Consider the following 57,536-nt stretch of genomic DNA (forward strand, 5'->3'; position numbering starts at 1 on the left):
ACAGGATTTATTCGGGCGATCACAATTTGCGCACTGTCTGATTGTATGACCATCAAAGTCACTATAGTGTTAACGATGAGAATGAATCTCTGGTATGGAAGTATGATATTTTTTTATCGGTTATTCTGCGTGATGATGACAGGGCGAAAATAATATCCGTCGCTCCTGCGTCAAAACGGCTAAATACCCGATGTTTATGCGGTTTTAGACGCAATTTCCTCGCTGTAAATCTTTTACCTATCCTTAACCCTTCCGCAACACCATGATAAACTTTCACTGCGACACATTTTAAATTCAATTTTTACATTCAGACATAGTTATATCCCTAATATTGCCAGGTTATTAACCGATATGTTCCGTTAGTCACCGAACCATAATTCTACCTGCCTTCGCTGTTCTGCCGTTGTCTGTGCTGTGTGCGTTCATCCCTGCGGGGAGTTTCCTGCCTGCACCAGGCCTTTCAGCGTCATAACACCGTAAGCGGGTATTTAGCAGATGAGAGTCGTGCGGATATGCTTTTAGAAAAACCCACCACCAGGCGTAAATTTTTGCTCGGTTCACTGCTGGCGTTGCCATTAAGTGAGCTGGTACTGAAAGGCATGACTGCGGCACAGGCTGCAGAGATGGCCGCACCCGAGTTAGCCGATTACAAACCGATCTTTTTTAGTGCCGATGAGTGGCAGTTTATTCTGGCCGCCACCGACCGCCTGATTCCGGCGGGCGGCAAAGGCAAAGCGCCAGGCGCGCTGGAAACTAACGTGCCGATCTTTATCGATCAGCAGCTGCACAGCGAAGCGTTTGGCAGCGAAATCTATATGCAGGGACCTTTCAACACGAAAGCACCCGCCACGATGGGTTATCAGATCCCGTTCCGTCCCCAGCAGATGTATCAGACCGGTATCCGGCTGATCAATCAGTGGTCGCAGACTACGCATCAGAAAGCGTTTCATGCGCTGACGCTGGAAGAGAAAGATGCGGTGCTGACCCAGGTCAACAAAAACGAGATCGACTTTGCCGCGCTGGGCGAAGCCGATCTGAAGCCTTCCCATTTCTTCAGCCAGCTGCTTTCCGATACCAAGCATGGTTACCTGGCCGACCCGATGTACGGCGGTAATAAAGGCATGAAAGCCTGGATCGCCATCGGCTTCCCGGGAGCGCGTGCCAGCTTCACCGAATGGGTGAAACAGCATAACGTTCCTTATCCACTCGGCCCGGTCAGCATCAAAGGTGAACGCGCATAAGCGCTTCCACATCAGGTAAACAGGATTATCATGGCACAGGTTACTAAAAAAGAAGTCGACGTCGTGGTCTGCGGCCTCGGCTGGGCAGGCTCGCTGATGAGCATCGAGCTGGCACTGGCAGGTCTGGACGTGCGCGCCCTGGAGCGCGGCGGCGATCGCGATTATGACGAATTCGCCTACCCGAAACCGGCGGATGAATATGCCTACGCGGTGCGCAACAAAGTGTTTGCGACACCCGCCGAAGTGGCGGTCACCGTGCGCTACAACAGCAGCCAGACGGCATTGCCAACCCGTAAATGGGGCGCATTTGCACCGGGCACCGGCGTAGGCGGTTCCGGCCTGCACTGGACGGCGGTACTGATCCGTCCGACGCCGACCGATATCAAACTTAAAACCTACGTTGACGAGGCTTACAAGCCCGGCATTCTTCAGGATGATATGCGGGTGATGGACTTCCCGTTCAGCTGGGAAGAGATCGAGCCCTATTACTACAAATTCGAACTGATTTGCGGCCAGTCGGGCAACACCGGCAACCTGCGCGGTAAAATCCTGGAAGGCGGCGACCCGTTTGAAGGCCCGCGTTCCGAACCTTATCCACTGCCTGCGCTGGATGACACGCTGAACAACGTGATGTTCAAAGAGGTGGCGACGAAACTCGGTTACCATCCGTTCCCGAACCCGTCAGCCTGTGTGTCGCGTGCGTGGAAAAACCCGTACGGCAACCAGATCGCCCCGTGTAACTATTGCGGCTATTGCAGTAAATATCCGTGCCTGAACTACTCCAAAGCGTCGCCGCAGACCGCGGTGATGGATTCGCTGAAGCGGATGCCGAACTTCTCCTATGAAGTGAACGCGGAAGTGATCAAAGTCGTACTGAACGATGACAAGAAAACCGCCAAAGGCGTGATCTATATCGATGCACAGGGCAACGAGTGCTTCCAGCCAGCGAAAATCGTGGTGCTGAGCAGCTTCCAGCTTTACAACGTGCGTCTGATGCTGCTTTCCGGCATCGGCAAACCCTACAACCCGATTACCGAAGAGGGCGTGGTCGGCCGTAACTACGCGTTCCTGTCGAACGGCGGCGCAACGCTGTTCTTCAAAGATAAAAACTTCAATCCGTATGCGACTGCGGGCGCGACCGGCCAGATGTTTAACGATATCTCGCCAGGCAACTTCGACGGTCCTTCGCTCGGCTTCCTGGGCGGCGCGAAGATCCACAGCTCACAGGCGACCGGCACGCCGATCAGTACCGCGCTGCCAAAAGGCACGCCGACCTGGGGCATGGGCTACAAGGAAGGTCTGGAAGAGTGGTACGGCCATTCGATGAAGATCAGCATCACCACCACCTGCCAGTCTTATCGCGACATCTATCTGGATCTCGATCCGAACTACAACGATCACCGTGGCCTGCCACTGCTGCGCATGACGTTTAACTGGAAAGAGAATGAGCTGAAGCTGCAGCAGCATCTGAAAGGCATCGTCGGCAACATCGCTAAAGAGCTTAACCCGGACAGCATGAGCATGAGCTTCCTGCCGATGGGCGCGGACTTCGATATCACCAAGTATGTCTCTACCCATAACGTGGGCGGTGCAGTGATGGGCGATAACCCGAAAACCTCGGCGCTGAATAAGTATCTGCAGAGCTGGGATGTGCATAACGTCTTTGTGCCCGGCGGCAACGCTTTCCCGCAGAACTTCCAGGCGAACCCGACCGATACCATCGGTGCGATTACTCTGATGGCGGCGCAGGCGATCAAAGATCACTACCTGAAAAATCCCGGCCCACTGGTACAGGCATAAGCGCATGAATAAGCTGAAACTGAAGTCTTTTATTTTTGCCAACGCGGTGCTGCTGGCCAGCGGATTTGCGCTGCCGGTTCACGCCGAGGATGAAGCGCAACTGATTAAGCAGGGCGAGTATCTCTCGCGGCTGGGCGACTGTATGGCGTGTCACTCGCTACCCGGCAAACCGGCCTATTCGGGTGGACTGGCGATTGAGTCGAACCTCGGCACCATCTTCTCGACCAACATCACGCCGGATAAGCAGCACGGCATCGGCAACTACAGCGAGCAGCAGTTCTCTGACGCGGTCCGCAAAGGGGTATTACCGGACGGATCGCATCTCTATCCGGCCATGCCGTATCCTGACTACGCCAAAATCAGCGATGCCGATATCCACGCGCTCTACGTCTACTTCATGAAAGGCGTACAGCCGAGCGCGGAACAGCCACCGGAAACCGATCTGAGCTTCCCGTTCAGCCAGCGCTGGGGCATGCGGTTCTGGAACTGGGCGTTCGCGTCCGATAAGCCGTTCCAGCCGATTGGCGGTGCATCAGCCGAAGTTAATCGCGGTGCTTATATCGTGGAGAGTCTGGGTCACTGCGGCAGCTGCCATACGCCGCGCGGTCTGGGCATGAACGAGAAAGCGCTGGATAGCGGTGACGATAAATTCCTGGCGGGCGGCAGCCTGAACAACTGGGATGTGCCGTCACTGCGTGGCCTGCCACACTGGAGCGAGCAGGAAATCATCGATTACCTGCAGACCGGCCGTAACGATAAAGCGGCAGTCGGCGGCGAGATGACCTCGGTGGTTGAGCACAGTAGCTCACACATGACCGATGCCGATCTCAAAGCTATCGCGGCCTACCTGAAGTTCCTGGGCGGCAATCCGCCATTGCAGGCCTTCAACGTGCAGGCGCAGCAGGCAACGGAAGCGAAACTCACCGCCGCGAAGAACCTCAGCGAAGGCGAGCGTCTCTATCTGGATAACTGCGGTGCCTGTCACTTCGTGACCGGCAAAGGCGCACCAGGGATCTTCCCGGAGCTGGATGGCGCAACTATCGTCAATGCCAAGGATCCAACCGGCCTTATCCACACCATTCTGGCCGGCGCGCAGCAGCCTTCTACCGAGAAAGCGCCGTCTAAACTGGCGATGCCGGGCTTTGCCCAGCGGCTGAATGATGATGAAGTCGCGCAGCTGGCGACCTTTATTCGTCAGGGCTGGAGCAACACCGCGCCTGCGGTGAGCAAAGATCAGGTTGCTGAAGTACGTAAAACGCTGAAGTAATCGCGCTTTCCCCTCTGCCTGTCCGGAGAGGGGAAAACCCGGATTAATGGAAGGTGCGTACCACTTCCAGCACGCCGTTAATGATGAACTGCACGCCCATACAGACCAGCAAAAATCCCATCAGGCGCGATATCGCCTCAATACCGCTTTTGCCCACCAGCTTCATGATGGCCCCCGAACTGCGCAGCGAGATCCACAGGATCAGGCTCACCAGCAGGAAGGTCAGCACCGGCGCAACACTGATCACCCAGGCGGGAAAATCGACGCCACTTCTTACCGTTGAGGCAGAAGAGATGATCATCGCAATGGTTCCCGGCCCGGCCGTGCTTGGCATCGCCAGCGGCACAAAGGCGATGTTCACCGGCTCTTTGGTTGCCTCCTGCTCATCCAGTTTTTGCTTCGCTTCGACCGAATGTCCCGCCGGCTTCGCCGGAAACAGCATCCGGAAGCCGATAAAGGCGACGATCAGACCGCCCGCCATGCGCAGACCTGGTATAGAGATACCGAAGGTGTTCAGCACCGCGCTGCCCGCGTACCACGCCACCATCATGATGGCGAAAACGTAGATGGAAGCCTGGCGCGCCTGGCGGTTGCGCTCCTGGAAGTTCATCTCACCTGCCAGACCTAAAAACAGCGCCACGGTGGTGAGCGGATTGGCGAGCGGCAGGATCACTACCAGCCCCAGGCCAATCGCTTTAATCAGCTCCAGCATGTCCGAACTCCCTGATTAGTGTTTCGGGCGCTCCAGCGCTTCTAACAGTTCCGGGAAGAAGTCCTGCAGGATTTCCGGCGTCATCAGTTCGGGATACTGCATCAGATGTTCGCGGATACGCTCATTGACGTCCGGCAGCAGGCGCTGGGCCGCAGCACTAGCGGTGATTTTGTGCTTCTTCATGGCGCGCAGCAGATCGCCTGGCAGCGTGTCTTCGTCATCGCCGTCATCGACCATCTCCAGCGCATCCAGCTCGTCGAACATCTCCATCAGCGCTTCGGTCTGCGGCGTGCGCGACTCATATTCACGCGGATGTTCATCTTCCAGGAAGCGCAGCATCGCGCGCATCGGCGTACCGTCTGGCGTGGAGGGTGGCTCGGTAGCAAACCAGCTCAGCAGCTGATGCATAGTGACCTGATGGACGCGATAGCCACTGTCGACCAGCTCATCGGCCAGCAACTCGGCGGTTTCGTTTTCAATCAGGCAGATGTGGGTGCGTTTAGGTTCGTACTGCTCCAGCCACTGGTAGATCTCTTCAATCACGCCATCGTCATACTCGAATTTTTTGCTGAGATAGCTGTCGTCCTGTTCGTGAACGCAGGCCTGAATCTGATCGGGGTCGAAGTAAAGTGCGATGTTGATGCCTTTCATGCGTGCTGTCCTGTAGAAACCAAAACAACACTATAGCGCTCAACCCCAGGTTAAGGGAATGTCAGGCATCACAGCAAAGCGGGGTTTAACGCTCCCCTCTGAGAAGAGAGGGGAGAGAAGAGGAGAGGGATCAGGAGATAAAGTTTTTGCCCTGCTTCAGGACCACGTCACAGGCTTTGGTTTTCAGCTTCTCACCCATTGGCGAGTTGCTCAGGCTTTGCAGATTCAGCTGCTGGCCGTTCCCGGTATTCAGCAGGCCTGCCACGCCCTGGGTGTAGTCGGTTTTCTGCTCCTGCGCGGTAGTGGTGTTCAGACCGAGCTTGCTCAGCACCTGATCTTTCACCGACTGCACATTATTTTTCACCACGTTGTGTTCGACGCAATACTGCATTACACCGGCCGCATTGGTCATACTGTTGGCGCTGACCGCTTTGTCGCCGCCGCCCAGCATGCTGGTAATAGTAGAAAGCGACATGCCGCCATTCTGCTGCGTGGTGCTGGTGGTGCTGCCGTTGTTCTGCTGGCTGAGCTGCGATGCTGCACTGCTCAGCTGATCCTGCCAGCTTGCCGCTGATGCACTGCCTGCCACCAGAAGTGCCGCCATGCCCAACATCCATGCACTGCGTTGTGCCTGTTTCATCTTAACCTCAGTATCTGCGTATTCAGTTTTGCTAAGAGAGTCTGACGAGCAGAAAGTTCCTGAACTTCCTTCATAAATAACGCTTTGGGAATCTTCTGTAATAAGGCGATTAAATATGCGGATGAGTACGGGTGTTATTATTTCGTGAGATGACTTGCCCTGGTGCGTTAATTAGCTCATCTGCTGAAACATTCTTTAATATTCTCGCCACTTTTATCAGGAATTGTCCTGGTCTGAATTAAAATTTTCGCTTTTCTATAAGCAGTTTTATAAGTCTTTATGTCTGCAGTGTGAATATTTACCTTCGCAATTACTTATTCACAGGTTTCAGTTTTATATGGGTTTTTTATTTTTACCGTAGCGGTAATGAAAAAGGATTTGCGCATTTCAGACGGGGATTTTCGTACCGTAATTAAATCGGTCCCGAAAAAAATTTTATTATCCCACCTTGCGAAAATCGTGAGGGTGTTCATGCTTAATCACTGTGTCAGGCAGTTGTGGCCGATATTTAAATTAACGGGAGAGTTATTATGGCTGGACAGCCAGAGCACAATAATAATGCAGAGGTCATGCTTAAACTCGCTGAAGAGAAAATAGCCCTGACGAAGCAAAAGATTGTGGATGGACATGTCCGCGTTACCCGTTCCACAACTGAGCATGACGAGGTCATCAGTACACTGCTTACCCAGGAGAAGGTTGAGGTTAAGCATGTAGCGAAAGCACAGCCCGTTGAAACGATGCCCGAAATCAGGGAAGAGAACGGTGTACTGATTGTCCCGGTAATAGAGGAAGAAATCCAAATCGTCAGAAAGCTGGTGCTTAAAGAAGAAATCCACATCCGAAAAGTGCAGGAGAATGTTCCTTTTCAGGAAGTGGTGACCCGACGTGAGCAGCAGGTGAACGTTGAGAGAGATGACGATCAAATCAGCTAACAGAGAGGAACCTATCATGGCACAGGAAAAAATCGTAACACTGTTCGATTCTGCAATTCAGGCAGAGGCCGCGAAAAGAAATCTCGTGAAAGCAGGCTTTTCTGATCGGGACATCAGTCTTATCAGTGGAGAACGTTTGCAGCAGGAAGGGCAGTCTGTCCGCCATCCGAGCCTGTGGCAGCGTCTGTTTGGGCACGACGTCGATAAAGATGAGGCGGATGTCTACATCCGAGCGATGGACAAGGGCGGCGTCGTGCTGACCATCCGTACTGAGGAGGAGAAGCTGGCCCGCGCTATGACGATTCTCCATTCTCATGACTCAGTGGATGTGCCGTCACGTATGCAAAGTTCAGTTAATAACGGCACCACCGCGCCGGGCATCAACCCGACAGCAGGCAAGCAGTTTGCCGGTGAGACCAACGACCGCCCGGCTGAGCCGCTACGTACCTCACTGACCGGTGATGAGAGCGAAGCAGATATTCTGCGTCTGGCCGAAGAGCAGGTGGAAGTGGGTAAACGCCTGGTCAGCGAAGGTTCGACTCGCGTACGACGCTATACCGTGACCGATACCGTCTCTGAAGATATCTCGCTGCATGAGCAGCACGCTGACATCTTCCGCCGCTCGTTGAATGAACCCGCGCTGGCCGGAGAAGTGGACTGGTCCGAGAAGACCGTCGAAGTTGCCGAGACTCACGAACAGCCGGTGATTAACAAAACGACCCACGTGAAAGAAGAAGTGGTGGTGCGTACCGACGGCAGCGATCGTACCGAGACCATTAATGACACGGTACGTCGTCAGGAAGTGGACATCGACCATGCACGAGGTGGTCTGGAGAGCGAACTGCCGGGTACAACTGCAGGGGTGAAACCTGCCGCCGCTTCGCAGTCACCAGCAGCGCATAACCGCGATCACAAAGAGAGCCTGACTGAGAAGGTGAAGGATAAAGCTGGTGAAGTGAAGGATAAGGTGGAGCATAAGCTGCATCATGACCATACGCATTGAGGCGCTTATCCTGACAACGACAGGCGCTGATGGGTATCGCTGATACCTGATGCTGAAGATGCAAGGAAGAGCCAACCGCGAGGTTGGCTCTTTTGCGTTGTGGGGGAGGTGAGGGGTTAAGGTTGAGGCTTGTTAAGGTGGTGCTGTCTTTATTTGACTGGCTGAGCAGCGACGCTGTATTGCTCAGCTGATCCTGCCAGCTTACCGCTGATGCACTGCCTGCTACCAGACGTGCCACCAGTCCCCATTTCTACGCACTGCATTGTGCTTGTTCCATCTCAACCTCGGTATGTACTTATTCAGTGTTCTTAAAAAAGACTGAGGAGCAGAACGTTCCTGACTTTCTTCATTAAATAGCGCTCTGGGAATCTTTTGTAATAAAAGTGATGAAATATTCAGATGCTTTTGGTTATTATTTTTTTGTGAAGTGATTTTTTAAGTCAGTAATAAGCAAGTTCCGCTTTGCTTGTGGCAAATTTTATAAGCGGCCTCCTCGGGTTGTATGGTGTTTATCTTTGAGGTTATATTTACCGAGTCGTCCTTTTTTCTTTTATTTTTAATGGAATAATAGGGGTGCCAATGAATTTAATGCCGCGGTTGAGTTAAGGCTGAAAGATTTTTTATTATCATGCTTTGCGAATATCGCCATATCCACCTCCTGACTGATCTATTCCGCAGACGGCAAGGATAGCGTGTTCGTTAGATATCTGGTCTGAACTCATGACGACTTACGCTTGTTGTCAGGGCTTTAGTCAGCACAGGGTTAACGGCGGTCTGGCTTTTCAGCTATCAGCCAGGTCAGGCCGTAAACAACCAGGCCCACAACAAGAACGAGCAGCGGAGCAATGATGCGCATGGCACCCTCATTCAGTGTGGCTGCCAAAAAAATGCCCACCACCATAGCCATTAATACCAGACCGCCAGACACTTCGGCGATGAGCTTACGAAGAAGTCTAATAAGTTTCGATAGCATTAATAAATTCTCTGGAGGCTGAGGGGTTTTTACGTAACATTTCACCCATTTTGATGAAGTTCTGCAGGGGTTCTTCGAACATGAAATAGAGCATGTCGTAGTCGTTAATCCGCAGTTTTCGCCACAGTTCAGGGTTTTGCATCTGAAGTCGTCTGGAGGCTTCACAGGCGCGGGAAATTACGCCCTGAGCGATGACGCCGCCAGTCAGGCCACCGGTCAGTCCACGGAGTGCCACGCGGGAAATGAATGACAGCATGACACCACTGATGACCTTTGATCCCAGGTAAGAAGACAATGTAAGTTGCGTAGCCGTCCGGCTGGTCATTGACGTTGCGTTGCCTATGAGCTTGTCATAAACCTTACGCAGTACAGGTTCGGGAAGGAACTGCAGCGAATCATCAATGATGATATTAACGATTTTCGCTATTTTATTTCTGTCCCTGAAGGCCTGATAGACAGCCCGGCCAACGCGGACGTCGTCATGCATATTGCGTGACTGGATGCGCCTGCCACCATCAGAAAGGTTTAAATCCTGAAAGGTTCGCTCCAGTCCCAGATAAAAATCCATCGGTACTGAAACTACGCCCGATAAGACTGAACTGGCGAGCATTGTTGCGTCCATTGCTTTTCCTCGGAAACCGTGTCCATTGATGAATTAACATTAAAATATTGTAACTGTGATGGCAATCTTTTGAGGGGCCTGACCGCGCCAAAATGACAGCTGTTTAAGATTTTATGTAAAAAAACTCTCCTTGAAGTTTCAACGTGCACCCGGCGCGTATAACCGCGACCACAAAGAAAGGCTGACTGAGAAAGTGAAGGATAAAGCTGGCGAAGTGAAAGATAAGGTCGAAAACAAGATGCATCATGACCATACGCATTGAGGCGCTCATCCTGACAACAACAGGCGCTGATGGGCACTGATAATGTCTGATGCTGAGCATGTGATATGCAAGAAAGAGCCAGGGCCTTTTACAGGGCAGCTAGAAGATTAAACTTTCCTGATAATCGCATTCAGCCACACTTCGTCGCCGCGTCCGATACGAACATCGCCGGTCTGCCAGATTTTATCTATTTCAAGAGCAAATCTCTTTACCGTTATGTCCTCAGAGCCAGCCTCTTTTTTTATCCCCATCTTATTTTTAGCCAGAATGCCACCACCGACACTATTAACCCCCTCGACCCGTTTCTGTAACCCAGCCGCATCCATATCCGTAAATCTGCGCCCGTCCTTTTCACGTTCGCCGCGTCCATGTTTGAAAGAGAGATACCCTACGCCGCCATGCTTCAGCGCCATTGCCAGTTTGGTCATGACGCCGGGTAGTTCAGCTTCGGAAACATGCAGCAGCGAGGCGCAGCACCAGATACCATCATATCTTTCAACCATATCCACATCCTGAAAGCGCATCTGCGCTACAGGCTTTCCGGATAACTGGCGAGCCAGCTCCACCAGCTCCACCGATGCATCAAAGGCTTCGACGTCAAAGCCCATTTCACTAAAGGCTTTGACGTCACGGCCTGAACCACAGCCCGCATCCAGAATGCGTGCGCCCGGCGGCAGGCAGTTAACGAAAGGCGGATAAAGCGCAGACATATCCACGCTTGCCGTATCGGTAAAAAACCGCTGAGCGTTCTGCCGGTAATAATCTTCGTTGCTCAAAACAGACTGCCTCCCTGTGCCGCTGGCTGCCATTCGTGGAGCAGGGCAAACTTTGCCGTATCCCAGCTGTTTTGCAGGAAGCTATGTCGCAGCATCGGCGTTGCGCCGGTCTGGCGAAGTAACGTTTCCCGCAACGGCAGATGGCTGTTAATAAAGTATTCGTTTCGGTCATGCAGCCGCTGCAGCAGCGCTATTGAGGGGATGCGTGCAAACTTACCCTGAGCGCCGCGATTACAGGTTTGGCAGGCCAGCACCAGATTCCAGACACCGTTGAGGTTGCCGATTTGCTCGCTGAGCATCAGCGGCAGGAAGTGATCGACATCAGCCAGATTCTCCTCGCCGCCCGTCACGCCAATGGTACGGAAGCAGTAAAAGCACAGGCCTTTCTGGTAGCCGTTCAGGCTGCTGCGACAGCTGGTAATGTTGATGCGGCGACCGCTCTGACGGCTGAAAAGCATCTTGTCATTATCGTCATAATCAACCGCAATCAGGTTGCGTGAAACGTTCATCGCCCAGGCTTCTTCAACCAGCCGCCATCTGGCATCCGTTTCCGCTTCCAGACTGGCGAACTGTTCGGTTTCCGTCAGCTGATAAAAGTTGTCTGTAAGCCGGATGCCTTTATGGCTTCGCCGTTCATCCAGGAAAAAGCGTTTGTCGATCTCAGCGTGATTCACATTATGAAAAGCATCAATGACGTTAGCAAAACCGCGCTTAACGGTAATAGTGATCAACTGTTCTTCGTTGATTTCGCCTGCGTTGAATTGTCTGCATGCCTCCAGAAACTCGCTGCTTTTGCTGGTGATCTGCTTCGGCGCATGACGCAGATGGGTGCATAAATGCCGCACAAAGGGCACGGCCAGCTCATCCAGCGTAATCAAATCATTGTCCGGCTGCTTCAGATCATACAGCGCATGGGCAAGAGCAAATTTATAGGACGCGACGTTTTTGCCAAAAAGAATAACGCCGCGCCAGTAGTTTTCAAGGCGGGGATCGGCCTGGTAAAAGCGCATTCAGGATCCTGTTTTGCGAGACGGCTCGAAGAATTCACGTAACAGGATCACATAACAAATGCAGGTAAATGTAAACCGTGAAGGTCGGGAGGGGCGGCGGAGCGTTCTTTACAGGCTTTGCTGCTGTTGGAAGCCGGAAGCCGTTGGAATACTGACAGAGGGCAAAATCAGGGTGCCGGAACGGGTTGTTCAGAAGAGGCTAGCGCAGGTGCTTAGGCAGGAAGTGTTAATAAGATGCGCTCTGCTTTCAGAGCGCGCCTTTTAATCGCGGAAACAGCTTATTTTGGCCCGGTTCGGTCCGTATAGCCCTATACATCAGAGCACTAATTAAATAAGCGATTTGGCAGGAAGCGCCTGTGCCACAACATCAAATCCTGCTTTATCAGCCCATACGTTACTGTCACCAATCACAAAAATATTGTTCTTTGCACGGGTGAGTGCAACGTTCAGCAGATTGGGTTTACTGGCCGCCCAGTCTGCTCCACCCTGATGAGCAGCGTCGCAGCCCAGTACAAGAATGACAATGTCATTTTCCTTGCCCTGAAAAGTATGTACGGTTCCCACATTTTTCCCACGCCATGCCTTCAGTTCGGTTCTTAACATCCCCGTTTTCATGGTCAGTTTGTCCACGACATCTGGTCGCTGCAGAGCATCAATAAGTCCTGCCCGAACCGCTTTAAATGGCGTGATGACATAGATATCGGCAAGCTTATAGCCAGCATCAGAAAGCCTGAGGAGCAGGGTTGCAGTATCGCGAGCCAGTTCGGATTTGTATTGCTTACGAATACACTCTCCTTCCGACGAGTACCAGCAGTTGCTCAGGCCCTTTTTTAGCGGCTGGCTGACTATAGCCTGATCATTCAGCCCATGGATCATACGGTTATCGTAAGCTATCTGGTTCGCGATGCTGAACATAGGTTCGATACAGCGACGATGTACCCATAAAGGAATACCCACCCACACTGGTTTATTCATCACCGTCAACGTACAACCATACGGATTAGCGCGATCGGCAATCTGTTGTACCGACCATTTAGCAGGAGTCCACTCTTCTGCATCATCAGCTAATACTGCCTCTGTCAGATACCTGGTCAGACGTGGTGAAGTGACAAATACCGGCTCAATCTGTAAAGGATCGCCCACCACCAGTACACGTCTGGCACGCCATAGTGCGCCGACCGCCGCCTGTGGCAGCGCCTGACCCGCTTCATCTATCATCAGCCAACCCAATTGCGCTTCCGATACACCACTGAACATCCGCCCCAGCGAAGCAAAGGTGGTTGAAACAACGGGCACTATCATAAACAGAAGCTGCCACATGCCCAAAGTATTGGCTTCAGAGCCGGGAGCACTCAAAAAGGCACCCATTTTAAAAAGTTTTTTGCGGAAGTTACCATTTCTGGAGACTTCTGCCAGCCAGGCCTGATGTAGTTCCATTGCCGCAATAAATAATAAAGATCGCTGGCGGTTGATGGTTTCGTTCTGCCAGAAAGCATAGCGCTGTGTATCAGCGTCCTGAATGCTGTGTTCTGGCCCAGGGATAACGATGCCGGGGAGTTCTTGCTTAAGCTTCGAAAGATGCAGATTAGCGTCATGCAGTGCTGTTTTGGCGTCTGTCCAGGTTTGCTTCGTGGCATTTTCATTATCAATGCATTGAGACAAATGATTTTCTGCCACGCTGAGTTGCTCGCATGCAGTCAGTCTTTTTTTGCGCTCGTTAATCAGCTCACAATTTTTTGAGTCCAGTTGCTGAAGAAAGCTCTGATAGTGTTTTCGATTGAATAAACGCTGAAGCCAGCCGGGTTTACGCTGCTGTAATGCCTGGTATTCTTCATGCAGGATGCTGACCTTCTCTTCCAGAAGATTGGCGGATTGCTGAAGCAGCCTCTGCTTACTTTCTGCCTGGTTACGATATGACACCGCCTCCTGATGTTTTATTTCCAGAGCATTAATTATTTTTCCATCGTTGTATTTCGCCAGCCAGGTGGTCAGTTCATCCAGTTGCTGTAGTTTCTGCTGCGACTGTTCCACTTCTGCAAGCGCTGCGTTAAATTTTTCTTTTGCCTGCGAGAAGGAAAGTGGCGCGGCCGTTTTACACCAGCGCCAGTAATTGAGAAAATTAAACTCATCTGGGCGATCGGCTTCTTCGGCGCTATTTTTTTTAAAATGCATAGTAAAAAAGAACCGATTGACGAATTTAGTCCGGTTCTTTTTATTGCCCATAGTCGCAGCAATTAATCCCCAGCACTGCTCCTCTTCCGCCAGGGGAAGGAGCTGACCCTTTTTGTTTTCACGTGCGCTAAACTGATTAGCGACTGCACGCAAATAGTCCGTTTTGCAGAACTCTTCTGCCAGAGATTTGCGCTGGGGCAATTCACGAGAGATATTTTCTACTGCTGCATTATTAGAAGAAGCTACCACCATTTCAAAACCGGTCAGGCTTTTGATCAAAAATCCGTCTTCGTTAAAGGCATCGGTTGCCTGTTTTAAAGACGTCAGGACTTTGGCGCGTTCAACCACATTGTGCGCCATCAGGTCACGCAGCATGGTAGTTTTCCCTGTTCCCGGAGGGCCGTTTACCGAGAGCAATCCTCCTTCGTCTAACTCCTGAATGACGGTATTGATGGAAAACTGCTGCATTAGCGACAGGCTGAAGCGGGGATCGGACGGCCAGCGACCATGCGGTGTATGCTGCGGCGCCAGATGGCGAACAATCGTTTCCAGTCCTTTAGGGGAATAAAGATCGCTGTGACGATTCTGGCGAATTGAAAGATATTGATGTAGCGCTTTGCCGCCTTCATCCTGAGCCAAGGCCAGCATAGCCCGTTCTAAATCTTCCAGAAAAAAACTGTTGAGTATAGGCAGGACTTCAGCGCTACTTTCCTGGTCTTCTTCTGCCTCTGCGATGACTGTCAGCTCATTTTGCTTGCTTTGATTCTGTTCGTTTTTTTCCTGCTTCAGATGCGGTAAACCATTCTCTGCCGAGGGAGCGGTTTTCAGGGGATACCAGTCAAGCTGCAATGTAAAAGGTGAAGAGGGAGAATATTGTGCCCACTGGCATAAAATCTGCAAAAGCCCTGTCAGGGCAGCGGCGTTCAGATAAGATTTACCGGACTGTGGATGAACCGGTAACAAAAGAGTAAGCCGGTTCAACTGCTCAGTTAACAGCGTATTCCTGCTGCGGAAAGCCTCAAGGGAGAGTTTAGCTGCAGACCCCTGCGAAAGCTGCCCAAGCGCCCATGGCAAGGTGCTGACTGAAAGGCCTTTAAAATCAGGCGTCCCTTCTTTATCAACAATCAGTTTTGCGAAGCAGGTCATACCTTCCGTATCCAGTCGCTGTTCCTGCTCGTAGCTGGCGAGTGGAGATGCCTCATTACCAAACAGCTTTTCGCTTAATAGCTCGGCCTCATTTTTAGGGAACAATCCCAGATGAAGAATATAACGTACATCGGCATTTTTAATTCCGGCCCTTTGGCGTTGGGATTCATTCAGCCACGGCAATAAAGCATCGCTACAGCTTTCCAGCTCTGATGCGGTGATCTGAATGCTGTTTTCTTCTTCCTCAACGTTATAGGTTTGAAAGAATTCAATAAGATGCCAGCTGCTAAGAATGCGTAATGCTTGTTGCGTATCCACTTTAACCGTCCCTGAGGAAGTGTATAGGTCCATCAGCGATATGAACGCCTAATGACAAGGAAAATTTATATATCAGCAGTGTAAAGGATCCACTCATAAGGATCGAGAGAAAACGGGTGGATACTCTTTGATTTTAATAGGAATGTTAGTTCAGCATTAACGGGCTATGCGCCTGTCAATCGGAAGGCCTAACAATTAAATGGGATTATAACAACGCAGCCTGTTAATAACTAAGAGCATTGTCTTTATAAATTTTTTTTGGACTGATTATTTCTACCGCTCCGGCTTTCGCTCAGGAAAAAGTGGCATACCTTTTTATCACAAGGCATGATCAGTGGTCTGCGATAATACCTTCTTCTACTGTATCGGTGGCCAGAGCACATAATAGAATGTTTGCGGTGTGCTGCTGAAGCCTGCGGCGGGCGCGGAGAGTGGGAGTTCTGGCAAAATTATGCCGTCGCAATAGAGCGAAATCGAAAAGCCGATAAAAATTACGCTGTGGCAAAATGGCGAGCCCGCAGGCGATGCGACGTGAAAGGCTAATCACTGGTATTTTCAGAAGCGCAGATGCTAGTGTTGATCAATGCCATCAAATAACACCAGCTGTTGGTTTAATCCCATCCGTGGTGTAAGAGTGATGCCTGTGCTGATATCAGAAATAAAACATAAGGGATTAAAGTGAACTGTAAACCGATGCTTTTCGTGCTGGCGGCGCTCTCCCTGTCGGCTCAGGCCGCCCAGAACGGAAAAACGCTTGAGCACAAAGACTGGGAAGTTGTTTGTGATAACACCCTGACCTGCCGCATTGCGGGCTATGCCAAAGAAGAGGATCCGTCCGGCTCTATTCTGCTCACCCGTGCCGCTGGACCGGGAACGGAGACAGTGGGCGAAGTGACGCTGGGCGACACCGAAGATGACAGTGAACCGGCGGAAAAGCTGACGCTGTGGATCGATGGGAAATCCGCTGGCGATCTGGTGGCGGCTGATGACAACTGGCGAATGTCGGCCAGTCAGACCTCTGCGGTAATCAGCGCCGTGAAAGGCAGCGGTAAAGTCGAGTTCAAAGGCGGTACCAAGCCATTCCAGCTTTCCGGCGAAGGCGCGTATGCCGTGCTGCTGAAAGCGGACGACGTGCAGGGCCGTATCGGCACGCCAGGTGCGCTCACCAAAAAGGGCAATAAGCCGGAAAGGAGCGTGGTTAAAGCTGTGCCCGCACCGGTTATTCAGACAGCTAAAACCCTTGGCGGCGAACCACGTTTGCTGACCGCTGCGGAAAGCGACGCGCTTAAAATCCGACTGCTTGCAACGGTCAATCATAATGATGATGACACGTGCGACAGTCTCTATTCACCTGCAGAAAACAGTGATCCGGAAACCGACGGACTCACGCTTACGCCACTCGATGACAGCCACTTTTTGCTTTCGGCGCTCTGCTGGCGAGCCGCTTATAACGAAGGATATGGCTACTGGGTCATTGATAACCAGCTGAAAGGGAAACCTGAGCTGGTGACCATTTCCGGATCAGATTACGACAAGGGCGAGATTACCAGCGTGCAGAAAGGCCGGGGCATCGGCGACTGCATGAGCCAGGAAAGCTGGGTATGGGACGGCAAAGCCTTCCGTAAAAGCTATGATGGCGGGACCGGTATGTGCCGGTATATCCATGCGGGCGGCACCTGGGATCTGCCGACGCTGGTGACGGATGTGAAGGCTGTTTCGGGTTAAGCAGGTGAACCTGAAAGCCATAAAGACGTTTTTTTCAGCAGTTGCACCTTCACCTGCGGATAAGGGTTGCGGAAACAGGGGGTAACGGTATAATCCTCAACGTTTTCCGCATACCCTTCAGTGCCGAAGTGGCGAAATCGGTAGACGCAGTTGATTCAAAATCAACCGCCGCGAGGCGTGCCGGTTCGATTCCGGCCTTCGGCATTCAGTACCTTCTTTTCTTACTTTTCAATGAGTTAGACACAGAAATCTATCTCTTTTGCATGTAAGAAATGATCTAAATTCTCACCAGAAATTGCCGCTGTAGTTAGTAGTGGCAGATCAGGGAATACTATCTCATAGCGGCGTGTAGTTCCAAGCTTCAAACACGTACAGTTTTCAACTTGAAAGCTATGACGCAGCCCACGTCTCTAAATCATCCCAAAACAGTTTGATCACACGCATTTAAGCCCGATGTGAGGCGTAGTACAGCCCCTAAACAGGTTTATGGTGGTAAACGTACCTGCACACGAAATGCAGGCTCTACCAGCGATTCAGCCACGCTCCCGCAAGGGTACACGGTTATCCTGATAAGGTGTGATCACTCTGGACATTTGATGAAGTCGCTACGCTCCGCTTGTTGTTAGTACCACCAACGGGGCTTTATGGCTACTATTGTCTAAAATTTGATTCGCTGTAAACTTATACAAATCAGGTGAGTAAGGTAAGCTTTAACGAAAATCAAAGGATAAGATGATGGTTAAAAACTATGAAGAAGAAGCCTTTAAAGTCATCAGCCGCTTCATAGCATTGTCCCTTACTCCAGATAGATTGATGAAGATAGGAGCTTTTGTTGTCTGCTACGGACAGTTTGAAACTACTTTAGAACGAGCGTTATGGACTTTGAAAGAAGTTGATGTAAAAGGGATCAGACCCTTCACTGAAAAGTTAGCTTCTGATAAATGGTTTGAATGTTTAGGCGAAGGAAATCATAAACTTACTGAAGAGTGTAATGCTGTTTTAAAAGAAGCATCTCTAACAGCTTTGGATCTCTCAAATTATAGAAATAGCCTGATACATGGCTATCTTTTACCAATTGGTGATACACCGTCATTTTTAAGAAACCCTGCATGGCACGGAGAGAAAAGAAACAAAAGTTCAGGAGATGCCTACATTGAAGAGCCATTACTCGATTTAGCAATCCTGTCTGCTTGGACCTTATTGAGACTTGTCAGACTTACTGAAAAGGTATTTGAAGATGAAACAGCTGAGTCTGCGATCATCCAAATGGCGAGCGACATAAGGGAAGCCAGAAGTTTTTCAAGTGAGTTACGCTACCTTAGAGACTTAATGAACTATGAGAAGTATTAAATCAATTGTCAGTATCAAACGTTTTGGTATGGTGGCAGGGCGCAGACTTTGCCACCTTCACAGATTCACTCCGCTGGGCATTCTCATAGACGCAAATCTTCCCATCTGACACCTCCACTTCATCAGACAGTATCAATGTAATCGGCACGGCTGAAACCTTCACCGCTGCCAGGCACAATAGAAGGGCGGATGCTAGTCTCTTCATTTTCATTCCTATGTTAGTAGTCGATTCCGGTATAAACATCTTCAATGTCTTTATCCATGATCCCACAGTAGGCCAGGGTAACGGCCTGCGAGCTATGCCCGTAAAGCTTTGTCAAAGTTGGCAGACTTACCCCGCGTTGCAGCGCGTGGAATCCCATGTTTTTACGTGGTGTGTGCGCCGCGATATGCAGATCAAGACGTTCGCCAGCTTCCTTGAACTTTGTGGACACGGTGACACGGCTGATCGCTTTACCCTTCGCCCTGTTGCTATCAACCTCGAACAAGAACACGTGAGACGGGTTAGCCGCACGGCGCTGTGCTACCAGTTGCAGAGCTTTAGGCGTCAACATCAGAGAACGCGTCTTGCCGGTTTTCTCTTCTTTCAGGTTCAGAATATTTCCATCAATCCGATCAAAGTCGCTGTACTTCAACTTTAGCGCGTCACCGATACGCGCCGCCGTCTGGTTCAGGAACACCCACAGATCACCATAGATAGGATTGCTGTTGTGCTTCCTTAGCAGAGCTTCAACATCAGCAATCTGTTCTTTCTCCCTTACTGGCTGTACTCGTTTCATGTTTTCAATCCTCTATTTGTTGCTTAGAAATGTATCTTTGATCATAACCTGATCATTTACAAGCATTTTCTATCTAATAAAGTCGATTAAAACCTTATTAAATCTGAATAAAACCTACCCCCCGCCGTGGGCAGATCTGCAAAGGGGTGTACCCCTCCTGCATTCATCGCACAATAAATATCATTTAAATCAATGTGTTACACAAAAAATCTGTAAAGCGTTCACTGTGGACGGCTACGGATCAACCTCACCAACCCCGCCAACCTCATCCCACTAAAAAAAATTCTAAGGTAGCTCCCCTTACGGGGCGTTAGCCTGCATCGGCTGCACCTCCCTTGCTCCTACTTTTACCCCGCTCAATCGTACTGCTGCTTGACCGCTGCGACAGGTGAGAATGAGTCGCATTCGGTTTCTGCAAAATATCAGGGCTGATCGAGCGCCAGCGGCGCGTAGAAACTGAATAAAACGTGAATAAAACTCCCTGAATACAGTTAACAAACGTCCATTAAGGTGTGACCGCCAATAAATCAATAGCTTAGAAACTTACTCTTTCTACTTGTGTTAGTTAGAAGGTGAAGGCAGGCAGGCCGGAGGCGTCCACCGAGACACAATGTAATAACATGTAGTGACTATCAAACTATAGGCAGATCTGCCATTCGAAATCGTCAAAATCCGGCGATTTTCGAGATTCACGCACATCAACAGGGAGAGAATAAGGGGGTTGCTTAGCAACATTTAGAATTGTTGAATTGTGACAATCATCTACCGATCACGCTGCAAGGCTTGCTGCGTCTGGTTTTGTCAAAGTTAGGCTAACAAATGAAAGTTAACTTTGGGACTTTGGAACTAACATATGGCATTCTGGAACCCATCTTAACCACGATAATTAAGGGATAATATTATGGGATTTTTAGGGGAATTAAGTAGTTTTTTACATAGTATTCCTGAATGGCTGTCCTCATTTATTACAGCGTTAATTGGTGCTGTTATTGGTGGCTGGTTTACATTGAAAGGAGTAGATCGGGAAGCAACAATTACCAGAAAAGAAGCAGAAAGAGATTCTTTAGAACTTCAGTTGTCGGTATTAAAAGGAATCAAAGGTGAGATTTCTACTCTTCTTGTCCTGTATGACAAGCGTATGAAAGTTCACATCGAGAATATACGTCCTGGTAATATGCTGCTTTTAGGATTTCCTATTGGTGATGATAACTTCACGTTCTACGAGCAAAATGCAAAGTTTATTGCCAAGTTGAATGATGAGCCAAGAGATTCAATCATCAACATCTATACATATGCTCGCTCCTTAATCCAGTCCTTCAAGGGTAATAATCAACTAATTGTTGAGCATGAGAAAATATTGTTAGGGATGGCTGACAAAAATAATAATGCCGATTACTACCAGCGATTGTATGCTGCAAAGCAGGAAGTGATGATCGATTACGCTCAAGGTATTAAAGCCATTGATGGAGAAGTAAGAGAATCTATTGCTAATGGGTTTGCCAATATTGATCAAGAAATTGTACGATTAGAAGACAATCTCAAAAATTTGTCATTGTAAGAAGTGCTGAACAGTAAAGCTAAGGTTTACCATAGGTAAATTTTACCGTCGGTAGATTTTGCCGATGGTGATTAATGCCTACGGTAGATTTTACCACGCACCAACGGTAATTTTTACCAACTCACCACCGGTAAATTTTACCGTGTAATAAGATCAAGATTATTTAATAAGATCAAAAAGAATTAGATATTAATATAATTACAAGATTGTTCTTTCTTTGAACAACAGTTCTTAGAAGTAATATAAATCGTTTGCTCCTGCTCCGTTGTCGCCCACAGAGCATTGATAATTGTGCTACATCGGACGATTGCACGTCCTACCCTGGCACAATGCTATTCCAGCTTTCGATGATAGGTTACACCTCCCATCATCTCAACCTGAGATTTGATGTGCTCCCACTGGCTACGCCAGACACTGGACGTAAGTCCATTGCAGCCAGCACGCTAACGCCTGGCTGATCGGTTAGAAGTGGGTCGCGCCGGATATTCTCCAGAGTTACAGCTAAACCCTAAGTTACAGATAACAGGGCCAAATCTAAGCCATTCTCCGGCGTTTTCTGAGGGTAGGTAATACGTTTGCTTACCTTTGATCTTAAAACACAGCACAGAGTGCTACAGGTGGCTTAAAATTGATTTGGTATGGTTTTGATCAAATGCCTTGACTTGAAGTGTAATAATCGATTAAAGTACTTGACTTTAAGCAAACAGTTGAAATAGATCAATATTTATCTTGACTTCAAACTGCTTATGTAGTAAAGTAGTAGTAGAGCAATAAAGAAATCTATTCTTCCTTCCTCAGCCTCCCCCGGCTATTGATGATTTCTGCTCAAATCCAACAAATGACACTACCGCGCCGCTTTCTCAATGCGTGGAATTTCAGTTAATCCAATTTTATAAAAAGGAGATCACGCCTATGGCTTGGCCTAAATACAAAACGCCTGATGAAGTCTTCCAGCTTTGGAAAGATGGACTGATGACTAAGGCACGAATTCAAGGAAGCTATTTTGATAACTTGAGACTTGGACGCAAACGCGCCGATTTTTACCTTGAGGTTTTAGAACTAATTAAGAAAGAAGAGGAGAATATGTAATGGCTTTTGAAAATGGTTTACACCTCAAACTGAAATCAGAATTACGTAATGCCCTTGTTGAAGAAGCTAAGAAGCAAGGAGTGTCCGCTGTTCGTCTGGCTGCAAAGATTTTAGACGAACATTTTAAATCAACGAACTCTGCCAATGGAGATCATAATGCACAAAACCCGAATGGAACCAAACAAATTCTTTCTTAAATACTACACAGTCCTGTTTCACACCGAAACAATAACCAATCTTGAAACAGGCGAAGTATTCAAACTAAGTTCTACTGATGTTCATCTTTACTGCTATTTCATCGACCAGTTTAAATCATACGGCTTGAAAGGACAGCAGTTTTTTGAAAGTACGAAAAGCATCGAAAGTAAAACTCCTCACGCTTCAGATAAATCAATCCGGGAATTCATCAAAAAATTTTCTAAACTTGGCTTGATCAAGTATCAGAAGATTAAGAAGGGCGGAAAATTCCATAGCAATCTTTATACTTTAGTTCTTACGCCAGATGAGGCGAAAGGGATCGTTAGCTTTAATACAATCTGGAGCAGAGAAGAAGAAACTTCCCCGCAAGAACCACAGCAGCCCGAAACAAACCCCGCTTTACCTTCTTCTGATGATATTCATACGCCAGCCGATTCACTGTCTGATGATGTGCCTAAGCCAACAGGCAAGGTTAACCTTATCTTTAAACCGTATAATCCTGAAGAAGAAGATGAAAATTACGGAGAAGATGAGGAGGAAGAGGAAGAGCTTGCTGATTGGGAAAGGGTGGATGAATCGCCGCCTTCAAAAATAAAACCCTCTTCAATTAGCCTGGCAATGCGTAATCAATTTCACCCGCAAAGGAAAAATGAGAAGGGCGATTATACTGAACACATACCATTCTAAGGGGGATTATTATCAGTCCTGAACAACGTGATTTTATAATCAATGAACTGCGCCGCTGCAAAACTTTATCTGTATCGGTGCTCGCAAAGCGTTTCGGCTTGTCCGAATCGGAAATCAGAAGATTACAGCGCATCGCTAACAACAAATAACAATGCTCACGAAGTGAGTTAAGCCGAGCTTAAACCGCTTTGCGGTCAAATAATGGGGGAATATTGGGTTATACGTCAACAGCCAATCTAAACAAAGCAAAAAACTTTAAACTGGAGAAGAAGCCGCGAGGCAGGCCAGCAAAAAAAAAGCCAGAAAGTAAACTTCCTGAAGGAATCGCACAATCCAATGAACTACAAATCTTAAAAGTCTATTCTGAATCCGAGAAGCTTTCAGAAATAGAACAGAAGACTATTTCCGAAATCGTCTCTTCCTGCCCTGGTGTTTACCATAAGCCGCGCCCTGTAATGAAAACTATCATTCACGCGCCGGAACGCTGGCACTTAATACACGCATCAAGAGAAGAGTTTAGATTTTGGTGCATCTACAACCGTCTTGAAAATCCAATGTTTGAAGGGTACAGCGTAGACATTTTAAATATGACTTCAAGCGGTGAGGGGCTTTAATGGATAACAATACAAACCTATTAACCCGCTTGCGTAAACATCGCCAGTACAGGCAGATCGTTGATGAATATGAACGCTGTGGCTGTTCTTTCATCATCGCACGAAAGTTTATGCTACCGCCAGAAGAGGCCGCGCTTGTGTGCGGTATTATCGACATTTTACAGGAGAATAAAAATAATGAGAATGGAAAAAAGTAAGGAATGGTATTTCAAAAGGCTAACTATTATAGAGCAAGAGTTAGGCGTATTGATCAGGATGAAAATCTTTAAAAAGAAAACCCTTATTCTAAATTCTCTTGATCAATTGATAGATGAACTTAGCTATCTTACAAAAGATGCTCTTGCGTCTAATACACTGGACGGCTTCGATAAAGCAGACTTTCAGCGCGGGGTAATGCATTTACTTGAACTATTCAAAGAATGTAGAGAAATGATAAATGCGATGTTTGAACTTCAAATGAAAGTGCAACCTGCTATTAGATGTAAGATTCTTACGGAGTTAAACTAATATGGCGACGATAGAACAGATCGAAAAGGTACGGGCTTACGCATACTTTCCGAGCCAGGCACAATTACCGGATAGCGTCATAGCCAGCAAAATAGATATGTGGGCAGATGTCCACGGAGACACACCGCAAACGCTCTATAAGGCTCTTTTAGATTGTCTAAGGTATCTTGTCTACACCGATCCCAATATCGCATCAGGAACCGGCACAGGCGGGAATAGCCGCACTGAACAAGTGGGACAGGTGCAGGTTACAACAGAGACGACAGGCGAATATGTCTCTAAGTGGAAACGCATCTTAGACGGGTATCTATCCGGCGATCTGCGCTTCCCTGGAATACGTAGCCCGAAAGGTAAGAGTGTAATCATTGGCGGAGTTGACCGCCACGAGATCGACCGCGTGAACGCTAACCCGTACAGCGTAAACGGATTGCTAAGAGACGGCAGAGACCGATTCAAAATTATAAGAGGAGAATTCGAATGAGAGATATTAAACAGGAGTTTGATCAGTTTTGGGATGGTGTGAGCGATATTGTAATATCTCTGATTCACAGTGATTACACCTCCACAGATACATTCTTATCTAACTTTGCTTTCGTCAAAGAACGTTATTTCAAGTTCAATGACACGCTATCGCCAGAGGATAGAACCTGGCTTGCTGAAAACCATCTTCCCGACTTTGTAGAGCTATTGCAGTGCAGCACAGCTATTGCAGCAATATCTGCAACTTTGGAGCACGTGACGCGACCGCAGGCAGGCACAGCGATCCACTAAACAGAATAATTATGCCATAAAAGCGGTTTTTTATCTAAAAAATACGCGAAACTCGTTGCAAAGATCGAATAATTATGCTATAATTAATTATGTAGGGTAAGTCTGTTAGAGAGCTTTCATACCACTACAGCAGGTGATTTGCATTGTGCCTGTATGCGGAAAGGGAGTTGTGTCCAAAATGCAATTTAATGCAGTTGTTAAGGTGTCGTCTAACGCCTTTCCCAAAGGTTCAGGAGAGCCATAGACAATATTATTTTGAAATCTTCAGCAATTTCAAATATCCAACAGGCCGCAGCGGTTCGCCTGTGTTTGAAAGGGAGTGATTACCCGAATCGCAATAAATTATATGTTGGAGACAGCCTATAATTGGTTTCTAACCAAAAGTTCCCGTCTTGCGCTTTATAAGGCTGTGGCAGGCCATAGACATAAACAAGAGTAAATGCTTGTTAAATTCCTTAGTTTAATTCAGGGAACTAAGTTCCCTATTTATTTCAAATCGCCGCCGTCCGGCGGCGATTACAATCTATTTTTTACAACAAAATCACCTCTGGTGCTTAAGCCTCTTTCAATCTCCTGTTAGAGGCTATTTTTTTATGGAATTCATAAATGAGCGATTATAAAGAATATAATAGGCAATCCTTTTTAGGTAAAGTTCCCGTTACTCTTCTTCTTGATGATTTTGAAACAGCTTCGACACTTACAATTCTTGCAAGACAATATAAAATTCCTGTCTTAGAAGAGAACGTGATCACAAGCGAATTACTATCTAAAGCCGATACTTATCCAGATGTTATGAAACGCTTGCAAGAGATTGAAGCATATAACCTGGTAAGGCTTTTAGAAAAGAAGAGTAAAACTGTTAACGAAAGTTCTGCAAGTATCTCTATCACTAAATCTGATAAACAGGTTGATGCAATCTCACGTGTTCAGCAAATTGCTGAGCAAATGAATAAATCCAAAGATAAACCATCGAAAGAACAAAATTCTATCGTTGATAAATTAATTCAAACTATAAAAAAATAAGGAGTGTCTTAGATGGCCCTTAACGCTTTTACTAATTCGCCACTGACGATTAAAGACGTGGTATCGCACGAAATCACAGCATTTAGCCGCCGTGTTATCAATGTTGCCCTTAAACAAGATGTTAAGCCAGGTAGCGTAATTACTGCCGCTGGCGCACTTGTTGGATCTGGTGCTACATCAGCCTATGTCGTGCTTGAATATGCTTCTGCATCGTCTACCGCTGTCCCTGTGCTTGTTGCCGGTACAAACGTCTGGCTAAAGAAATTCGCGCTGCAATGTAATGATGTAGACAAAGCCGTAGAACTGCTTTCCGCTGATCCGGCTGTCCGTTTCTCAGACAGTGCAACCCTGCCAACAACCTAATAAAGGATAATAACTATAATGGCTAACTTCCAATATTCACAATGGGGAATGACAGATCTTGTTCCTGCATTTTCACAGACTTCACAGCAAAACTATCTGCTACAGGCTTTGGGCATTTTCGAGAAAGAAGGTAGTTCAGAGATCCGCGTATCCTTTGACCGTCTGGCAGAAACAAACCAATCCCTAATGAATACCCCAAAAAAGCGTTACAGTTTTGAACACAATTCAACTGAACGCGGGACAGCTACTAATTATCGTGTAGAAATTCCATATTTCCTGCGTCACGATTCAATTACCGCTGAAGATTTCCAGCAAGGTAAGCGCCGCGCTGGTAGTACCGAAGAAGAAACTTATTTAGATATTCTTGGGGATTATATCCAGGCACACGCTAAAGCACATAAACGCACGGTTGAAACAATGTACGCTCGCGCTCTTTTCACTGGTGAAGTTTATACGCCTTTCACTAAAACCGAAGATCCACGCCAGATTATCGACTACGCTACAAGCTTTGATGCCCCGTTTATGACGGAAACTATTGATCTGAACTCAAGCACTACTCTTGACGTGTTGGAAGCCTTTAACGGGTTTCTTGATCGCATTAACGCCGCTGCTGATGGTCTTTATAGTGATATTACACGTGTAATTGTGTTTGCAGGTGCTGATGCTTATAACCGTCTCCGCTTCCATCCTTCAATGAAAGAAGCTTTCCAGTACGTTAGCCCACTGGCTGAGGGTAATATTATTATCCAGCGTCAGGATCTGCTACCGAACGTGCAGACAATGAGCCTACCAGGTTTGAGCGTTGATGTTATCAAGGTGACTGATCCGCTGCTAACTGCGTATCTTGCGAGTAATGAAATGCTTATGATGCCTATTTTTAGGGCTGGCACGAATGCTTATCAGCATATCTATAGCCCTGCATCGACTAACTCACGTCTTGCACGTACAAAGATTGCACAAGAATATTTCTCCTACCTGATCGAGAACGATTTAGGAGAAGAAAGAATTTATAGTGAAGCCGGTATTCTTCCAGTAAACCACGTTACGAATATGGCAATGCGTATTACAGCAACGATCTAATAATGCTCCGTGTGTTATTCCTACTGATCTTATTATGTATTGAGATTGGTATCTATTATGGTGCTGCAACTTATATACCGCTGCACCTAATACCCTTGCTGTTTGGAGTATGAAAATGAAAATTACATTTGAAGATGACAGCGGGCAAAAAGTTATCTGGTCGAATCTAAGTGAGAGTGATTTACGTAAGTATTTCAACTTATCAGCACTTGCTCAAGCTAACGGCCTTGCTGAATCTACAGTTAGATCACGCCTACATCGTGGGATGCCGCTATTGCTGGCACTTAATGTAGAACCAGAATAACAAAGCAACCGCTTATTAGCCCTGTCCCTTAACGGGGATGGGGCTTTTTTATGGAGTAAATAAATATGGCAACAAAAATTCAGGCCGCAACGTTAATTAACCGTGTGGTGTACCAGACGGATCGCAACAGTCTTAACCAGGCACGTAAGCAGATGAGACAGCTACGCCAGCAGATGGAAAACGATTCTGTTAAACAGTCGAAAGCTGAGATCAAGCGGATGCGTGACCAGGCAGATGCGGAGATAAAAGAAACGAAACGTGCCGCACGTGAGAAGGCCAAAGCAGAGAATCAAGGCAGCGGGAAGCGTGCCGGAGGCGGGAAAACGCAGGCAGAACGCGATGCAGCACGCCAGGTTAAAGAGCAACAGCGCCAGCAGGCCAAACAACGCCGCGAAGAAGAGAAACGCATCAGGGAACAGGGAACGCGCCAGGAACGGGCCAATCTGATGCTACGCCGTAACGCTTTCGATATAACGAGAATGCAGGGGCTGAACCAGGAACAGCGCCACAACGCGATCAGAGAAGTCCAGCGCATCAGCCAGGCATATCACGATCAAACTATGAGCCTACAGGCTAGCAATGAAGCTTTGCGACAGCAGCGCCGACAGCTACAGGCAATCGCCAGAGAAAGCCGCGCCGCTAACCACCGTGCCGGTGTTCCAACGCCAGCAGGACACAGCCGTCTTGCTTCAAGTCTTGCGCTTGCCGGTGTTGCCGGTGGTGTGGGGTATCTCGGAGAACGTGCAGCCGGTGCTGCTCGTGAGACTCTACAAGGCTCGGTCGAAAGGAATTCAGGACGCACGCAACTGAACAGCTTAGGCGTTTCTACGCTTGAGGCTGACGCCTTGATCGCTGAAGCACGTAAGAACGGGTATAACTTCACCTATGAACAGCTTGCGGATAAACAGCGCGATTACAATGACAAGGCCGGTCAGTTAACTGCTAATGGAAGCTGGAAGCAGGCAAAAGACGGATCTTGGAGTCTATCGGGTGGTGGGGAATTTGGCGATATTGTGAACAGTGTTACCGCGAAGAGGGGCAAAGCCGCAGGGGAACAAGTTGTTTCAAACCTGCAAGGGATGAACTTTACTGAATTCCTCGTGTACTTGCGTCAGTTACAGAAAACGATGGGATACAGTGAGAAAGAACTCACCGCATTTGCTGAAGCGATTGATGACGGCAGCGTAGCACTCCAGGCGGTCAAAGATGGCGGGAAAAACCTTACTGATACAGCTATGCAGATCGCGCGCAGTGGTCAGAGCTTAACAGATCAGCAAAGCCAGAATTTATCCTATCTCTCTAACCTCGGATCAGTCGCACAGTCTGCATCTGAAAACCTCGGAGATACTTTTTCGAGCGGGTTTGCGGAGAGATTCCGCGAGCTTGGACAAGATAGCGATAGCGTTAGAGACAGCTTCAAACAGCTAAAGCCTATAGCCGATGAGCTGGGTAAAGAGCTGGGCGGGTTAGTTGGCTGGATAAGTTCCCATTTAGGCGTGATCCCAGGCAGCGCCGGATATAATGAAAAACATTATAAGGAGGCCTACAACAGCGCGTTAGAGCACAAGGATGATAACTGGTTTATACGCTGGGTTAACAAGAGATGGGAGTCTAATTCAACCGCAGGCAATCAGGGATGGCAAGACGCTTTAGCCGGTCGCCCGATTGATCAGAAGTACGTAAACCCATATGGCACAACTGAACCAAACTTCACAACGCAGAATGCTTTAGATCAGCGTTATGCAAACCTGGCTATGGGTAATCCGCTCGACTTCCAGACGCCTAAGTTTGAATTTGAGATTCACAATGAAACCAACGTGAATACCAATGATGATCGCTTGATGGGTGTCTTTACTGCACACACACAGCAAGAGATTCTGAATAGTTGGGATGATATGACATTCCAGGTTAACAACATGACCAGCAACAATTAATGCTGATGGCAGTCAGTTAGCCAGAGGCTAAACCGCTTTGCGGTCAACTAACGGACTGGTTAGGCGGGTGCGGAATTCATGATAATGTGTCCGCATCCAATCTTATTTTAAGGAGATTAACGTGAATTTTGAAGACTTATCTTCACAGGAACTTGATGAACACATCATGCAACGTCTTGTTTTTGATGATGAAGAGTTATTACCATTACTAAAAGGCCACATTTTCATAGAAAAAGTTTTGGAAACACTAATTTCACGAAATCTCGTAGCGCCGAAGGTTTTTTTCAAGTCTACACGTTCCTTCGACCTTAAAGTTGATTTGTCTTTTGCTATGGGGTTAATAAATGAAAAATACTATTCTGCATTCAAAGCTATCAATAAAGTAAGAAATAATTATGCACACAAGCATGATTATAAAGTTACCCTTGAAGAGTTAAATAGCTTCAAGTTTGATTGGGCAAATGTTCAGAATTTAGCGTATGAAAAGGCATGTAATAAGAGCATTGAGGACAGCGCAAGAATTGCCACTATTTTTCTTTGCTGGAAAGCAATGCTTCTTATAGGAAAAGACGAAGAGTAAAGTTAGGGGCCAATGCCCCTTTCCTCTAAGTATCAAACTCAGAATAAGCGATTAGCTCAACATACTGTGATAGCTCTTGAGGCGAAGCAGATTTTTTAGAATACGTCTTAAAGCTTTCAGTATTACCGCGCTCATGCCCCATCAATAGAGCGATCCTATCCTCAGGAACTTTGTTCCTGTCCAGTTGCTGAGCGTAGGAATGGCGTAGCGAGTGAAATACTTTTCTTTCTGTGCCAGCTTCGCCCAAAGCCTTACGCTTCTTGCGCGTAAATTGTTGAGAGTGCCAGGAAGAGCGCTTACCATCTGCACGGTCTGTGATTGATGCATGGTAGAACAGGAAGCCGTCATAGGGCTTCTGGAGAAGCGTAGTAACCAGTGCAGTTAACTTGCTGTGGACAGGGATGATTCTGGCCGCCGATTTTGTCTTACCTTCTAAAACTTCAAAGCACAACACATCTTCAATCGTCTTAACGTTAACTGATTTCAGGGTGCACACCTCGTTGAGTCGCATACCGCTATACATTCCGATAAGCGTTACAGCTTTCATTTCATCATCAAGCAGGCTGTAGACCTTCGCTAACTCGCCCGGAGCGAATACTTCATAGCTAACCTTGCTGCTTTTCGCTTCCAGCGCATGACCGCGCCAGGGATTATCCTGTGGTGCATCGTGATACCGGTTCTTAGCCAGATCCCAAATCTGAGCAAGGGCGCTGATATAGTTTTGTATCGTCTGAGGCGCTTTCTCATTTTTTAGCTTATCAAGCCAGCCTGTTACGGTTGTTCTGTTCACATCCTTTAGCTGAACATCTTTTTTCTTGAGATGAGCAAGTAACACCTCTACGGCTTTGTTTGTTTTGGAAAGGGTAGTCAACTTTCGTTTCTCGCTGAATTGCACAAGGTAGAGATCCAAAAGTTTGAGAAGTGAAGGGCAGGTAAGAATAGATTCGCCCAACGGGATTGGGTTTTCTTTGGCTATGTTTCCTATCTGGCGTAGCTCATTGATGATTCGTTCCATCTTTGTGCCGCTGGGCTGTGGTTTTAGCTGTTCCCTTAATCTGGAAAATTCTACGGCGATAGCATCACGGATCAGCCTTGCTTGCCTGATGTCTCGTGTGCCAGTGGACTTGATGAAGTTCTTTTTGCCGCTGAAATACCCTCGCATGTAAGCAGGTAGCGCAATGCGAACCATGTACACACCACAAGGATCAAGAATCAGATAACGATCTCTCTTGTAAATCATGAAAACCCCGGTTATTTTGTCGGGGCAATCTCATGGCGAAATTGGTATGGTTAGCCGTAGGCGCATTCTAACGAATTGATCAAAATCAATGAGTTAGGAGACGCAGTTGATTCAAAATCAACCGTAGAAATACGTGCCGGTTCGAGTCCGGCCTTCGGCACCAGTATCCTGTCCATCCTCGTCCGAGGAAGTCTAAAAAACCCTTTAAAATCAACAAGCAGGTTGATTTTATCATCCTGCGTCGTCCGAGCACATCCGTTGCAATCCAGACCTCGGTGGGGGCATAATTGGGGGCATTTCCACTTCGATAAGAAATGTGCCCCCAAAATGAAGCTGAATGCCCGTCAGGTCGACACTGCAAAGCCCAAAGAAAAAAACTATAAAATGGCCGATGGCGGCGGTTTGTATCTTGAGGTCACGACTAAAGGATCAAAGTACTGGCGCATGAAGTACCGGCGTCCAGCTGACAAAAAAGAAGACCGACTTGCCTTCGGCGTTTGGCCGACAGTGACGCTTGCCGAGGCACGTGCTAAGCGTGACGAAGCTAAAAAGATGTTAGGGCAGGGGATGGATCCCAAAGCGGAACAGAAAGAGGCCCAGGCTGAGAACGCCGGGGCTTATACTTTTGAAACGATCGCCCGCGAATGGCATGCCAGTAACAAGCGCTGGAGTGATGACCATCGTTCACGGATCCTGCGCTATCTTGAGCTGTATATTTTTCCTCATATTGGTTTGGCAGATGTTCGTAAGCTGAAAACCAGCCAGCTGTTAGCACCTATTAAGGCCGTTGATGCCAGTGGCAGGCATGACGTCGCTCAGCGCCTTCAGCAGCGTGTTACAGCGATAATGCGCTATGCCGTGCAGAACGATTATATTGAGTCCAACCCTGCTGTTGATATGGCTGGGGCACTTTCTACCGTCAAGGCTCGCCATTACCCCGCATTACCCTTCAACCGTTTTCCTGAGTTTCTTGCGCGTCTTGCCGCATATCGTGGACGTATGATGACCCGTATAGCCGTCAAGCTTTCATTGCTGACCTTTGTTCGTTCAAGTGAGCTGCGCTTTGCCCGGTGGGATGAGTTCGATTTTGATAGTGCCTGCTGGCGTATTCCGGCGAAGCGTGAAGAAATTGAAGGCGTACGTTATTCACATCGTGGAATGAAGATGAAAGAAGAGCACATTGTTCCGCTAAGCTGCCAGGCTCTTACGTTACTTGAAGAGCTACGGCCGTTAAGCGGTGATAACACACGTTTGTTTCCGGGAGATCACGATCCCAAAAAAGTAATGAGCGAAAATACAATTAATAATGCATTACGTTCAATGGGATATGACACTAAAACAGAAGTGTGCGGTCATGGCTTCCGAACAATGGCTCGCGGTGCCTTAGGTGAATCCGGGTTATGGAGTGATGATGCTATTGAACGCCAGTTGAGTCATTCTGAGCGCAACAGTGTAAGAGCTGCCTATATCCATACATCTGTTCACTTGGATGAACGTCGACTCATGGTCCAATGGTGGGCGGACTTTTTGGACGTAAACCTTAAAAGATTTATATCGCCTTATGATTTTGCTAGAGAAGGCCATCACAAAAGAAGATAATTCATGCATTTTTCAATATAAAACTCTGTATGATTTATAAACTTTGAATGGTAATCTGACCTCCAAGGTTGTATTAGTTTGTTACTATCAACAACGATATGATATTGGAGTTTTGATTACCATGGACATTCCTCACATTTTAAGTCAAAGTATAAATTCTGGTCGTGTTGTTCTTTTTCTAGGATCTGGGGCCACAATCGGAGCTAAGGCACCGAGTGGTAAAGAGGCTCCTAAAGGTAATGATTTAGCTAATATTCTTTCAAAAGAATATTTTGGTGAAGAAAAAACTACAAAAACATTATCTTCGATAGCTGAGCTGGCTATATCGGAGACCGATATCCATACAGTTCAACAATTTGTTAAAGATTACTTTGATGAGTTTGAACCCGCGGACTTCCATTTAAAAATCCCAACTTTTAGGTGGGTTGCAATATATACTACAAACTATGATTTAGTCATAGAGAAAGCATACCAAAAACAATCAAATAAGACTCAAAATATCAAGTGTGTATATAAGAATAGTGACAGGGTTGATGAAATACTTCGGTCCACTGACTCTATTTGCTATGTTAAACTTCATGGGTGCATTACTAAAACTGACGATTTAACAATTCCTTTAATTTTAACTCCAGATCAATATGTTACACATAAACGTAATAGAGACAGGTTATTTAATCGATTAGATGAGCATGGGCATCAGTATACAATAGTTTTTATAGGATACAGTTTAGATGATTCAGATTTAAGACAAGCTCTTTTATCGCTGAGTGAATCTTTAGACGAAAGACCAAGGTTCTACACTGTTACTCCATCACTTTCTGACGCCGAAGTAAGAATGTGGGAAAAAAGAAAAATAACTCCACTCAAAGGAACTTTTGAAGATTTTGTAAATGCGTTGGATGAAACTTCTCCTATAGCATTACGCAATGTTTCTCGCGTTAAAAAGCAACATGAAATTGAGCGTATTTTTAAAAACAACAACTTAGAGTTATCTTCAAAAACGGTTGAAATATTGTTGAGTGAACTCAGTTTTATTCGATCAGATATGCCAACAAATAAAACCCATCCATCAGAATTTTATAAAGGTAACTCTTATGGTTGGGAATCAATTAAAGAGGCATATGATTGTCGAAGATCTCTAACAGATACATTTATAAGTGAGGTTATTTTACTTGAAGAGGTTGAGAGAAATTCAACTGTTGATTTCTTTTTAGTCAAGGGGCATGCAGGCTCCGGGAAAACTATTACTTTAAAACGTATTGCTTGGGATTCTGCGGTAGAATACAACCGAATTGTACTATATTGGGAGTCTTCGAATAAAATAGATACAAACGCTATATTTGAAATTTGCGAAAGAGCGACAGATAGGGTTTTTTTATTTGTGGATAAAGCATCTTTCCATATTTCTGAAATAACGGCTTTGATCAAGAGAGGGGGTAATTCGGAGTTAAAATTAACTATAATATCTTCTGAGAGGGGAAATGAATGGAACATGGAATGTGAGCCTTTACATTCTTGTATTTCAAAAGAATTTAGGCTGCCTTATCTAAAAGAAAAAGAAATTAAAGATTTATTAGATAAATTAAGCAGATTCCAGTGCTTGGGGTTGATTAAAGATTTAGCTCGTGAAAAACAAGAAGAGGCCTTTAGAAATAAATCAGGCAGGCAGATATTAGTTGCGCTCTATGAAGTCACAATGGGTAAATCTTTCGAAGATATAGTATTCGATGAGTACAATAATATTGAGCCAGAACAGGCAAGGTTAATATATAGAACTATTTGTGCGCTTAATCGTTTAGGTGTATCTGTGCGAACTGGTATCATTCATAGAATATTTGGCGTGCCTTTTGAGATTTTCAAACAGAAATTTTTTAGTCCGCTTGAAAATATTGTTCAGGTCGTTAGTCCATCTAATAATGATGATTATGCATATCAAGCTAGACATCCATTAATTGCAGAGTTTGTATTTGCACGCACAATGCTTAATGAAGAAAGTAAAGAGGATTTATATCTCGATTTAATTGACTCTTTAGATATAGGTTATTCATCTGACAAAAAAGCATACCGAGAAATTATTAAAGCGAGAAATCTATTGTCGCTGTTTAACGATCCGTTAGTTATTAGAAGAATCTATGATGCGGCAAGGCAGATTGGGGAATTCGATGATTACTATCATCAACAAATTGCCATTTTCGAAATGAAGAGGAAAAACCCTAACTTTAGACTTGCAGAACAACACTTAGATACTGCAGCAGAGATTGCACCATATAATCCAACTATAAATCATACTAGATCCGAGTTGGAACTTCAAAAGGCGAGGGGAGGGAATGAATTAGAAAGAGAACGGTATCTTTCTCGTGCTCGTGAATACGCACTAACTAATTTAAGGAGTGGATTTGATAATAATCACTCTCATAGTTATCATACTTTATGCAAGGTCCATCTGGAAAAGATATCAACTATATTTAATGCGCAGGATATTGATGAAAAGACTTTAAAGGAATTGATAAAAGAATTTGTGACGACACTCCATTCAGGATTACAGAAATATCCTAACTCAGAGTTCCTTTTGGAGGCGGAATCCAAATTGAGTTCTCTGCTTAATGATAACAAGGGTGCGATAGCATCTTTGGAAAAGGCATTCAATAAAAACAGCGCTAGCACCTTTATAGCAATAGCTTTGTCAAAAGCATATATAAAAAATGGTGATACACCTAAAGCGAGAGCGATCATGGAAACCGTTTTGGAATACTATCCAGCCGATAAGGTTTGCAACGGCCGGCTCGCAAAGATAATCACTGAATTTTATGCTGGCGAAAATGATCTCGCAGAGTATTACTGGAGGAGGTCTTTTACCGAAGGTGATTCAAACATAGAAAATCAATTCTGGTATGCTCGGCAGTTATATATAAATAAAAAATATGAGGATGCTAAGAGGTATTTTGCAATAACCAAAAAGAAAAATATAGCACCAGATATTAAAAGTAAAATACGTGGGCCGATTTTTGACAAAGATGGGGAGTTGCTGCAGTTAGGAGGCGCAATTGTCAGGAAAGATGAAAGTTACTGTTTCGTGCGAGATTTCGCATCTGGTGAAATAGCCTTTCTTCATAAAAAAAATATAACTCATCTTATCCAATGGGAGAAATTAAGAATAGATACACATATTTTATATAATTTGGGTTTCAACTATTCAGGTGCATCTGCATTTAATGCTAGAGAACTTGATGTGTAGTTTACCCTTTGGTGCGCGCTCGTAGCCCCGCCACGCCTGCGCACTTCATGCAGTGGTTTTCATGCACCTGCATGAGTGGCTCCTGGCCGCGCCGCAGCTGGCCTTTCCAGCCGTTCCGGGATGCCTGAAACTCATGCGTTTTCATGCAGCATAGACATGCACGCTCCCTTCGGTAATTAGCGGACACAAAAAAGCCCGGCGCGTAACCGGGCATCAGTTAGGGGTTATCTCTCTGGCTCAGAAAATTTTGCGCTTGCGCCGGTCCGTTCTGGCCCCTCTGAAAGGATGCGCACCGCTCACGCTCAGCACGTCATCACGGAACATCAGCGGCTGATTCACGCTCGTCCATCGCTTAATGAGGTTCTGGACATATACACGGTACAGCGTGTCGGCATCGTTCGCGCCTTCAATAACCCCCGGTGCATGCGTTGAGCCATTCCGTTCAAACTGGCTGTACTTCATCCTGAGCAGGCTGCTCAGCTCTGCGCCGTGAATAATGAAGAAATCATCAATCAGCGTATCAATGCGCTCATCCGTGATGCCCTCATGACAGAATACGTAAGCGTTAGCCTTGCGCCCGGTCACGTCTGCCATCACCGGCAGCTGCTTTTCCTTTTCGGCAATCAGCCCGGCGATGTCAGTTGCCGTTTCCTGCTGCTCCAGATACTCCGCGCGCAGCGTCTTCATCTCCGACGTGACGTTGCCGCCATTCTGTCCCAGCAGTTCACGGAAGCGTGTCCGGTTGTCCCGGCTTGCCTGCTCCATTTCGGCCTTACGCTGGCGCAGCTCGCTGAGGTTCTCAGCGGCGGCGTTCTCGGCCTGCCTTGCCTCCAGCCAGGCCAGCATCTTCGTATTGAGGTCTTCGATACGCAACCGCCATTCAGAGGACAGCCCCTTCACCAGCTCGGTGGTGTGACTGATAACGTCGGCCTCGGGTAACCGCAGGAGCCAACCTGCTTCCTTAAGTGGCCGCTGTGCTCTGGCCTGCGCCGTACCGATACGGTTACCGGCTGCCTGAATCTGTTCGTCGGTCATCTGCTGCTGTGTCATGCTGTTTTTCCTCTCTGTCACGGCTGTGCGTGGCGGTCTTTGCGGGTGCTGGCTGAACCATAACGGCCCAGCGTCTGCGGCTGGCGAACCGGCGCGTCATTCTGCGGTTCCGGCTCTGTCGCTGCGTGCCTGTGGGGCTTCATGATGATTTTCTCGACGCTCTCCAGCGCGGTGAACGTGCAGGAGCAGTCGAGGTTCTGGCACTGGTACCAGGTACGCTTTACGGAGGGCGCTTCATAAGCGCTGGTGCGGGTGTGGGCTACCTGACCACATTCGGGACATTTCAGGGCCATCTCGTTTCCTGTCGGCTGGTTTCAGTAAGTCAATTGTGCCGGGTCTGGCACAGCGGCTTCTACCGAAGGGCGTTGTATGACGGACCAGACAAAAGCATTACTTCTGGCGAGCCAGGAAAAGGTCTCACTGAAGCCTGTTATCAGCTTTCAGTTTTATATAAATCCTTCACCATTCTTCACCAGAGAGAAAAAAATAGTAAATACAGTAAATTAAGAGGTGAAGAGTGAAAAAAGTAATCCTTCACCCTCTATTCACCATCGTTCATCAGCAGGATTTTGGCCTTATTAATTCTTTAGAACGATTGGTTTTAAAAACTTTCTTATATTGGACCTAAAATTATTGGATAAAACCTTATCAGTACTTTTTGGTGCAGTCTGGTACTATTCACGTACACGCATTTTTTGTGGGGTTTTTATGTGGCCGGTCAGGCAGATTTCTGTTGTTGTCACCGGCAAAAATATTCGCAAAATAAAGAGCTACCCGATGCCGTACACACCTGTGCGGCGCTTCACGGATACCTAAGAGGTAGCTCATGCACACGACTTTAAACGCTCATTCATCCCCCCCGGCGGCACCAGCCATGCCGGTATCATTCCCGGTTCAGGAGCGCTTTATGCGCCTGCCGGAAGTGATCCACGTCTGCGGCCTGTCCCGCTCAACCATCTATGACCTCATCAGCCGCAGTGCTTTTCCGGCGCAGGTATCGCTTGGCGGCAAGAACGTCGCGTGGCTTGCCAGCGAGGTCAGCGCCTGGATGAATGCACGCATCGCAGCACGCGGTCAGGAACGTGCAGCATGATCTTCACCAATTGTTGAGATTTTCCGCCATGCTGAATTTTCCTGTGTTCCCCGGCTTGCGCGCCGGGGCCATTCCCTGGTACAGTCTTTCTGCTGTCGCAAAATCGGCAGCCGGGATTGGCGTCCTGAATACAACGTTGGCGACACCAGACGCGCCTCGCGTCTTTTTTTGTGTCTGTGCCCTGATGCACCCATTTTTCGGGCGACGGTTCTGTATCTGTCGTACCTTCCGCGTAATGGTGGCTCAGGCGGGGGCTTCTCACGAAGCGCCGGTTTCCAATGTTGCCGGTTACGCCAACCCCGTCTGGGCTACCACCAGTGAAATTGGCGTTTCCGGTGGTGGCTGTAAGCTACTAACATTGGAGACTGCCCTCATGGCTACGGTCCTTAATTCCCCATACCCTCAGTTTGTTTTCGTCTTTGCCGCCGTGCGCCGTACCGAGCGCCAGCAGCGTATCCACATGCTCCGCACCATTGCCTCTGACGAACGCGCCGCCCGACTGACGCTGGCCCGCGATTACGTACTGTCCCTTGCTGCCCGTCTGCCGGTCCGGGAGGTGCGCGCATGACTCACACCACCATTTCCCACGCCGACCTGTTACGCCTTGAGCACCTTCGCAACGCCGGACGTTTTATCAGTGACATGACCCTGCTTCAGGAGTGCCACGAGCAGCCACCGGCCACACAGCAGGCGCAGCTGAACTCGCTTATTTTCCTCATCACCGAGCAGCTGGACGGGGTGGTAAACCGCTGTCAGGACGGCTGGATGAACGGGGAGGTTGAGCCATGAGCACACGTATCCTATCAACTGAGCTGCGGTCCGCGCTGTCCCGCCGCGCGGTGGCCTGCGCCTGGCTGACCGTCTGCCGTGAACAGAAGCGCTATCCCGGCCTGACGCTGGCGCGCCTTGAACACGCCATTGAAACAGAGCTGGAAGGCTTCTACCTGCGCCAGCACGGACGCCAGCGCGGTCAGGAAATTGCCTGCGCGCTGCTCGACGACCTGCTGGCCGCCGGGCCGCTGAAGTCGGTTCCGTGCCTGAGCTTTCTGGGACAGGTGGTGATGGATGAACTCTGCGGGCGTCTGAAAGACGCGCCGGTGCTGCACTGAGGGAGAAAAAATGAAAATGACCGTATCAGACTCGGCAAAAGCCGCGCGGGGCCAGTGGCCCCGCATCCTGCCCGCGCTGGGCGTGAAGGTGGTGAAGAACCGCCATACCGCCTGCCCGGTATGCGGCGGAACCGACCGCTTCCGCTTTGACGACCAGGAGGGACGCGGCACGTGGATTTGTAATCAGTGCGGTGCCGGTGACGGCATGGACCTGGTGAAAAAGGCCCTCTCACTGAGCCTGACCGAAGCCGCCGCGCGGGTAAACGGCCTGACCGGCAGCCTGCCACCGGTGGACAGCACGCCTGCCGCCAGCGCGGGCGAAGATAACGAAGCCGCACGCGCCGCCGCCGTGAAGCAGGCGCAGCAGCTGGTCAGCACCGCGCAGCAGGCAACCGGCAACGCCTACCTGTCCCGCAAGGGCTGGCCGGAGCAGTCCTGCCTGACGCTGGCGAAGCCGCAGAAAGTCGCGCTCACGGCGTATCGTGCCGGTGACCTGCTCGTTCCCCTGCACGATACGGGCGGGCAGCTGGTGAACGTGCAGCTGATTAACGCAGCGGGCGAGAAGCGCACGCTGAAGGGCGGCCAGGTAAAAAGCGCATGTCACGTTCTCAGCAACGGCAAACCGGCAGCGCGCATCTGGCTGGCGGAGGGCTACGCCACCGGCCTGACGGTGCACAACCTGACCGGTGACGAGGTGTGGATAGCCCTGTCGTCCGTTAACCTCCTTTCTCTGGCTGGCCTTGCCCGAGAAAAGCACGCCACGCTGCCGCTGCTGATTGCCGCAGACCGCGACCTGAATGGCGACGGTCAGGTGAAGGCGAAGCAGGCCGCCGAAGCCAGCCGCGCCGCCGTGGCCCTGCCGCCGGTGTTCGGTGACTGGAATGACGCCTTTATGCAGCACGGTGAGGAAACCACCCGGCTGGCGCTGGCCGAAGCCGCCACGCCGCCCGCCGCCAGTCCGTTCGACGTGATGAGCGAGGCGGAGTTTTCGGCCATGAGCGCCAGTGAAAAGGCGGAGCGCGTGGCGGAGCACTACCGCAGCGCGCTGGCCGTGGACGCCAGCGGAGAAATTCTGTCCTGCTACCGCTCCGGCGCGTGGAAGGTGATTTCCGGGAAGCAGTTTGAGCGGGACGTGGCGAAGCTGTTCCAGCGCCTGCGTGCGCCGTTTTCGGCGGGCAAGATTTCGGGCGTGGTGGAGACGCTGAAGCTGATGCTGCCGCAGCAGGCCGACCCGGCGCGCCGCCTGATTGGCTTTCGTAACGGCGTACTGGATACCCGCACCGGCGGCTTCAGCCCGCACAGTAAAGACTTCTGGCTGCGCACGGTCAGCGAGGTGAATTACACGAAGCCCGTCCAGGGAGAAACGCTGGCAGAGCACGCGCCGTACTTCTGGCAGTGGCTCGACCGCGCCGCCGGACGCGACCCGGCCAAGCGTGACATCATTCTGGCCGCGCTGTTTATGGTGCTGGCGAACCGCTACGACTGGCAGCTGTTTCTGGAGGTCACCGGTCCTGGTGGCAGCGGTAAAAGCATCATGGCGGAAATCGCCACCATGCTGGCCGGAACGGACAACACCACCTCCGCGACAATTGAAACGCTGGAGTCGTCGCGCGAACGCGCAGCGGTAATTGGCTACTCGCTGATTATTCTGCCCGACCAGGAAAAGTGGAGCGGCGACGGCGCGGGCATCAAGGCCATCACCGGCGGCGATGCGGTGTCCGTTGACCCGAAGTACCGCGACGCCTACTCAACCCACATTCCGGCGGTAATTCTGGCGGTAAACAACAACCCGATGCGCTTCACTGACCGCAGCGGGGGCGTGTCGCGCCGCCGGGTAATCCTGCACTTCCCGGAAATTATCCCGGCAGACGAGCGCGACCCGCAGCTGAAGGAAAAAATCAGCGGTGAGCTGGCCGTTATCGTGCGCCAGCTGATGCAGCAGTTCAGCCAGCCACAGCAGGCCCGGTCGCTGCTTCAGTCGCAGCAGAACTCTGACGAGGCGATGCGCATCAAGCGTGATGCGGACCCGATGGTGGACTTCTGCGGCTACCTGTTCACCACGCCGGAGCCAAACGCGCTTTACATGGGGAACGCCAGCATCAGGCCGCTTCAGCCCAGGCGTTATCTTTATCACGCCTATCTGGCCTATATGGAGGCCAACGGCTATAAGAATCCGCTCAGCATGAAGATGTTCGGCCTGTCGCTGGAGAGCATCATGCGGGAATACGGACAGCACTACATGAAGCGCCGGACAAAGCTGGGTGTTCAGACCAACCTTGATCTGACGGAAGAAAGTAGCACCGACTGGCTGCCAAAGTGCGACGCCCCTCCAGCAGCATGACTATCTAAACCGGCGAAAGCCGGTTTTTTATGCCTGAATTTCACCAGTGATGAATGATATCCTTCACCCTACATCTATCATTCATCAGGTAATTCACTGATATATATAAATAAAAATGAAAGGTGAACAATGTGAAGGGTTTTCTGTAAAATCTTTTTTTATCGAAAATTTGAATTCAGTATCCTCTACTGCAATTAATAAATCTCAAATTTTGATTATGGACGAACCTCAATTCGGCAGATAAGGTACTGAGACAGTCATAAAGGAGATGCGTAATGGATACTGTCGAAGAGCTGAAAGGGACGTATTTTTACAAAGGAATGTTCAATCTTTCCGCTGGAGAGCTTTTTTTCTTCGTGTTCCTGGATGAGGCTCAGAAACAGCTTGGTGTGGAAGATGTAGCCACTTTAGCACTAATAATTTTAGGTCAACCAACCCAAACCACGCGCGCAAAACCAGCCGGAACAACTAAGGGAACTTCAATCTTGAGTGCAAATCTTCGTGTTTGGTTAAAGATTAGAGTGCACCGCTGGCCAACACTTACTACCGAAAGCATTAAAGGATTGAGATTCAGTTACGTAAATAACTTGGGTGCTTTCGCTGGGCGCTGGATACCCATATTGGGTATAGGATTTATCATGAATGACGTGGTTCAAATTGCATGGAAAACGACTCACAGCTATAACCTGATTGCAAAGGAAGGTGACAAGTTATGGTAAAAGACACAATGGAAAGCGCTGTGTTGGAATGGTATGACAATAATTATAATTCTAAGCCTCTTTTTGCAAAAAATAAGCCTGAGCTAACGCTTGAAACCAGTCTATCAACAGGTAAATATCCCTGGGCCAGAGAAACTGGCGACGAAATAATGAATGACTATTTCGAGCGATTTAACGTCGATAGCAGCGAATTTGATTTTCTTGCATACTGGCCTTATGAAAAAGGATTTCTACCTAACTTCTTAAGGCCTAAATCCCAAAAGCTCCCTGACGTTGAACCGAAACCCTTGACGATTCATATGCTCGTTGAATCAGCGAAAGCCGGACGGTGGCTTTTCAGCTAATCGATGCAAGTTGCTAGCTCGTCCAGTAAGGGCCAGTGCGGTTAGGTTCCGTCTTTCGGAGCCTAACTCATCGGTCGGGGGATCTGCTGGTTGGCTACTCTTCAATCTTAGAGATCATCTGCCCTTAAAAAAAATTGATTAAAATAAAGCGGGGGCACAAAAGGGGGCATTCTTAGTTTTGTGTGATTTTATCTTCATAAAAAACATATGGTTGCAGTGTTATTTGAGTCCGGCCTTCGGCACCATGTATGGAAATTAAAGTCGCCTAAGGGCGGCTTTTTTTTGTGTCTAGAATTGAGCGTTAGCAAGGTTTTCACCATTTTTACTAAATCTAAGTCGAGCCGGTCCACATTAAACACATTATCGATATGGGAAATGCGGTAGATGTGTCTTGGTTCAAAAATATTTACACCCATCACTAACATCGAAAAGATATTGAAAATTGCTAAAACGGGGTGAATATTTTAACATTATCTACAGACTCACATTAGCTATGCTGTTTAATGATCCAGCATACTGCAAAATATTATTTTTCTCTCAGTAATTTAGAGGGAAAATCAAGAATAAATTGTCATGATTTTAACTGCGATTGTGGATGATTTCCTTAAAGTGAAAAAATATGAATGAATTTTATTCATTAAATAATACCTCGAAAAATTAGCAGTATATTTTATATAATATAATATCTGTAGACATCGTTTTGTCATAATTAAAAATACGAATATTTAGTTTTATTTTAAATCTTACCTTGTATTTTAAAAAGAACTAAATTAATTCTTTAGTAAACATTAGTAATCAATATATTTGATTTTTCAATGCAAGGGGTAAATGAATTTATTTTTTTTAAACTATAACATTCTAATGAGGTGCGAATAAATTTAGGTATATCTCAAGTTGATTTTTGCTGCCCCTTTTTTTATTGAATATTATTGGCAGGCTAGATGATTGAGAAGTATTTTGGGACGCATAAAAAAAGGATTTTAACTCCTTGGTATGTGATTTTTTAAAAAAATACCATTGATTTTTCATTAAGATTTCATTAGTGTACATTTTAAGAAAAAATTAAGGTCATCAATGTTTCCGTTAATTGAAGTGCTATTCTGAATAGCAAGGGCCAGAATGCAAAACTTGATAATTAGTTGGGTAACGAATTGATTGTAATCGATTTTTTTTGCGGTTGTGGTGGGGCTAGTGAAGGCTTACGTCAAGCAGGCTTTGACGTTGGGCTTGGTATTGACATAGATCCACAAGCTTCAGAGACCTATAAAGCTAATTTCCCAGAGGCTGCTTTTATTTTTCAGGACATCAGAAAAGTAACTGTAGAAAAAGTGGCAAATTCTATTGCATTCAAAAGTGAAAATGGTCTGCTTCTAAGCGCATGTGCTCCATGTCAGCCATTTTCACAACAAAATAAAAATAAATATGAGGATGATGAAAGAATCTCGCTTCTTGATGAGATTCACCGCTTTATATCAACACTTTTACCTGAATATATCATGCTTGAAAATGTACCGGGTATCCAAAAAATTGATGGGAAAAAAGAAAGCCCTTTTACAAGGCTCTTGTCGCTATTAGATGATTTGGATTATAAATATACTTATTTCGTGGCTAATTCCGATCAATATGGAGTGCCACAAAGAAGAAAACGTTTTGTATTATTGGCCAGTTTACTTGGGCCCATTTCAATGCCAGAAAAAACGCATGGTTTTGATAATTCACCAGTCAAAACAGTTAGGGATTTTATTAAAGATTATCCAAGACTGGAAGCAGGTGAGATAGATGAATTTGATGAATTGCATCGAGCCGCTGAATTGACCGAAATAAACTTAAAAAGAATAAAGAACACCCCTGAAGGTGGAGATCGCAGAGATTGGCCATTAGATTTGATTAATGAATGTCATAAAAGTTATAAGGGCCATACTGATACCTATGGCAGAATGTCATGGGATAAACCCGCACCAACTTTAACGACTAAATGTAATAGCTATTCAAATGGCCGGTTTGGTCATCCTGATATTACGCAGAATAGAGCTATAAGCATTAGAGAAGCATCGAGACTACAAACTTTTCCATCAAATTACATCTTTAAAGGCGCACTCAATTCGATAGCTAAACAAATAGGCAATGCAGTACCTTGTGAACTGGCTCGTCAATTCGGACTCCATTTTCTTAAACATTACGAGATATTTAAAAGGGGATAAAAATGGCTAAATTTAGGACTAGAGCCAGAACCTTAGACTTATTAGGGCGTCAACAGATTGCTGGTATCCCTACTGCAATCAATGAATTGCTGAAAAATGCTCATGATGCTTATGCTGATAATGTAGACATCGACTATTTTCGTGAAGAGAGTATTTTTGTGCTCAGAGATGATGGTTTGGGCATGTCTAGGTCAGATTTTGAGAACAGATGGCTAACTCTTGGAACAGAGTCAAAAGTTAAAAATTTAAACACATCGCTCCCGCCTGTAGATATTAATAAAAAACACAGGAATCAAATGGGCGAAAAAGGGATAGGCCGTTTAGCTGTTGCCTCTATTGGAAAACAAGTTTTAATTATAACAAAAACAAAAGAAAGCAAAGAATTAACCGCCGCTTTAATTAACTGGCAAATATTTGAACTGCCAGGTTTGAATCTTGATGACTTAACCGTTCCTGTTAAAACGTTCGAAGAAATGCCTAGTTTATTACAAATAAACCTCATGAAAGAAGAATTAACCGATTCCTTGAACTCACTGCTAGAACAAGAATTAATAGGGAAAGAAAGTTACGATGAAATTGTTAATACAATCTCATCATTCAATATTTCTCCAAATTTATTTAGTAAAAGGTTAATTCGTTTCAAATCGTTTGATAATGAGAATGTTAGTGGGACAATGTTTTTTGTGTCCCCTGTTGATGATATTTTAAATTCTGATATTGATGGAGATGGTAGTAGTAAAGAGGCTACAAAAATGGAAAAGATGCTAATGGGTTTCCACAATACCATGACTATTTTCCATCCTGAACCTCTATTAGATATCATTTTTAGGGATTATCGCAGTCACAATGATACATATGTTGATATAATAGATAGAGAACATTTTTTTACAAGCAATGACTTTGAGCAAGCCGATCACCATTTTCATGGCTATTTCGATGAATATGGCCAGTTCAAAGGGAATATTCGGATATATCATGAGAAGAATTTTGAACATATAGTTAATTGGTCCGGAAATAGCTTCAATCTTACTAGCTGTGGTCCATTTGAAATAAATCTAGCTTACGTGCAAGGTGACAGACGCCACTCAATGATGGCTAATGAAGATTACGCTAGAGTAACATCAAAATCCGATAAGTTTGGTGGGTTGTATATATATAAGGATAATATAAGAATATTACCTTATGGTGACTCTGATTATGATTATTTAGAAATTGAGAAAAGAAGATCAAAACATGCCGGGTTAGCCTTTTTTTCCTATAGAAGAATGTTCGGTGTGATAAGTCTTTCTCAGGTAAATAATTCTAAGTTAAAAGAAAAAGCTGGTCGTGAAGGATTTATTGAAGACCAAGCATATAAACATTTACGAGATATCCTCAAGAATTTCTTTATTCAATTAGCTGCTGATTTTTTTAGAGATGATATAAAAGCTGGTCCTAAAGCTGAATTGTGGGCAGCTAAGAGGAATGAACTATTATCATCTCATAAAGCTTTAGAAAAAAGAGAAGCGCAAGCAAGAACAAAGAAAATAAAGTTTGAGACAGCTCTTAATCAATTTTTTGAAAATAATACTAATGGATTAATTGAGCAGGATGTTAATAGTATAGTAACTAATGGGGGGCAACTATTCGATAATGTATTTTCTCTTAAAGACCCGGATATAGCAAGTCAAAAAATAATTGATATTGAAAGTCAGCTAAGGGAAGAACTTACTAATTATAAGCGTACTATTATAGTTCCAGCCCCTAGAGGTTTTTTATTAAGAGGATCGGTGAAGCAAGATTACAATACATACTTGATTGCTATTAATGAATTAGAGGAGCGCTGCTTTAAACCAGCTGTGTCTGAAATAGATAAACTAGTAGAAAAAGCTATAAATGAATATCAGATAAAAATTAGTAAACGTAAACGTCTTGAGCAGGCTGTTGATTTTATCTCGACAGAAGCAAAAAAAATAAATATCGAAAAAAGAAAGATTACTCAGCAAGTTGTTCTTGATATCAACAAAAGAGTAAAAGATCTAACATCTGATCTCATGATTGATCTAGACAATCAAATTAGAATAGTTAAAGATAAATTCAAACATATTAATATTGCAAATGAGTCAGACCTTGACTTAGTCGAAAAAAGAAATGAATTAGCAGCGGAAATTACAGCAATTAGTGAGCGAAATACTAATGTTTTAGATGCTGTTATTAGGCAGTTGGAGGGTGTTTATTGGGAGAAAGATAGTGAAAATAATTATATCACCAACGATCAAATAACAGACGCTCTAGGCGAGGAAGTTGAAACTCTCCGGGAAAAAATACACGCCGATATTGAACTTAGCCAGTTAGGCTTGGCCGTTAGTATTATTCATCATGAATTCAATAGCACAGTACGTTCTATTCGTACAAGCCTTCGTGATTTAAAAGCTTGGTCTGATGTTAATGAAGATCTTGAAGGTGTTTATAAAAATATAAAGATTAATTTTGAACATTTAGATGGGTACTTAAATCTTTTTACTCCTTTGAATAGAAGGTTACAAAGAAAAAAAGAAGAAATTAAGCTATTAGAAATAAAATCATTTTTGATTGATCTCTTTAAAAGCAGAATGGAAAGGCACAGTATTACATTTAAACATACCAAAGGATATGCCAAAGGAACTCTTTTTGGATTTAGATCATCCTTTTATCCGGTATTCGTAAATGTAATTGATAACGCAATTTATTGGCTTAATGAAAATAACGAAAACGATAAAGTTATACGATTACATGCGGATGAGCATGGCGCTGTTTACATTTCAAATAACGGTAAAAAGATTGACGAACGAGACAGAGATAGAATCTTTAGCTTAGGATTTTCTAGGAAAAATAATGGCCGTGGAATGGGATTGCACATAAGCAATGAAGTCCTCGAAACAATAGGATACAAATTAAGTCTGGATGAACCTAAAGTGGGTTCAACTGTTACATTTAAAATTTCCTTGATAGAAGAGTAATAAAATGAATACATTTAATGAGCTCTCGGAAAACGTAATAAATAATTTTATTCAAAATATTATTTTTATTGATGATAAAGCTTACAATAATGGGCCTTCAGATCAACATGAGTTTGATGCTCAGGAAGTAACCAGGATATTTTCAAAAAAAGGAAAAATCTGCGCTGTTTATAAACCTCAAGTCGTTAGTGATCTAGATTATCTGACATTAATTGCGAAGAAAGCGGATGTGGCAATACTCGATTGGCAAATAGTATTAAAAGAAGAATCATCAGATAATGATGAGCCTCAAGATGACGAGGCTGATGCAGATGAAGATGATGTTCGAGGAGTATATACAAAAAGAATTATTACATCTTTACTTTCTGATGTAGATACACAGAATTGCGTCAAATTAATCATAGTATATACAGGGGAAGTGGATCTCGTTGCTATAGCATTAGAAATTAAATCATCATTGATTGAGAAAAATATTAAGGGTTTTTCAATTAATGATGAAGACCCTTGTTCAGTTGTGTCTGATAACTGCAGAATATTGGTTTTATCTAAATCGAATGGTAGTACAAGTCGACAGCATTTACCTGCATTTGCGGGTAGAATAAAAAGATATGATGAGCTTCCTGATTTTATTTCTATGCAATTTACAGAAATGACAGGTGGATTACTTTCTAATTTTGCAATGGAATCACTTGCGGAAATTAGACGTAATTTTCATCATATACTTACTCTGTTTTCAAAAGAACTTGATGCTGCTTATCTTGCCCATCAAAGCTTATTACCTAATGCGTTAGATGCTAATGAGTTATTAGTCCAATTATTAAGTGATACATTTTCATCAATAATAAGATACAAAGATCTTAATCATTTTTTAGATGAGGATAAAATTAAATTATGGTTAATTGATAATATTGAGGAAGGGAATCGATCGCTATATTTAAAAGATGGTAATCCCGATAATGTAAATTACTTAAGAAATCCAGATGTTCTCATTAAGTTGTTAAAGTCGCATCCAGATGTCAAAGAAAAATACTGTGAAGCAATAGTTTCAAGCGATGGGGGGAATATATCAAGAACAAAAATAGAATTGTTAATGTCAAAGTACGCAGCTACATTATTCACAGACTTCGAAGTTTTTGACTCTGTCAATAAAAAATTCGCTAAGCTTTGTTATCATAGAAGTGCTATTTTTTCCCCTGGTCATTTGCCTTATTTATCATTGGGCACGGTAGTTCAAAGTACTTTGGGCGATCGCTGTTATTATATCTGTATTCAGCAAAGATGTGATTCTGTGAGAATTAACAATGGCGAACTTCGTCGATTCTTATTTATATCTCTTGAACAGGTCAATGATGGTGCTTTTAACTTCCTCACTCCTGATGGCGTAAAGTTAAAAATAAATAAATCTACATATTCATTGCGGACTGTAAAGTTTACCGGTACTCAAGGTGTTGCGTTAGCCAAGATATCTGGTAATAGGAAATACTTTGAACCTGCTTATTACTCTCAACAACATCCTGAAAGATTCGAATTTATAGTAGAACTTAAAGAACTTTATGCGCAACAGATAGTAGATGAATATAGTTCAAGTCTTTCAAGGGTAGGTCTCGATGAGCCGGAATGGGTTAGACGTTTAAACTGATAATCATCACGTCGTAATGGCCTGTAAAAGTGACCATTACGACATTATCGATCTTTGTTTACTTTTTTCTTTTTAAATGCATAGCGATAAATTTTATTTTATTTTTGATACAGATACTATTCTAAATGATAATTCAATTCGGTTTTTGAATAACCTTATCTTTATCACATCAATTAGCAAAGGTCTTCGCATTCCCCTTCATTTTTCGGGTACCGTATCGCTGCCGCAGCTATCACTTTTTCAAAGATAAAAAAGTTCCAATGTTTCTATGACAGCTCAGCTGATGCGGCGTGAAGAGCTTTGCGTTAATCACAAGATTCTACACCATGTTTACTGCATGCTGAACTGAATTTTCGGCGTAAGTGTAAATAACGTCTGCCGGTGCGCGATTAGGCTCCCCTAACCACACCGGAAGCACTCAAACAGAGCTAGTCGATTGATTCAATGCACGATACGCTAACATCTGGCCGACGTTTTTGAATTTCAATGTCTTTAATGATTTTAATCATGAGCTTCTGACTATCGAAATTGACCTAAATATCCTGGCCCAGCAGGTCGTGCAGATGCTGGACAGGATTGTGGCTCACCGTGAATATCCGCTGAAAATGCGGATGGATAACGGATCGGAATTGGTCTCACTTTCCGCTAGCGTTGCTAAAGAAAATTAAATAAAAATTTGCAGTTAGTACAGTTAAAAAGGCCCCGTGTAAAAAGTACTGATTAATTTTTTCTCACCTTGCTGTTGCGCTTATTATTATTTCTTACCAGATAAACCTTTCGCTTTATATTAAAATGATTTTATAAATAGCTTATTTCACGCTGTTTTAAGCTGGACTTTCCCTCTCTTTCCTGATGATATATACAGGTATTTAGCGCGGCACGGATGTGCGCCAACACACCCGCGCCGCTAATCACAATCACTATTTAGAAGGAATAGTAATCATGACTGACGCCCATTCTATTGCACAACTGTCTGAACCAGAAGTCTCTACGGCAAATAACCGTCAATTAACGGTTGGCTACGCGAGTCGCTATCCGGATTACAGCCGGATTCCCGCCATCACTATGAAAGGGCAATGGCTGGAAGCAGCCGGTTTTGCTACGGGTACAGCAGTAGATGTAAAGGTAATAGAAGGCTGCATTGTGCTAACCGCCCGGCAGGAGAGCGAACTGATGCAGTCTCTGCGCCAGGTGTGCAAACTCTCGGCGCGGAAACAAAAGCAGGTGCAGGAGTTTATTCAGGTCATATCAGGTAAACAGAAAGTCGTCTGAATGAGAAGCCGCTCCCGATATCGTATCGGGAGCGGTTAAATATCAGGTCGCGATCACTTCCACCATCATATCTGTTTTCCTGCTCGCTTCATTGTTCGCCACGTTCCCATCCTTGTAACCCATCGCCTTATTTACCTTGCCGAGAAAAGTTATCACTGACGTAGAGATCATTTCGTTTTGATACAAAGTTAATGCGCCAGTAGCAAGTTTCTTAATCGAAGTGAACCTTCCTTGTCTGATCATCCTCAAACATTATCGTCAACTTATGCATGATGATGTGGAAGATTAGCTGGGGCACAGACCACCTTCCGTTTGAAGGATCAATAGGCGTTACGGCGGTGTTTACCTTAATCATGGAGCCGCGTGTCGCAAAAAATCATGAGATATCGTAATTTTTTGTATCCCTGGCCATTTGTCCCAACAACTGATGACCTTGCTCTGATACGCGATAACGTGGTCTCGATGAGCTTTCGTTATAAACAGCATCGACCATCCCTTCATTCATCAGGTTGGTGACTATGTTCGCGACATTGCTAAAGCCTGGAATACCCCTTGTAGCAAGAGTGCGATCCAGTATCATCCATGTCCATTCTATGTCTTTTTCTGCCATGACTTTCAATACATTAAATTCGGTATTCGTTATCTTCATTTCAGTGCATCCGGATGGAATAAATCAACGTCTTTAAGTTTAAAATCTTCCAGCGTTGCCGTATGGGCATTGTTCCACATATCATAACCTGCAACACCGTCTGGTTCACCTGCTTCCCATCCCAGGTTACAGTAACGCTGATATTCCCGACATTCATGAGTGTAGTAGTTTAAATCCACTTGCTCAGGGAGCATTTCTCCTTTTTCGATGTTTTTCAGCCTGCCTACCATTACGTCATTTGCCGGGTCGTGGTCGAAACGAGATATATGTTTCTCAACGGTTGCTATCCCTTCATGAGTTATATTAACGCCATCCGTTGTCAGGTTTTCAATCGGCCCACCAGCTTTTTCAGGATCAAACTCTCTTCCAGAGGCAGCGCCTCTGGCCCCAAAATGCTCAAGTTCCTCTATTTCAGGAAAACGCATTCTTCCCATTGTCAGCCCGGCGGCAAGAGATGCACCTGCAATCAGCAGACCTTTATTATCCACTACCTGATTGTAACCTGCTGGCGCATCCCCGCCGAGTTGCTCTGCTGTCTTCCTGAATCCATCTATGTTGCCGTTATAAACGCCTCCCGCGGCCAAAAGCCTGCCCGCTGATTTGCTGTTGATGGTTTTTGCTGCTTGAGCGTGTTGCACGGGCGCTGACGGGTGAACGTAGTACAACGGGCGTTTTTGTTGCTTTGATATGAGATAGCTCAGGTGGGAGTTAAGGAACAAGGGCAGATCATTTCGGAGGTTGCCGGAGGAGGTCAGCACACCCATTAAGGCATTGCCGCTCATGTTTGTTTTCAGCAGAACAACCTTTCCGGATTTGATGTCGTCCAGTGTGTCACGATATGACATCCAGGGGCGTTGCCAGTGAAACTGGTGATACCGGCTGACAAAATAGCTGTAGCCCTGAGGTAAATTCCACTCCTGGATGTTCCGGTTTGGTAGGGTGGTATCCGCTAGATCTCGTGCCGCATAGTCCGGGTGGATTATGTGAGGAATGTCCTCGAGGTATATATTGTCCAGTGATTTTGCCTGATAGTGATGAAGCATAATGTCCCTTTAGCGCCATCGTCGAGCATCGATTTTAAGCTAGTCGATGTTGAACAAAATTTAAGCCTACCCTTTGGCCTAAGAAAGGGGAAGTGTTGGGTGATCGCTAATCGACACGAAATTGATTTCATCGCGATTCGGCAGGCTTTACTCTCTACACCACAGGTAAAATTACCTAATGGGCTGATGTATTATGGAACAATTGAGGTGGTTATAAATGGAAGCAAAACGTGTCCCGGTGGGGTTTAGAATCCTGGTCGCATTATCCTTGTTTGTGTTTAATTTTCTTATTGCAAGGCCGTCAGATCCCTCGACAGAAGGAGAGCGGCAGTTCTGGACAGCGTTAGCAAAGCTATTTAATCAACGTGATATCGAGGGTTTTATAGGGATCTCGTTAATAGTCATCTGTACAGTGGTAACGCTCATCGGTTATCAGATTATAACCAGAGCGATAGAGAAGAAAATTAATAATAAATAAATTTATAACGAGTAAAGTCATTTATGTCGTCTCGCTTTATCAGAAAATCGTGACAGGGAAAGGTCGTTAATCATGAAAAACAAGATGATGCTGGGTGCCGTATTTCTCTTAACGGGATGCCTTGGACCTGGCGACCGAATGGTGGGGCGCGAATCTACAACGGCATTTATCAAAGACAAGCAAGTTTGTGTGGTGTCGCCACTGGCGCCAAAAGAAAGGATCACTGCCATTCAAATCAACAGCGATAAAAGCAACTTCTTTCACAGGATTTTTGATGACAAACCTGTTTATGTTCCAAAAGGTGAGTGCCTTCCTGTGTTCGGATTTACGTTCACAATGGGAGAGCGTTACTCTTTCGCCTATGATGTTCAATCTGATAAATCAATGTCGCATTTAGTCACTGCTGACTTTTCTTATTCAAAAGAATAGGGGGCATAATGGCCCTTTGATTCTCATAAACGCACGCATGTCATTAGGCCCGGCTTAACGACTTCACATCTGCGGTAGTTAAGGTAGTGACCAATGATGGGACATCACTCTCATTCATAGGGACGAAGCAATGAAAAACCTGTTTAAGTGGTCCGCACTTGTGGCTGCCACCCTCCTTATTCTCATTGGCTTGTTTGTCTGGTTTGTTGCATCGGGCTCTGATGAGGCGACTGTTTATAAAGAAAATGATTTCTTTAACTACCACATGCTGACAGATCCGGATATTGAAAATGCCCCGCGTATAACGGACAACTACTACTTTGAATCGCATCCTGGTGACGGTTATTCCCCTTCAAATAGCATCGTATTTAAAGGAGCTTCCGATACTGCATCGCTGCGCACTTATCTCGAAAAGCTGGGATACGAGAAGCAAAAGCGTAGTCTGGGTGAGAAGGAGATATGGGCAAAGCCTGATCAGCTGGATGGGGATCTGTTTTATCTGTACGTTAACCCTACTACCCGTGAGATTGAGCTGACTAAGATTCTGAATAAATGAGGTTCCCTGGCTACAATTATGAAAAACATTAACATAGCCGGACTGGATAGTCTTATTGCCATCTACTTTGGACAAGACTATGACCTATTCGGGAGTGGTGAAAGTGTAGATGCTCAAATAAACGCATGGATTGCAGATTCCACCGCTGCATCTCGACATGGCTTGATTGGTGACATTGAGCAGTTTATGAGAGAGTGTGACAACCTGGATGAGGATTTCGAAAGCCGCTATGGCGCGGAATTTTCTACAGACTTATGGGAAACTACGCCTGCAGAATTCCTGAATCTTTTGAAGCAAAAGGTTAGTGCATCTCTTTCTCAAGGCTAAATGCTGATTTGCCATTCGGATAAACGCTCCCCCGATATGAACCCTTGCTGAGGAGGTTGTACCTGCATTGAGCCGCCTGACCGGACGCAATCCACCGAACGGGAAATTATTGTGGCCATGCCGGTCTCTGCCGCTGGTCATCGCGCTGCTGCTCACAGGATGCGCCCGCTCTGACGCGCTGTGGACGGTCACGCATGACCTCTGCATGAATAACTATCACTATCGTCGCGATCCGGCACCCTGCCAGCAAATCTATCTGCCGCAGGACAGCACACAGGGCTACAGCATCATCCAGAATCCTCGCCATAAGCTGCACTTTATTCTGGTGCCGACGGTGGCGATGTCCGGCATTGAGAGCATTGCGCTGTCGCGCCCCGGACGTCCCGATTATTTCGGCTATGCCTGGTTAATGCGTTATCGTCTGATGGCGGCCTATGGTGCTGAAGTACCTGAGGATCGGCTCGGCATGGCGCTGAATTCCGCTTATGGCCGCAGCCAGAATCAACTGCATATTCATCTGACCTGCCTGCGGGAGGATGTGTATCGCCAGCTTCAGGCCGAGCGCCCCTTTATTCATAATGACTGGCGACCCTTGCCCGACCGTTTGCTGAATCACACCTACTATGCCCGTCGTGTTATGCAGCCCACAGCGATGGGGATTTATCCTGTTTCCTCCGTGGCGCGCCATTTCCATCTGTCGCCGCCGCAGCTGGCAGAGTCTGGGGTGGCGCTTATCCCGACGACTTTCTCGGGAGAAAAAGGGTTTATCCTGCTAACCACCCGGCGCGGCTGGGATAAGGGTAACCGGGCGTCTGTTGAGTCGCTACTGGATAAACGCTGCGCTATTCTTTCAGCGCCGCCAGCTGACGTTTCAGCCGCGGAGTAACTAAACCTCATCCCCCGGAATCCTCTTCCGACCCAGCCACTCTGGTGTAATCAAACCCTCTGATAGCACGAACCTGCTGACGAAGACGATCGCCCGAGCATCGGTTCCGTAAACAATGAATCAGGTTCGTATCTGCCGGTATAGTAAGGTCTTGTAGTGGTTTGTCAGACCCGTCAATAGGTGACTTTAGGGGCAAAACCAACCTCAGGATGCTGCCCATAAAATGCGATCCGATGTTTTTATAAACAAACGCATGCTAAACTTAATAGAAGTTATTAACTGTTATTAATCGAGGTGTTCCCTATGGGTTCTCTTACAAAACAGACCATTAGCGCACAGATACCTGTCGAGTTGGCTGATGCTGTAGAAAATCTGGCTGTGGAGCTGGATCGTTCTAAAAGCTGGATCATCAAGGAAGCGTTGACCACTATGCTGGCTGAAAGGGAACGGCGTCATCAGAGCATTCAGGCTGGCCTTGCCGATGTGGATGCCGGGCGTGTAGTAAGTCATTCGGACCTTGTTGAATTTGGTAATCGTTTAAAGAAAAGCTGATAAATGGAAATTTACTGGACGCTTAAAGCTCAGGATGACCTGGAACGCATCTACCGTTTTGCTCTTCAGTACAGCCGCCAGCATGCTAATGATGTCTTAGACCGCCTGATAACCGGCAGTGCTGGCCTTAAGGCGCACCCAGCAATCGGCATTAAGCAGGTTCGATATGAACCTCGGGAAGTTCGAAAGGTGATACTGGATGACTACGAGATTCACTACGAACTCCGTGATAACGCCATCTATATTGTGGATTTCTGGCATACAAAAGAAGAGCGATGAGCACGTTGACGGCTGTTGCTTACTGACCTGATACTTATTTAAAGCTCACTTCTCAAAACCCAAAAAAGACACCGTTCCATCAGTGCCTTTCCCAATCTCAACTCGCAGCCCATCGACCACCAAAACCCCTTACCGATACAGCGCCGCTTTCCCCACCGAACTAAACAGCGCCATCTTCGCCGCGACCACTTCACTTGCCGCCTGCATCGGTTTAACAAACAGAGCATTAGGCTCGTGTCCGCCCTGTTTCAGCTCCTGTTCCAGCGCCACGAAGAACGCTTTCTTCATGTCGCTGGAAATATTGATTTTACCCACGCCGTAACGGATCGACTCCGCGACCTCACTGTCTTTATTTCCCGAACCGCCATGCAACACCAGCGGGATATCCACCACCTTACGGATCTGCTGCAGGCGCTCGATATCCAGCTTCGGTTGCTTCCCTTTGGGGTAGAGGCCATGCGAGGTGCCGATAGCGACGGCCAGCGTGTCGGTGCCGGTCTCGCGCACAAAGGTCGCGGCCTGCTGTGGATCGGTATAGAGAATCTCGTTACTGCCGCCTTCGCCGCTGCCTTCTGCCACACCGATGGTGCCCAGCTCGGCTTCCACAGAGACATTAATCGTGTGCGCTATCTCGACAATCTTCTTCGTCAGTGCAATGTTCTGCTCAAAAGGGTGAGATGAGGCGTCAATCATCACCGAGGTAAAACCGGCGTAGATCGCCTTCATCACCTCTTCCAGAGAGCGGCCATGGTCCAGATGGATCACCACCGGCACACGCGCCTGAATCGCCAGCGTCCGCAGATAGCCGATAAATTCCGGGCCGGTAAACGCCATCTCTTCGGGATGAATCTCCAGAATCAGCGGGGAATCCAGTCGCTCGGCTGTCTCAACAGCCACGCGGCCAAACTCCGCACTGGCGATGTTAAACGCGCCCACACCAAACTGATGACGCTGGGCAACGCTGAGCAGATCTTTCATGTTGTAAAGCATAGGTTTTATCCTTGTTTTGCAGGAACGGAGATATCTTTTTTCAGGAACAACAGGATGAGCGCCGTCAGTAAACTGCCTGCGGCAATCGCAAACAGATAACCCATGACATTGCTGATCACGTTGGGAATGAAGATGACGAAAATGCCGCCGTGCGGCGCGCGGGAAGCACAGCCCAGCATCATTGACAGGGCGCCCGCTAAACCGGAACCCGCCACAATGGCCGGGATGACGCGCAGCGGATCGGCGACCGCAAAAGGGATAGCGCCTTCGGTAATAAATGACAGGCCGAGGATGTAGGTGACCTTGCCGGTCTCGCGCTCCTGCTCGGTAAACTTGCGGCGGAAGAGGGTGGTCGCCAGCGCGATGCCCAGCGGCGGTACCATGCCCGCCGCCATACAGGCCGCAATCGGTCCATAAATGCCGCTCGACATCAGGCCGAT

At 46.6% G+C, this 57,536-nt stretch carries 58 protein-coding genes, 1 tRNA gene and 1 pseudogene (1 of these 60 cut by a window edge); 44 read left to right on the plus strand and 16 right to left on the minus strand.

Annotated elements, in window-relative coordinates:
- The first annotated feature begins 512 nt into the window (after positions 1-512).
- The 3 genes from BY447_RS13010 to BY447_RS13020 are packed head-to-tail and all read left to right on the plus strand — an operon-like array spanning position 513 to position 4,308.
- Positions 513-1,241 carry a gluconate 2-dehydrogenase subunit 3 family protein gene (locus BY447_RS13010; RefSeq protein ID WP_061061491.1) on the plus strand — a complete coding sequence of 243 codons (729 nt, stop codon included), beginning with the start codon at positions 513-515 and terminating at the stop codon, positions 1,239-1,241.
- A gap of 30 nt (positions 1,242-1,271) precedes the next feature.
- Positions 1,272-3,041 carry a GMC family oxidoreductase gene (locus BY447_RS13015; RefSeq protein WP_033731366.1) on the plus strand — a complete coding sequence of 590 codons (1,770 nt, stop codon included), beginning with the start codon at positions 1,272-1,274 and terminating at the stop codon, positions 3,039-3,041.
- A 4-nt stretch (positions 3,042-3,045) separates the two neighbouring features.
- Positions 3,046-4,308 (plus strand): c-type cytochrome, encoded by a 1,263-nt coding sequence (locus BY447_RS13020; protein ID WP_110331267.1) that lies wholly within the window; start codon positions 3,046-3,048, stop codon positions 4,306-4,308.
- A 43-nt stretch (positions 4,309-4,351) separates the two neighbouring features.
- Here the strand turns inward: BY447_RS13020 and BY447_RS13025 are convergent, their stop codons facing one another.
- The 3 genes from BY447_RS13025 to BY447_RS13035 form a co-directional block, all read right to left on the minus strand.
- Positions 4,352-5,020 (minus strand): MarC family NAAT transporter, encoded by a 669-nt coding sequence (locus tag BY447_RS13025; RefSeq protein ID WP_033781729.1) that lies wholly within the window; start codon positions 5,018-5,020, stop codon positions 4,352-4,354.
- Between the two features lie 15 nt (positions 5,021-5,035).
- On the minus strand, positions 5,036-5,671 hold the full coding sequence (locus BY447_RS13030) for a hypothetical protein (protein WP_013359965.1): 636 nt from the start codon (positions 5,669-5,671) through the stop codon (positions 5,036-5,038).
- A gap of 130 nt (positions 5,672-5,801) precedes the next feature.
- Positions 5,802-6,311: a DUF2501 domain-containing protein gene (locus BY447_RS13035; protein ID WP_013359966.1), complete on the minus strand. Its 510-nt coding sequence runs from the start codon at positions 6,309-6,311 to the stop codon at positions 5,802-5,804.
- A 530-nt stretch (positions 6,312-6,841) separates the two neighbouring features.
- On the opposite strand from BY447_RS13035, the gene BY447_RS13040 reads away from it, so the two are divergent.
- Together BY447_RS13040 and BY447_RS13045 are read left to right on the plus strand one after the other, a co-directional pair.
- Positions 6,842-7,243, plus strand: a complete 402-nt coding sequence (locus tag BY447_RS13040) for a DUF2382 domain-containing protein (RefSeq protein WP_110331268.1) — start codon at positions 6,842-6,844, stop codon at positions 7,241-7,243.
- A 16-nt stretch (positions 7,244-7,259) separates the two neighbouring features.
- Positions 7,260-8,246, plus strand: a complete 987-nt coding sequence (locus BY447_RS13045; protein ID WP_110331269.1) for a YsnF/AvaK domain-containing protein — start codon at positions 7,260-7,262, stop codon at positions 8,244-8,246.
- Positions 8,247-9,009: 763 nt separating this feature from the next.
- Here the strand turns inward: BY447_RS13045 and BY447_RS13050 are convergent.
- From BY447_RS13050 to BY447_RS13080, 5 genes are all read right to left on the minus strand, one after another.
- Positions 9,010-9,219 carry a hypothetical protein gene (locus BY447_RS13050; protein ID WP_029519648.1) on the minus strand — a complete coding sequence of 70 codons (210 nt, stop codon included), beginning with the start codon at positions 9,217-9,219 and terminating at the stop codon, positions 9,010-9,012.
- Complete coding sequence (locus tag BY447_RS13055; RefSeq protein WP_323859489.1) at positions 9,200-9,787, minus strand: hypothetical protein; 588 nt, start codon at positions 9,785-9,787, stop codon at positions 9,200-9,202. The genes BY447_RS13050 and BY447_RS13055 overlap by 20 nt, the downstream gene beginning before the upstream one ends.
- Positions 9,788-10,210: 423 nt before the next feature.
- Positions 10,211-10,879: a class I SAM-dependent methyltransferase gene (locus BY447_RS13065; protein ID WP_110331270.1), complete on the minus strand. Its 669-nt coding sequence runs from the start codon at positions 10,877-10,879 to the stop codon at positions 10,211-10,213.
- The gene (locus BY447_RS13070; RefSeq protein WP_110331271.1) at positions 10,876-11,889 is read right to left on the minus strand and encodes an HNH endonuclease domain-containing protein; all 1,014 of its coding nucleotides are present in this window, start codon (positions 11,887-11,889) and stop codon (positions 10,876-10,878) included. Before BY447_RS13070 ends, BY447_RS13065 begins: the two co-directional genes overlap by 4 nt.
- A 327-nt stretch (positions 11,890-12,216) precedes the next feature.
- Complete coding sequence (locus BY447_RS13080; protein WP_158280075.1) at positions 12,217-15,525, minus strand: DEAD/DEAH box helicase; 3,309 nt, start codon at positions 15,523-15,525, stop codon at positions 12,217-12,219.
- 693 nt (positions 15,526-16,218) lie between these two features.
- Between BY447_RS13080 and BY447_RS13085 the strand changes: the two genes are divergently transcribed.
- The 3 genes from BY447_RS13085 (at position 16,219) to BY447_RS13095 (ending at position 18,600) form a co-directional block, all read left to right on the plus strand.
- Positions 16,219-17,250 (plus strand): DUF1176 domain-containing protein, encoded by a 1,032-nt coding sequence (locus BY447_RS13085; RefSeq protein ID WP_110331274.1) that lies wholly within the window; start codon positions 16,219-16,221, stop codon positions 17,248-17,250.
- Between the two features lie 122 nt (positions 17,251-17,372).
- Positions 17,373-17,454, plus strand: a tRNA-Leu gene (locus tag BY447_RS13090).
- A 528-nt stretch (positions 17,455-17,982) separates the two neighbouring features.
- Positions 17,983-18,600 (plus strand): hypothetical protein, encoded by a 618-nt coding sequence (locus tag BY447_RS13095; protein ID WP_199226930.1) that lies wholly within the window; start codon positions 17,983-17,985, stop codon positions 18,598-18,600.
- Positions 18,601-18,818: 218 nt separating this feature from the next.
- Here BY447_RS13095 and BY447_RS13105 read toward each other — a convergent pair whose 3' ends face one another.
- Positions 18,819-19,379 (minus strand): tyrosine-type recombinase/integrase, encoded by a 561-nt coding sequence (locus tag BY447_RS13105; protein ID WP_110331277.1) that lies wholly within the window; start codon positions 19,377-19,379, stop codon positions 18,819-18,821.
- Between the two features lie 901 nt (positions 19,380-20,280).
- Here BY447_RS13105 and BY447_RS23495 point away from each other — a divergent pair.
- From BY447_RS23495 to BY447_RS13165, 15 genes are all read left to right on the plus strand, one after another.
- Positions 20,281-20,937, plus strand: coding sequence for a hypothetical protein (locus BY447_RS23495; RefSeq protein ID WP_110331278.1), 657 nt, complete (start codon positions 20,281-20,283; stop codon positions 20,935-20,937).
- A gap of 912 nt (positions 20,938-21,849) precedes the next feature.
- A complete protein-coding gene (locus BY447_RS23245; protein ID WP_158280076.1) occupies positions 21,850-22,026 on the plus strand; it encodes a hypothetical protein in 177 nt (58 codons plus the stop codon).
- On the plus strand, positions 22,026-22,223 hold the full coding sequence (locus BY447_RS23190) for a hypothetical protein (RefSeq protein WP_146210994.1): 198 nt from the start codon (positions 22,026-22,028) through the stop codon (positions 22,221-22,223). Before BY447_RS23245 ends, BY447_RS23190 begins: the two co-directional genes overlap by 1 nt.
- Complete coding sequence (locus tag BY447_RS13115; RefSeq protein ID WP_110331279.1) at positions 22,183-22,911, plus strand: DUF6945 domain-containing protein; 729 nt, start codon at positions 22,183-22,185, stop codon at positions 22,909-22,911. The genes BY447_RS23190 and BY447_RS13115 overlap by 41 nt, the downstream gene beginning before the upstream one ends.
- Positions 22,912-23,123: 212 nt before the next feature.
- The gene (locus BY447_RS13120) at positions 23,124-23,525 is read left to right on the plus strand and encodes a hypothetical protein (RefSeq protein WP_110331280.1); all 402 of its coding nucleotides are present in this window, start codon (positions 23,124-23,126) and stop codon (positions 23,523-23,525) included.
- Positions 23,525-23,722 carry a hypothetical protein gene (locus BY447_RS13125; protein WP_110331281.1) on the plus strand — a complete coding sequence of 66 codons (198 nt, stop codon included), beginning with the start codon at positions 23,525-23,527 and terminating at the stop codon, positions 23,720-23,722. Before BY447_RS13120 ends, BY447_RS13125 begins: the two co-directional genes overlap by 1 nt.
- Entirely contained in the window at positions 23,703-24,032 is a 330-nt protein-coding gene (locus BY447_RS13130) for a hypothetical protein (RefSeq protein ID WP_146210995.1), read from the plus strand. Before BY447_RS13125 ends, BY447_RS13130 begins: the two co-directional genes overlap by 20 nt.
- A gap of 1 nt (position 24,033) precedes the next feature.
- The gene (locus BY447_RS13135) at positions 24,034-24,513 is read left to right on the plus strand and encodes a hypothetical protein (RefSeq protein WP_110331283.1); all 480 of its coding nucleotides are present in this window, start codon (positions 24,034-24,036) and stop codon (positions 24,511-24,513) included.
- Complete coding sequence (locus BY447_RS13140; protein WP_110331284.1) at positions 24,510-24,803, plus strand: hypothetical protein; 294 nt, start codon at positions 24,510-24,512, stop codon at positions 24,801-24,803. Before BY447_RS13135 ends, BY447_RS13140 begins: the two co-directional genes overlap by 4 nt.
- A 606-nt stretch (positions 24,804-25,409) precedes the next feature.
- Positions 25,410-25,826 (plus strand): hypothetical protein, encoded by a 417-nt coding sequence (locus BY447_RS13145; RefSeq protein ID WP_110331285.1) that lies wholly within the window; start codon positions 25,410-25,412, stop codon positions 25,824-25,826.
- A gap of 12 nt (positions 25,827-25,838) precedes the next feature.
- Positions 25,839-26,189, plus strand: coding sequence for a hypothetical protein (locus tag BY447_RS13150; protein ID WP_110331286.1), 351 nt, complete (start codon positions 25,839-25,841; stop codon positions 26,187-26,189).
- A gap of 18 nt (positions 26,190-26,207) precedes the next feature.
- Complete coding sequence (locus BY447_RS13155; RefSeq protein WP_110331287.1) at positions 26,208-27,269, plus strand: major capsid protein; 1,062 nt, start codon at positions 26,208-26,210, stop codon at positions 27,267-27,269.
- Positions 27,270-27,384: 115 nt separating this feature from the next.
- The gene (locus tag BY447_RS23195) at positions 27,385-27,573 is read left to right on the plus strand and encodes a transcriptional regulator (protein WP_146210996.1); all 189 of its coding nucleotides are present in this window, start codon (positions 27,385-27,387) and stop codon (positions 27,571-27,573) included.
- A gap of 65 nt (positions 27,574-27,638) precedes the next feature.
- Entirely contained in the window at positions 27,639-29,507 is a 1,869-nt protein-coding gene (locus BY447_RS13160; RefSeq protein WP_110331288.1) for a hypothetical protein, read from the plus strand.
- Between the two features lie 121 nt (positions 29,508-29,628).
- Entirely contained in the window at positions 29,629-30,087 is a 459-nt protein-coding gene (locus BY447_RS13165) for a hypothetical protein (protein WP_110331289.1), read from the plus strand.
- 25 nt (positions 30,088-30,112) lie between these two features.
- Here the strand turns inward: BY447_RS13165 and BY447_RS13170 are convergent, their stop codons facing one another.
- The gene (locus tag BY447_RS13170; protein WP_110331290.1) at positions 30,113-31,327 is read right to left on the minus strand and encodes a tyrosine-type recombinase/integrase; all 1,215 of its coding nucleotides are present in this window, start codon (positions 31,325-31,327) and stop codon (positions 30,113-30,115) included.
- 327 nt (positions 31,328-31,654) lie between these two features.
- Here BY447_RS13170 and BY447_RS13175 point away from each other — a divergent pair, with 327 nt between their 5' ends.
- Positions 31,655-32,926, plus strand: a complete 1,272-nt coding sequence (locus BY447_RS13175) for a tyrosine-type recombinase/integrase (RefSeq protein ID WP_110331291.1) — start codon at positions 31,655-31,657, stop codon at positions 32,924-32,926.
- 121 nt (positions 32,927-33,047) lie between these two features.
- A complete protein-coding gene (locus BY447_RS13180; RefSeq protein ID WP_110331292.1) occupies positions 33,048-36,161 on the plus strand; it encodes an SIR2 family protein in 3,114 nt (1,037 codons plus the stop codon).
- Between the two features lie 237 nt (positions 36,162-36,398).
- Here BY447_RS13180 and BY447_RS13185 read toward each other — a convergent pair whose 3' ends face one another.
- A complete protein-coding gene (locus BY447_RS13185) occupies positions 36,399-37,211 on the minus strand; it encodes a hypothetical protein (protein WP_110331293.1) in 813 nt (270 codons plus the stop codon).
- Positions 37,212-37,228: 17 nt separating this feature from the next.
- Positions 37,229-37,504 carry an ogr/Delta-like zinc finger family protein gene (locus BY447_RS13190; RefSeq protein WP_110331294.1) on the minus strand — a complete coding sequence of 92 codons (276 nt, stop codon included), beginning with the start codon at positions 37,502-37,504 and terminating at the stop codon, positions 37,229-37,231.
- 533 nt (positions 37,505-38,037) lie between these two features.
- Between BY447_RS13190 and BY447_RS13195 the strand changes: the two genes are divergently transcribed.
- The 12 genes and pseudogenes from BY447_RS13195 (at position 38,038) to symE (ending at position 50,907) form a co-directional block, all read left to right on the plus strand.
- Positions 38,038-38,304 carry a helix-turn-helix transcriptional regulator gene (locus tag BY447_RS13195; RefSeq protein ID WP_110331295.1) on the plus strand — a complete coding sequence of 89 codons (267 nt, stop codon included), beginning with the start codon at positions 38,038-38,040 and terminating at the stop codon, positions 38,302-38,304.
- 28 nt (positions 38,305-38,332) lie between these two features.
- The gene (locus tag BY447_RS13200; RefSeq protein ID WP_110331942.1) at positions 38,333-38,872 is read left to right on the plus strand and encodes a host cell division inhibitor Icd-like protein; all 540 of its coding nucleotides are present in this window, start codon (positions 38,333-38,335) and stop codon (positions 38,870-38,872) included.
- Positions 38,869-39,093 carry a hypothetical protein gene (locus BY447_RS13205; RefSeq protein WP_110331296.1) on the plus strand — a complete coding sequence of 75 codons (225 nt, stop codon included), beginning with the start codon at positions 38,869-38,871 and terminating at the stop codon, positions 39,091-39,093. The genes BY447_RS13200 and BY447_RS13205 overlap by 4 nt, the downstream gene beginning before the upstream one ends.
- On the plus strand, positions 39,090-39,413 hold the full coding sequence (locus BY447_RS13210) for a DUF5375 domain-containing protein (protein ID WP_110331297.1): 324 nt from the start codon (positions 39,090-39,092) through the stop codon (positions 39,411-39,413). The genes BY447_RS13205 and BY447_RS13210 overlap by 4 nt, the downstream gene beginning before the upstream one ends.
- Before the next feature lie 10 nt (positions 39,414-39,423).
- Entirely contained in the window at positions 39,424-41,754 is a 2,331-nt protein-coding gene (locus BY447_RS13215) for a phage/plasmid primase, P4 family (protein WP_110331298.1), read from the plus strand.
- A gap of 275 nt (positions 41,755-42,029) precedes the next feature.
- Positions 42,030-42,473: an STM2901 family protein gene (locus tag BY447_RS13220; protein ID WP_110331299.1), complete on the plus strand. Its 444-nt coding sequence runs from the start codon at positions 42,030-42,032 to the stop codon at positions 42,471-42,473.
- A complete protein-coding gene (locus tag BY447_RS13225) occupies positions 42,467-42,817 on the plus strand; it encodes a DUF1493 family protein (protein WP_110331300.1) in 351 nt (116 codons plus the stop codon). The genes BY447_RS13220 and BY447_RS13225 overlap by 7 nt, the downstream gene beginning before the upstream one ends.
- A gap of 1,151 nt (positions 42,818-43,968) precedes the next feature.
- Positions 43,969-45,018 carry a DNA cytosine methyltransferase gene (locus BY447_RS13230; RefSeq protein ID WP_110331943.1) on the plus strand — a complete coding sequence of 350 codons (1,050 nt, stop codon included), beginning with the start codon at positions 43,969-43,971 and terminating at the stop codon, positions 45,016-45,018.
- Between the two features lie 2 nt (positions 45,019-45,020).
- Positions 45,021-47,996 (plus strand): ATP-binding protein, encoded by a 2,976-nt coding sequence (locus tag BY447_RS13235; RefSeq protein WP_110331301.1) that lies wholly within the window; start codon positions 45,021-45,023, stop codon positions 47,994-47,996.
- Between the two features lie 4 nt (positions 47,997-48,000).
- Positions 48,001-49,635, plus strand: a complete 1,635-nt coding sequence (locus tag BY447_RS13240) for a response regulator receiver domain (protein ID WP_110331302.1) — start codon at positions 48,001-48,003, stop codon at positions 49,633-49,635.
- Between the two features lie 304 nt (positions 49,636-49,939).
- Positions 49,940-50,279 (plus strand): annotated as a pseudogene (locus BY447_RS23500) (IS3 family transposase); the annotation flags it as partial.
- A gap of 298 nt (positions 50,280-50,577) precedes the next feature.
- Complete coding sequence (gene symE, locus BY447_RS13250; RefSeq protein WP_110331304.1) at positions 50,578-50,907, plus strand: endoribonuclease SymE; 330 nt, start codon at positions 50,578-50,580, stop codon at positions 50,905-50,907.
- 376 nt (positions 50,908-51,283) lie between these two features.
- On the opposite strand, the gene BY447_RS13260 is transcribed toward symE, so the two are convergent.
- Positions 51,284-51,556: a MarR family transcriptional regulator gene (locus tag BY447_RS13260; RefSeq protein ID WP_110331306.1), complete on the minus strand. Its 273-nt coding sequence runs from the start codon at positions 51,554-51,556 to the stop codon at positions 51,284-51,286.
- Positions 51,553-52,599, minus strand: a complete 1,047-nt coding sequence (locus BY447_RS13265) for a hypothetical protein (protein ID WP_110331307.1) — start codon at positions 52,597-52,599, stop codon at positions 51,553-51,555. Before BY447_RS13265 ends, BY447_RS13260 begins: the two co-directional genes overlap by 4 nt.
- A gap of 217 nt (positions 52,600-52,816) precedes the next feature.
- On the opposite strand from BY447_RS13265, the gene BY447_RS13270 reads away from it, so the two are divergent.
- The 7 genes from BY447_RS13270 (at position 52,817) to BY447_RS13300 (ending at position 56,106) form a co-directional block, all read left to right on the plus strand.
- On the plus strand, positions 52,817-53,077 hold the full coding sequence (locus tag BY447_RS13270; RefSeq protein ID WP_146210997.1) for a hypothetical protein: 261 nt from the start codon (positions 52,817-52,819) through the stop codon (positions 53,075-53,077).
- Between the two features lie 72 nt (positions 53,078-53,149).
- Positions 53,150-53,506, plus strand: a complete 357-nt coding sequence (locus tag BY447_RS13275; RefSeq protein ID WP_110331309.1) for a putative T6SS immunity periplasmic lipoprotein — start codon at positions 53,150-53,152, stop codon at positions 53,504-53,506.
- A gap of 130 nt (positions 53,507-53,636) precedes the next feature.
- Positions 53,637-54,062, plus strand: a complete 426-nt coding sequence (locus BY447_RS13280) for a hypothetical protein (RefSeq protein WP_110331310.1) — start codon at positions 53,637-53,639, stop codon at positions 54,060-54,062.
- A gap of 18 nt (positions 54,063-54,080) precedes the next feature.
- Positions 54,081-54,389 carry a contact-dependent growth inhibition system immunity protein gene (locus BY447_RS13285; RefSeq protein ID WP_110331311.1) on the plus strand — a complete coding sequence of 103 codons (309 nt, stop codon included), beginning with the start codon at positions 54,081-54,083 and terminating at the stop codon, positions 54,387-54,389.
- Between the two features lie 109 nt (positions 54,390-54,498).
- Positions 54,499-55,275 (plus strand): CDP-diacylglycerol diphosphatase, encoded by a 777-nt coding sequence (locus BY447_RS13290; protein ID WP_110331944.1) that lies wholly within the window; start codon positions 54,499-54,501, stop codon positions 55,273-55,275.
- Positions 55,276-55,578: 303 nt separating this feature from the next.
- Complete coding sequence (locus tag BY447_RS13295; RefSeq protein WP_110331312.1) at positions 55,579-55,827, plus strand: CopG family ribbon-helix-helix protein; 249 nt, start codon at positions 55,579-55,581, stop codon at positions 55,825-55,827.
- Positions 55,828-55,830: 3 nt separating this feature from the next.
- Positions 55,831-56,106, plus strand: coding sequence for a type II toxin-antitoxin system RelE/ParE family toxin (locus tag BY447_RS13300; RefSeq protein ID WP_110331313.1), 276 nt, complete (start codon positions 55,831-55,833; stop codon positions 56,104-56,106).
- A 129-nt stretch (positions 56,107-56,235) separates the two neighbouring features.
- Here BY447_RS13300 and BY447_RS13305 read toward each other — a convergent pair whose 3' ends face one another.
- Positions 56,236-57,096 carry a ketose-bisphosphate aldolase gene (locus BY447_RS13305; RefSeq protein ID WP_013359988.1) on the minus strand — a complete coding sequence of 287 codons (861 nt, stop codon included), beginning with the start codon at positions 57,094-57,096 and terminating at the stop codon, positions 56,236-56,238.
- A gap of 5 nt (positions 57,097-57,101) precedes the next feature.
- Positions 57,102-57,536, minus strand: partial view of a PTS fructose transporter subunit IIC gene (locus BY447_RS13310; protein ID WP_013359989.1) — the final stretch only. The gene runs 990 nt beyond the window's last position; the window shows 435 of its 1,425 coding nt (coding positions 991-1,425); its start codon lies off the right edge, out of view; the stop codon is at positions 57,102-57,104.

The sequence above is a fragment of the Pantoea sp. JKS000250 genome (assembly GCF_003201065.1).
Lineage (GTDB): Bacteria > Pseudomonadota > Gammaproteobacteria > Enterobacterales > Enterobacteriaceae > Pantoea > Pantoea vagans.

What these genes read in the sequence shown, in the direction of transcription:
- BY447_RS13010 (WP_061061491.1), top strand. Translation starts at nt 513, where the DNA reads ATGCTTTTAGAAAAACCCACCACCAGGCGTAAATTTTTGCTCGGTTCA.
- BY447_RS13015 (WP_033731366.1), top strand. Translation starts at nt 1,272, where the DNA reads ATGGCACAGGTTACTAAAAAAGAAGTCGACGTCGTGGTCTGCGGCCTC.
- BY447_RS13020 (WP_110331267.1), top strand. Translation starts at nt 3,046, where the DNA reads ATGAATAAGCTGAAACTGAAGTCTTTTATTTTTGCCAACGCGGTGCTG.
- BY447_RS13025 (WP_033781729.1), bottom strand. Translation starts at nt 5,020, where the DNA reads ATGCTGGAGCTGATTAAAGCGATTGGCCTGGGGCTGGTAGTGATCCTG.
- BY447_RS13030 (WP_013359965.1), bottom strand. Translation starts at nt 5,671, where the DNA reads ATGAAAGGCATCAACATCGCACTTTACTTCGACCCCGATCAGATTCAG.
- BY447_RS13035 (WP_013359966.1), bottom strand. Translation starts at nt 6,311, where the DNA reads ATGAAACAGGCACAACGCAGTGCATGGATGTTGGGCATGGCGGCACTT.
- BY447_RS13040 (WP_110331268.1), top strand. Translation starts at nt 6,842, where the DNA reads ATGGCTGGACAGCCAGAGCACAATAATAATGCAGAGGTCATGCTTAAA.
- BY447_RS13045 (WP_110331269.1), top strand. Translation starts at nt 7,260, where the DNA reads ATGGCACAGGAAAAAATCGTAACACTGTTCGATTCTGCAATTCAGGCA.
- BY447_RS13050 (WP_029519648.1), bottom strand. Translation starts at nt 9,219, where the DNA reads ATGCTATCGAAACTTATTAGACTTCTTCGTAAGCTCATCGCCGAAGTG.
- BY447_RS13055 (WP_323859489.1), bottom strand. Translation starts at nt 9,787, where the DNA reads ATGGATTTTTATCTGGGACTGGAGCGAACCTTTCAGGATTTAAACCTT.
- BY447_RS13070 (WP_110331271.1), bottom strand. Translation starts at nt 11,889, where the DNA reads ATGCGCTTTTACCAGGCCGATCCCCGCCTTGAAAACTACTGGCGCGGC.
- BY447_RS13085 (WP_110331274.1), top strand. Translation starts at nt 16,219, where the DNA reads ATGCTTTTCGTGCTGGCGGCGCTCTCCCTGTCGGCTCAGGCCGCCCAG.
- BY447_RS13095 (WP_199226930.1), top strand. Translation starts at nt 17,983, where the DNA reads ATGATGGTTAAAAACTATGAAGAAGAAGCCTTTAAAGTCATCAGCCGC.
- BY447_RS13105 (WP_110331277.1), bottom strand. Translation starts at nt 19,379, where the DNA reads ATGAAACGAGTACAGCCAGTAAGGGAGAAAGAACAGATTGCTGATGTT.
- BY447_RS23495 (WP_110331278.1), top strand. Translation starts at nt 20,281, where the DNA reads ATGGGATTTTTAGGGGAATTAAGTAGTTTTTTACATAGTATTCCTGAA.
- BY447_RS23245 (WP_158280076.1), top strand. Translation starts at nt 21,850, where the DNA reads ATGGCTTGGCCTAAATACAAAACGCCTGATGAAGTCTTCCAGCTTTGG.
- BY447_RS23190 (WP_146210994.1), top strand. Translation starts at nt 22,026, where the DNA reads ATGGCTTTTGAAAATGGTTTACACCTCAAACTGAAATCAGAATTACGT.
- BY447_RS13115 (WP_110331279.1), top strand. Translation starts at nt 22,183, where the DNA reads ATGCACAAAACCCGAATGGAACCAAACAAATTCTTTCTTAAATACTAC.
- BY447_RS13125 (WP_110331281.1), top strand. Translation starts at nt 23,525, where the DNA reads ATGGATAACAATACAAACCTATTAACCCGCTTGCGTAAACATCGCCAG.
- BY447_RS13130 (WP_146210995.1), top strand. Translation starts at nt 23,703, where the DNA reads ATGAGAATGGAAAAAAGTAAGGAATGGTATTTCAAAAGGCTAACTATT.
- BY447_RS13135 (WP_110331283.1), top strand. Translation starts at nt 24,034, where the DNA reads ATGGCGACGATAGAACAGATCGAAAAGGTACGGGCTTACGCATACTTT.
- BY447_RS13140 (WP_110331284.1), top strand. Translation starts at nt 24,510, where the DNA reads ATGAGAGATATTAAACAGGAGTTTGATCAGTTTTGGGATGGTGTGAGC.
- BY447_RS13145 (WP_110331285.1), top strand. Translation starts at nt 25,410, where the DNA reads ATGAGCGATTATAAAGAATATAATAGGCAATCCTTTTTAGGTAAAGTT.
- BY447_RS13150 (WP_110331286.1), top strand. Translation starts at nt 25,839, where the DNA reads ATGGCCCTTAACGCTTTTACTAATTCGCCACTGACGATTAAAGACGTG.
- BY447_RS13155 (WP_110331287.1), top strand. Translation starts at nt 26,208, where the DNA reads ATGGCTAACTTCCAATATTCACAATGGGGAATGACAGATCTTGTTCCT.
- BY447_RS23195 (WP_146210996.1), top strand. Translation starts at nt 27,385, where the DNA reads ATGAAAATTACATTTGAAGATGACAGCGGGCAAAAAGTTATCTGGTCG.
- BY447_RS13160 (WP_110331288.1), top strand. Translation starts at nt 27,639, where the DNA reads ATGGCAACAAAAATTCAGGCCGCAACGTTAATTAACCGTGTGGTGTAC.
- BY447_RS13170 (WP_110331290.1), bottom strand. Translation starts at nt 31,327, where the DNA reads ATGATTTACAAGAGAGATCGTTATCTGATTCTTGATCCTTGTGGTGTG.
- BY447_RS13175 (WP_110331291.1), top strand. Translation starts at nt 31,655, where the DNA reads ATGAAGCTGAATGCCCGTCAGGTCGACACTGCAAAGCCCAAAGAAAAA.
- BY447_RS13180 (WP_110331292.1), top strand. Translation starts at nt 33,048, where the DNA reads ATGGACATTCCTCACATTTTAAGTCAAAGTATAAATTCTGGTCGTGTT.
- BY447_RS13185 (WP_110331293.1), bottom strand. Translation starts at nt 37,211, where the DNA reads ATGACACAGCAGCAGATGACCGACGAACAGATTCAGGCAGCCGGTAAC.
- BY447_RS13190 (WP_110331294.1), bottom strand. Translation starts at nt 37,504, where the DNA reads ATGGCCCTGAAATGTCCCGAATGTGGTCAGGTAGCCCACACCCGCACC.
- BY447_RS13195 (WP_110331295.1), top strand. Translation starts at nt 38,038, where the DNA reads ATGCACACGACTTTAAACGCTCATTCATCCCCCCCGGCGGCACCAGCC.
- BY447_RS13200 (WP_110331942.1), top strand. Translation starts at nt 38,333, where the DNA reads ATGCTGAATTTTCCTGTGTTCCCCGGCTTGCGCGCCGGGGCCATTCCC.
- BY447_RS13205 (WP_110331296.1), top strand. Translation starts at nt 38,869, where the DNA reads ATGACTCACACCACCATTTCCCACGCCGACCTGTTACGCCTTGAGCAC.
- BY447_RS13210 (WP_110331297.1), top strand. Translation starts at nt 39,090, where the DNA reads ATGAGCACACGTATCCTATCAACTGAGCTGCGGTCCGCGCTGTCCCGC.
- BY447_RS13215 (WP_110331298.1), top strand. Translation starts at nt 39,424, where the DNA reads ATGAAAATGACCGTATCAGACTCGGCAAAAGCCGCGCGGGGCCAGTGG.
- BY447_RS13220 (WP_110331299.1), top strand. Translation starts at nt 42,030, where the DNA reads ATGGATACTGTCGAAGAGCTGAAAGGGACGTATTTTTACAAAGGAATG.
- BY447_RS13225 (WP_110331300.1), top strand. Translation starts at nt 42,467, where the DNA reads ATGGTAAAAGACACAATGGAAAGCGCTGTGTTGGAATGGTATGACAAT.
- BY447_RS13235 (WP_110331301.1), top strand. Translation starts at nt 45,021, where the DNA reads ATGGCTAAATTTAGGACTAGAGCCAGAACCTTAGACTTATTAGGGCGT.
- BY447_RS13240 (WP_110331302.1), top strand. Translation starts at nt 48,001, where the DNA reads ATGAATACATTTAATGAGCTCTCGGAAAACGTAATAAATAATTTTATT.
- symE (WP_110331304.1), top strand. Translation starts at nt 50,578, where the DNA reads ATGACTGACGCCCATTCTATTGCACAACTGTCTGAACCAGAAGTCTCT.
- BY447_RS13260 (WP_110331306.1), bottom strand. Translation starts at nt 51,556, where the DNA reads ATGAAGATAACGAATACCGAATTTAATGTATTGAAAGTCATGGCAGAA.
- BY447_RS13265 (WP_110331307.1), bottom strand. Translation starts at nt 52,599, where the DNA reads ATGCTTCATCACTATCAGGCAAAATCACTGGACAATATATACCTCGAG.
- BY447_RS13270 (WP_146210997.1), top strand. Translation starts at nt 52,817, where the DNA reads ATGGAAGCAAAACGTGTCCCGGTGGGGTTTAGAATCCTGGTCGCATTA.
- BY447_RS13275 (WP_110331309.1), top strand. Translation starts at nt 53,150, where the DNA reads ATGAAAAACAAGATGATGCTGGGTGCCGTATTTCTCTTAACGGGATGC.
- BY447_RS13280 (WP_110331310.1), top strand. Translation starts at nt 53,637, where the DNA reads ATGAAAAACCTGTTTAAGTGGTCCGCACTTGTGGCTGCCACCCTCCTT.
- BY447_RS13285 (WP_110331311.1), top strand. Translation starts at nt 54,081, where the DNA reads ATGAAAAACATTAACATAGCCGGACTGGATAGTCTTATTGCCATCTAC.
- BY447_RS13295 (WP_110331312.1), top strand. Translation starts at nt 55,579, where the DNA reads ATGGGTTCTCTTACAAAACAGACCATTAGCGCACAGATACCTGTCGAG.
- BY447_RS13300 (WP_110331313.1), top strand. Translation starts at nt 55,831, where the DNA reads ATGGAAATTTACTGGACGCTTAAAGCTCAGGATGACCTGGAACGCATC.
- BY447_RS13305 (WP_013359988.1), bottom strand. Translation starts at nt 57,096, where the DNA reads ATGCTTTACAACATGAAAGATCTGCTCAGCGTTGCCCAGCGTCATCAG.